The organism is Nocardioides caeni (genome assembly GCF_004912195.1).
In the GTDB taxonomy this organism is placed as follows: domain Bacteria; phylum Actinomycetota; class Actinomycetes; order Propionibacteriales; family Nocardioidaceae; genus Nocardioides; species Nocardioides caeni.
This window is the reverse complement of record NZ_STGW01000001.1, coordinates 1-54,388: the sequence shown is the minus strand read 5'-3', so window position 1 is coordinate 54,388 and position 54,388 is coordinate 1. Positions and strand designations below refer to the sequence as shown.

Here is a 54,388-nt window from a genome sequence, read left to right as displayed (position 1 = left end):
CCACAGCTGGATGCCGTGGAAGAGGCCACCCGCCTGCACCAGCCACTCCGGCGGGGTCTCGATGTGCAGCAGGCCGCTGCCGGCGGTCATCCACTGGGTGTCGCCGTTGGTGATCGTGCCGCCGCCGCCGTGGTTGTCCTGGTGCTCCATGACGCCGTCGATCATGTAGGTGACGGTCTCGAAGCCGCGGTGGGGGTGCCACGGCGTGCCCTTGGGCTCGCCGGGCGCGTACTCCACCTCCCCCATCTGGTCCATCATCAGGAACGGGTCGAGGCGGGCCATGTCGATGCCGGCGAATGCCCGGCGGACGGGGAAGCCCTCGCCCTCGTAGCCCTGCGGCGCGGTGGTCACCTGGAGCACGGGGCGTGGCTGGTCGCCCAGCCCCGGTCCGGGGATGCGGGGCAGGACGGTGAGGTCGTCGACGGTGATCGCGGGCATGGTGCCCTCCTCGGGGAGTGGGAAATGTAGTTGCCATGTCAACCATACCGCTGCGCCGGGCATTCCCGGAGCACTAGATGTGAAAGTCCAAGGGGTCGTGCTGCGAGCGGCGCTCGGCGCCGCGCCCGCAAGGCGCCGGCGCGACGGCGGTCTGGTTGCACCATCGAGCGTCGGCAACGCCGCGGGCGCGGATGCTGAGCGTCGCACAGCGCGCGAGACCTTGGACTTGCTCATCTAGGGTCGACCCATGACGCGCTACGACGTGGTGGTGGTCGGCGCGGGCCACAACGGGCTGACCGCAGCGGCCTACCTTGCCCGCTCCGGCCTCTCCGTCCTCGTCCTCGAGCGCCTCGACCGGGTCGGTGGCGCGGCCGTGTCGGCGCAGGCGTTTCCCGACTTCCCGACGCGGCTGTCGCGCTACTCCTACCTCGTCTCCCTGCTGCCCGAGCAGATCGCGACCGACCTCGGGCTCGACCTGCGCCTCGTCAGCCGGCCCACGGCGTCGTACTCCCCGGTCCGGCGCGGCGAGCGCCACGTCGGACTGCTCGTCGAGCGCGACGAGGGCGAGGCGACACGCGCGTCCTTCCGGGAGCTGACCGGCTCCGACGAGGAGTACGACGCCTGGCGCGCCTTCTATGCCGAGGTCGGCGAGCTGGCCGCGGCCGTGGCGCCGACCCTGACCGGTCCCCTGCCGACCGAGGCGGCGGTCCGCGAGCAGGTCGGCTCGACGATCTGGACCGACGTCGTGGAGCGGCCGATCGGCGCGGCGATCACGCGGCGCTTCCGCGACGACCTCGTGCGGGGCGTGGTGGGCACCGACGCCCTCATCGGGACCTTCGCCTCCCTCCACGACCCGTCGCTGGTCCAGAACCGCTGCTTCCTCTACCACCTGATCGGCAACGGCACCGGCGAGTGGCGGGTGCCCGTCGGCGGGATGGGCGCCGTGGCCGACGCCCTCGCCCGCGCCGCCCGGGAGGCCGGGGCGGAGCTCGTCACCGGCGCCGGCGTCAGCGCGATCCGCCCGGGCGACGGCCCGTCCGGCGGGGTCGAGGTGCGCTGGCACGACGGCAACCGGGAGCAGGTCGTCGAGGCCGGTCACGCGCTCGCCAACGTCGCGCCGTGGGTGCTGCAGATCCTGCTCGGCGAGCCGGAGGACGCGACCACGAAGCCCGAGGGCGCCCAGCTCAAGGTCAACTTCCTGCTCTCCCGACTCCCGCGGCTGCGCTCCGGGATCGACCCGGCCGTCGCGTTCGCCGGCACCCTGCATCTCTCCGAGGCCGCCTCCGACCTCGAGGTCGCCTGGGCGGCCGCGCGGCGCGGGGAGCTGCCCGACCCGCTGCCCGGCGAGGTCTACTGCCACTCCCTGACCGATCCGTCGATCCTCGGCGACGTCCCGCCCGGCACGCACACGCTGACCTACTTCGGCCTCCACACCCCGGCCTCGCTCTTCGCCGACGACCCGGAGGCCGGCCGCGCCGAGGCCCTGCGCCGCGCGATCGCCTCGCTCGACGCCGTCCTCGAGGAGCCGATCGAGTCCGTCGTCCTGCGCACCCCCTCGGGCGAGCCCTGCATCGAGGCAAAGATCCCGCAGGACGTCGAGGCCGACCTCGCGATGCCGGGCGGCCACATCTTCCACGGCCACCTCGACTGGCCCTGGGCGCCGCCCCGGGCCCTGCTCGACTCCCCCGCCGCCCGATGGGGCGTGCAGACGCCGTACGACGACGTGCTGCTCTGCGGGTCCGGCGCCCGCCGTGGCGGGGCGGTGTCCGGCCTGGGCGGCCACAACGCGGCACAGGCCCTGATGGAGCTGCTGGAGATGCGTTGAGACGCGCACCACGGTCGCCGCAATTTCACCGCCCGGCACCACGCTGGTAACGTTTCGCCTCGCGTTCACCCCGGTGAGCGTGGATGCACCCCTAGCTCAATTGGCAGAGCAGCTGACTCTTAATCAGCGGGTTCTCGGTTCGAGTCCGAGGGGGTGTACCAACCACGAAGGGCCTCCGCCGCGGCGGAGGCCCTTCGTCGTTCCTGACGCGTCAGTGCGCGAGCTCGGGGTCCCAGCGGTTGGCGATGAGCTTGAAGCTCGGGGTGTCGTCGAGGGAGGTGATCGCCTCGTAGATGCGCTCGTAGCCGGTCGCGGCGATCCGCCACTGGCCGTCCGGGTCACGGCGGTACTCGTCCTGGTAGTAGCCGGCACCGCGGATGACGACCTTGAAGTCGGGGACGATCACGGTGTCCTCGAAGGCCCAGGAGGCCTTCGCCGTGCCGCCGTCGACGTCGATCTCCGGGTGCTGGGCGACGTGCATGGTGATCGTGCCGTTGCTGAGATTGCCCTTCATCCACTCCACGACGGCGTCGCGGGCATCGAAGTGCAGGGGCTCGTCCATCGCCATCGTGCCGTAGCGGGCCCGGACGTCCTCGGCGAGACAGTCGCCGAAGTCCTCCCAGAGCTTGAGGTCGAGGCTACGGAAGTAGCGGTGCTTGAGGCGCTTGATCGACTCGATCGCTTCGAGGTCCATGAGGGCAGGCTAGTTCGAATCTAGAACTTGTTCTAGTACCTGTCCCGGGTGGACCGGCTCCCTCACGTCGAGTGGTGCAGGAAGAGCTCGTGCGCCAGGAAGAGATCGGTGTCGCGCAGCGCTGCCGGCTCCAGCACCATGGCGGGCGCGCCGGCGGCGAGGACCAGCATCCCCGCGCGGCGATCCAGCGGTGGCAGCAGCTCGACGTCGACGACCACCGTCTCCTCGTCGTCCTCGACGAAGGTGACCTGCTCGGCGTAGAAGTCCGCGGCCCATCGGGCGCTCTGCGGCAGCAGCACGCGCACCGTGGTCGTCGCTCGCTGCTCGGCGATCCGCTCCTCGACGTCGTCCGGCAGCTCGAAGGCGCGGTCGAGGACCTCCGCCTCGCGGATGTTGGAGAGCAGGAAGGTGCGCAGCCGTCCGGCGTCGTCCGGCGGACCGGCGTCGATCTCCCACCCCCGGCGGGTCTGCACCAACCGGTAGGGCTCGATCTCCCGCTCCGAGACCCCCGGGGCCCAGGCACGGGAGTAGACGATGCGCACGGCGCGGCGCTCGGCCCGTGCCCGCTGCAGGTCGGGCAGCATCCGGTTCCAGGTGCGGACGTCGGGGACGGCGGCGGCGTCGCCGAACATCGTCTCGGCAAGGACGTCGATCGCCTCCTCCAGGTCCGCATTGCCCGGCTCGGTCTCCAGCAGCGCGAGCGCGGCGCCATAGACCAGGCCCAGCTCGCTCGCGTCGACGTACTCGATGCCCAGGTCAGCCGGCCCGTCGGCGACCAGGCGGACGACGCCTGCCGTGCCAGGGTCCTCGTCCGCACCGTCGGCGCCGACGAACTCGAGCACGTCCGGGCGCAGGAGGCCCCACTGCCCGCCGATGTCGGCGGTGTAGAAGGCGAGCAGGTCCTCGCGCAGCTCGTCGACGGGCACGTCGAGCTCCTCGGCCAGGATCGCCAGGGACATGCCGTCGGGCTCGCGCCCCAACCGCTCGAAGACCTGCGGCAGGCGAGCGATCCGCTGGACGTACTTCGGTGCGTTCGTCACTGCCCGCTCCCCTCGCTCGACCGCACGGCCGGCACCTCACCCGGCACCTCACCCGGCACCTGACCCGGCACCTGACCCGACACAGCCAGGCCGGCGGCCTCGGCGAGTGCCGCCACCACCTCGGCCCGCACCTCGGCCGGGCCGACGACCCGCACCCGCCGGCCGAGCTCGTTGAGGCGGGCGCGCAGTGCGGCGCGGTGGGTCACGCGGTAGGTGAGGTGCACCAGGTCACCGGCGACGGGCCCCGAGGAGACCGGCTCCCCCAGCCATCGACGGACGTCGGGCTCGAAGTCGGACGCGGTCTCGAGGACCACCTCGACGGGCTCGTCGATCTCCCAGGTCATCGGGTGGAGGCCGGAGTGTCGGACGGTGACGAGCGTCTCGGCGCTGCCCCGCGCGCCCGCGACGACACCGGACATCCGGGTCACGACGAACGTCTTCAGCAGGGGCGGGTCGTCCTGCTGCCCGTCCGGCAGGTCGTCGCGCTCGACACCGCTGAGGTACCAGGCCCCGTTGCGGTTGCGGACCGACTCGGGGTGGACGACGCGGGCCGTGCCCTTGTAGGCGAATTCGAGGACCCGGTGCTCGCGCACGGCGTCCACGACCAGGTCGAGGGCGCGCGGCGCCTGCGCGGGCACCTGGGCGACCAGCGACTCGGCCACGGTGGCCTCCGGGAGGCCCAACCGCTCGGCGAGGTCCGACCTGTCGGCCAGCAGGACCGCGCGGCGCAGCGCCGACTGCTGTTGCGGGGTGAGGCGGAAGCGGAGCCGGTTGTCGACGGTGCGCATGCGATAGACGGCCGGCTCACCGGGACCACGCAGGTTCTCGATCTGCCAGCCCTGCCGCTCCAGGTGGTTGAGGTCGCGCTTGAGCTGGGTCTGCGCGTCGGCACCCCCCGCGAAGCCCGCGAGCTCAGCCAGCTCCTCACCGCTGACGCCGTTGATCGGATGGCGCTGCAGCATCGCGGCGACGCGGACCAGCCGCTCCATCGGTCCCCGTTGATCGCGTCCCGGCCCCTTCGCCACGTCGTCCCTCCCGGCTGGTCGCTGGCCTGTCGCTGCGCAGGCTACCGGGCCGTCACCGCCCGGTGACGCGGAGCGTGCGGACGAGGTCGGCGCGGATCTGCGCCGGCGTCCACGCGAAGCGCACCCACTTCTCCTGCGAGAAGAGCCTCGTCTGGTCCCTCGACCACGGCGAGCCGGGGTCCTCGTACTGGCTGTAGGTCAGGATCGTGCGCGCGTCGACCCGGCCGTCGGCGAGGTAGGAGACCGACTGGATGTGCGACGAGCCGTAGTTGATCGCCTTGTAGCGGCCCGGGTTGCCGATCGGGTCGCGGGACGCGAGCGCGTTGGCATTGCCGGCCAGGTCGCCCTCCCCGCCTCCGAGCGGGAACGCCGGGGCGCCGCGGTCGCCGGCGACCTGGAGCGAGCCCCACGTCGCGTCGAAGGCGACGCCGGCGTCGCGCACCTCGTCGATGGCGGCCTGCATGGCCGTCACGACCGGCTGCGTGGTCTTCAGCCCGCGTGGGGTGTTGAACGGATCGGCCTTCGAGAACGGCACGGTCCACAGCGCGTTGCCCGTCGGGGCCTGCTGGACGAACGCCTCGAAGATGTGGGTGCCCACCGAGTCGACGTCGGAGCGGCCGTCCCACGCCTTCAGCACGCGACAGGCCTCGGTCTCGCCGGTGGCGGCGCAGACCTCGTCGAGCCGGCCTCCCTCACGCATCACCTCGGCGGCCCGCACCCGGTTGGCGTACTGGTGCGAGCGCAGCGTCGCGGGCGTCTCCTTGCCCACGGCCAGCCGGTCCACGACGTACTGCCCGACCATCCGGGTGCGCATCGTGCGCTCGCACTGCTCGCAGCCGATGATCGACGCATAGCCCTCGAGCCGGACCTTGTCGTTGGGCGTCCAGTAGGAGTCGTTGGCGTTCATCACCCAGTCCCGGCGTACGACGGCCGGCAGGTTCTTCGGCCCGAGGATCCCCGGCCGCTGGGCATCGGCGTCCGTCCCCCACTTGCACAGGCTGTCGGCCAGCAGGCCGTTGAGCCCCGGCAGTCCGGCGACCGTCTTGAGCAGCAGGCCGACCGGCGTCAGGCAGCGGGTGGCCATCGCGTCGGTGACGTGCGGGACGACGCTGTGGTCGGCATAGAGCACCTCGCCCCGTCGGTCGGCGGCGGTCGTGTTGACCCACGGCATGCCGCCGCCGGCGTCCTGGCGGGCCAGGAGGTCGCGGCTGCTGGTCGCCTCACCCATCGCGAGGAAGGTGTCGATGGTGCGCAGATGCTCGGCGTTGGCGTCGCGGATCGCCCAGAAGCTGATCGGCGACCAGCCCATGAACTGCGACGGGCTGTCGATCACGTAGCCCTGCGGCACCCGCCACAGGTCCTCCCGGACGGTCGTGACCGAGCCGTCGGGCTGCTTGACCTCGACGTCGACGAAGCGGCGCTCGGCCTTCCTGAGGAGCCCGTTGGCGGTCAGGTAGAGCGGACCCGGACCGACGGTGAGGAACTCGTAGGGCGTGAACCGGTAGGCCGTGGAGACGGTGTGGCTCCACGCCACGTCCTTGTTCCAGCCGATGTTGACGACGGGTGAGCCGATCAGGGAGCCGCCGGCGACGTCGTACTTCCCGGGGATGGTGAGGTGCTGCTGGGCGAACTTGTAGCGCCCCGTCCACGGGAAGTGCGGGTTGCCGAGCAGCAGGCCGCGACCGGTCGAGCTGGCGTCGCCGCCGACGGCGGTGGCGTTGGAGCCGAAGTCGGTGTTCTGCCCCAGGCCGGTCAGGATCTTCTGGCGGTCGGACTCGTCGAGCTGCGCGGCGTAGGCGGCGACCTCCGACGTCGAGGTCGGCAGTGGCAGGTCGAGACCGAGGTCCGGCAGGCCGGGGTCGGCGAGCGTGGGCGGGTCGGCCTCGACGATCTCCTTGACGAAGACCCCGGAGGAGGCCAGGAGGTTGGCGAGGTAGACGCCGTACCAGAGGTCCAGCTCGGTCGCGTCGGGCTTGATCCAGGTCGACCTGCGGCAGGCCGGGTCGGTGATCCGGTTGTCACGCAGCCAGCGGTTGATGCCGGCCGTGTAGCCCTTCACCATCGCCTTGGCGCGGGCGGTGGGTCCGGCGGGCGAGGCGAGCAGGGTCTCGACGACCTTGCGGTTGCGCAGGTCGGTCACGAAGGCATCGACCTGCAGGTTGGAGGCGTCCATCGAGACGCCGTCGGCATAGCGCCCGTCGCCGCCCAGGTAGCGGGAGCGCTGGCCCCGGGCCGTCAGCACGGTGTCGGCGAGGTTGCAGATGGACGAGCTGGCCATGGCGTAGCCGCTGCCGTAGCCCAGCGAGCCCCAGTCGTCGGCCACCACGTGCGGGATGCCGTGCGTCGTGATCCGGATCGTCGCGTCGTACGTCGACGCGGCGGCCGCCTTCTCCGCGTCGGCGGGCGCCGTGGCGGCGAGCGCCGAGACGGTCAGGACGGAGGCGAGCAGGAGGGACAGACGTGAGGAGCGCACGCCCCTCCAACGGCCCCAGCGTGACCTGCGTTACGCCGAAGTGGAGACCCCTCGCGAGATCAGACCCGACTCAGAGGTAGAGGCCTGCGGCCTCGTCGGCGAGCCGATCGGCGGCCACGGCGTGGATGTCGCGCTCGCGCATCACGACGTAGACATCGCCGGACACCTCGACCTCGGCCTTGTCCTCGGGGTCGTAGAGGACCCGGTCACCGGAGACGACGGCCCGGCAGTGCGGACCCACCGCGACGACGCGGGACCAGGCGAGCCGACGAGCGCCCATCGCCGCGGTCGCAGGGATGACGATGCCGCCGGAGGAGCGTCGCTCGCCCGCCTCGCTGTCGGTCTCGCACAGGATGCGGTCGTGCAGCATCTTGATGGGTGTCTTGTCGGACACGGTGTGAGAGTCGCTCTCAGTCGGTGCTGGTGACCTTGCGGAGCACCACGATCACGGCGATGACGCCCACGACCGCACCGACGGTCTTGAGGATGTTGTCGGTGCGGGGCTCGCCGGTCTCGGCGTTGACGTAGTGGGCCTTCACGGCGGCGACCTCGCGACCCACGATCGTCTTCGGGTGGGACCGGTAGAGCAGCTGGTCGATGGTGCCGGCGAGGCGCTCGCGGGCTTCCTCGATCTCGCGCTCGATGTCGGAGGGGCTGTTGCTCACCCGGGCAGGCTATCAACCGGGATGGACCGGGGGTCGAAGCCCCATGGCAGTTCCAGCCGGTGGGCACGCATCAGGGCCTCATCCGTGAGCACGTCGTACGTCGCCGCGTCGGCCACGACGCGTCCCTGGCTGAGCACGACCGACCGGGGGCAGAGCTCGAGCGCGTAGGGCAGGTCGTGCGTCACCATCAGCACGGTGATGTCGAGTGAGCGCAGGATGTCGGCGAGCTCACGGCGCGACGCCGGGTCGAGGTTGGAGCTGGGCTCGTCGAGGACGAGGATCTCCGGCTCCATCGCGAGCACGGTGGCGATGGCGACCCGGCGGCGCTGGCCGAAGGAGAGGTGGTGGGGCGGGCGGTCGGCGTCGTCGGCCATGCCGACCTGCTCCAGGGCCGCCATCACCCGCTGGTCGAGCTCGGGGCCGCGCAGGCCGAGGTTGGCCGGTCCGAAGGCCACGTCGGCGCGGACCGAGCCCATGAACAGCTGGTCGTCGGGATCCTGGAAGACGATGCCGACCCGGCGGCGGATCTCGAGCAGGTTCTTCTTCGTGACCGGCAGTCCGCTGACGGTGACGCTGCCCTCGCCGTGCCCGGTCTCGCCGGAGAGGATGCCGTTGAGGTGCAGCACCAGCGTGGTCTTCCCGGCGCCGTTGGGCCCCAGCAGCGCGACCCGCTCCCCCGCGTGCACGTGGAGGTCGACGCCGAAGAGGGCCTGATGGCCGTCGGGGTAGGCGAAGGCGAGACCCCGGACGTCGAGGACGGGTGTCATCGGGCCTGCTCGGGCAGGCGGCCGTCGTAGCCGCGCGACAGCATCGCGAGGTGGACCCGCTCGCCCCGCTCGTAGGACCGGACGAAGAGGGCACCGAGCGTCCGGGCGAGCGCCGGCCAGTGCCGCGGGGAGCGGGGATCGACGCCACGGGATCGCATGGCCGTGATCATCCTCCCCAGGTCGGCGGTGACGACGTCGAGGTAGCGGATCATGAACGACATGATCTGCACCAGCAGGTCGGGGAAGCGCAGCCGCTGGAGCCCCTGCAGGACGTCGGCGGGCTCGGTCGTCGCTGCCAGCGTCAGCGAGGCCAGCACACCCAGGGTGCCCTTGACGGCCAGCCCCCAGGCGGCGACCAGGCCCGACTCGGACACCGTCAGCTCCCACCCGCCGGGCATCGACAGGGCGACGCGCGGGCCCTCCGCCACGAACGGGATGAGCGCCGCGAACAGGAGGAACGGCACCTCGATGACCATGCGCGGCAGCACGTAGCCCAGCGGGACCCGCGCCAGCGCGAGCACGCCGAGCAGCACCAGGAGGTAGCCGCCGAAGACCGGATACCACTCCCGCGGCGTCGCGACGACGACCAGGGCGAAGCCGAGCAGGCCGAGGATCTTCAGGTGCGCGGGGGCGCGGTGGACCACCGAGTGCCCGTGGAAGTGCAGGCGGTGCCCGTGCCCGGCGCCCATCGCGACCCGATCAGGCTCTCGGGGTCGTGGTGGCGGTCGTGGTCGCGGACGGGTCGGCCGATGCGCCGTCGATGTCCGCATCATCCGACCCGCCGCGACGTCGGAGGACCCAGAAGAGTCCCCCACCGATCAGCAGCGTCAGCGCGACGCCCGCCACGCCGGCGATGCCACCGCTGAGTCGGTCGTTGTCGACACCGCTGGTGCCGTAGTCCTCGAAGGGGCTGCCGGTCGTGACCGGGTCCTCCTCGGCGCTGTCGAGGAAGCCGGTCCTGTCGGCGACGTACTCCAGTCCGTCGGGGTGACTGCTGGCATAGAAGCTGCCGACCCCGGCGATGAGCAGCGCCACCAGCAGTCCGGTCACGAGGAACTTCCGCTGGCTGGTCACGCGCCGGCCTCCTGGGTCACGAGCGGGCGGCGGGCGGAGCGGAGGCCCCGGGCACCGTGGACGAGGTCCGGCCGGGAGGCGACGACGGCGCCGACCACGAGGCCGGTGACGACCGCCTCGCCGAGGCCGATCACGACGTGCCAGCCGACCATGGCGGCCAGCACCTTGCCGGTCGCGACGTCGGCGGTGCCGCCGATGGCGAACAGCAGGGTGAAGAACGCGGCGGCGGCGGGGACCGAGACGAGGGCGCCGACCGCGGCGGCGGCGGGCACGGACTCGATCCTGCGCGGAAGGACCATCAGGGCCAGCTTGAACACGGCGTAGCCGACCACGAGACCGACCACGGCCATCAGGGTGATGTTGGTGCCGAGTGCGGTGAGCCCGCCGTCGGCCATGAACAGCGCCTGCACCAGCAGCACCACGCTGATGCAGAGCGCGCCCGTCCACGGGCCCACCAAGACTGCCGCGAGGGCGCCCCCGAGCAGGTGTCCACTGGTGCCGGCACCGACGGGGAAGTTGATCATCTGCCCGGCGAACACGAACGCCGCGACCAGCCCGGCCATCGGCGCCGTGCGGTCATCGAGCTCGGCGCGAGCCCGGCGCAGCGCGACCCCGACACCCACGGCGGCGACGACGCCGGTGGCCACCGAGGTCGGCGCGTCGAGAAATCCGTCAGGGACGTGCATCGGGGCATCTCCTCGGGTTCGGCAGCGCGGCGCGCCGTGTAGTTGGATGGTCACCAACAGCACCACCTTATTGCATGCCTGTTGCAACAACACCTGCCCCTCAGGAGAGGTCCGAGAATGACCGACGCAGTCCGCCTTGCCCCCGGCGACCCGGCACCCGACTTCACGTTGCCGGCCGACGACGGCACCGAGGTGTCCCTCGCATCGCTGCTCGCCGAGGACCGCAAGGTGATCGTCTACTTCTACCCCGCCGCGATGACGCCCGGCTGCACCAAGCAGGCCTGCGACTTCACCGAGTCGCTCGACTCCCTGGCGGCCGCCGGCTACACGGTCGTCGGCATCTCCAAGGACGCCCCGGCGAAGCTGGCGAAGTTCCGCGAGCGCGACGGGCTCGGCATCACGCTGCTCTCCGACACCGACCTGACGACCCACGAGGGCTACGGCGCCTACGGCGAGAAGAAGCTCTACGGCAAGATGGTGCAGGGCGTGATCCGATCCACCTTCGTCATCGGAGCCGACGGCACGGTCGAGGTTGCGCAGTACAACGTCAAGGCGACCGGCCACGTGGCCAAGCTGCGCCGCGATCTCGGGCTCGCCGACGGCGCCGCCTGAGCCCTCCGACGACTGGGACAGGGAACCACCGATGAAGCTGCACGAGTCGCTCGCCGAGCTCGCCCACGACCACGGGCACGGCTTGTTCCGCGACGCCGCGGCCTTCCGCGGCTCGCTCGACGACTACCTCGACGAGGGACAGGCGTCCAGCGGCACGATCAACCTGCTGACCGACGCCGTCCGGCTCGGCGCGCTCGACGGCATGCTGTCGATGCTCGACAGCGGCGCCAACCCCGCCGACGCCGTCGACTCCGCTGGCCAGCGCCTCGCCCGTGACCGCGGCAGCGCCGACGTCCGGGGCTGTCAGTGGGCCCTGGCCGTGCTCGGCTTCGCCCTGGGACGGGTCCCCGAGGGCCTGGTCACCGGGCTCGATCCCGACGCCAGCACGGCCTCACCGCCGCAGCCGACCATGCCCTCGTCGTACCCCCCGGCGCCGCCGGTGCAGTCACCCGTGCCGCCGCCGCTGCCGCCGGTGGTCTCGCCGGCCCACCAGCCGGTCGCCCCCTCCACCCACGTGGCGAGCCCGCCGGTCGGCAACGGCTACGGCGCGGCGCCGCACGGTGCCGGCTGGTCGCAGCCCACCCCGCCGGGCGCGACGCCGAAGCGGACCGGACTGATCGTCGGCATCGTCGTCGCCGCCCTGGTCCTCATCGTCGGTGGCATCGTCGCGATCATCGCGCTCACCAGCGGCGACGACTCCGACGGACGCACCGACGACCGCTCCAGCAGCTCGGCCTCCCCGTCCGAGTCCAGCGCCACCGAGAGCCCGACCGAGATCGAGACCTCGTCCGGTCCGGTCGAGGTCCCCGACCTCGGCGGCGAGACCTTCGACGGCGTGGGCTACCGCGTGGGCTTCCCCGAGGGCTGGCAGGACGGGACCGAGGAGTTCAAGTCCACCAATCCGAACGTCACGACCCTCGACAAGGTCTTCATCTGGGGCCGCACGTTCAACAGCGCGCGCGGCAACATCATCGTCGAGATCCAGTCGTCCTACGGCAACACCGACCCTGACGAGCTCAAGGACACCTGGAAGCAGGCGCTGGTGCTCGGCGACTCGACCGCGACGATCACCGACGGCCCGGACACCGAGATCGACGGCCAGCGCGCCCTCACCGTCGACATCTCCCGGACCAACGACGGCGGCGTCACCGTCACCCAGCGCTCGGTGCTGGTGATCAGCGGCCCGACCGGCTACTCGATCACCGTCTCCCTGAAGGAGGGCGACGAAGGCGTGCTCGACGAGTTCGAGAAGGTGCTCGGCGCCTGGCGCTGGACCGACTAGGCCCAACCAACAGCAGCACCCCGCCGGAGTGGTGGAACTGGCAGACACGCAGGATTTAGGTTCCTGTGCCTTCGGGTGTGCGGGTTCGAGTCCCGCCTCCGGCACCCAGGACGCAAGCTCAGCCTGGATCAGCCCAGCAGCTGGGCGACCAGCGGCGCGATCTCGCGCAGCGCCCGGCCGCGGTGGGAGATCGCGTCCTTGTCCTCGCGCGAGAGCTCGGCGGTGGTGACGCCGGGGTGGTCGTCGGCGACGAACAGGACGTCGTAGCCGAAGCCGCCGCTCCCCCGGACCTCGCGGATCACGACGCCGTCCATCCGGCCCTCGACGACCAGCTCGCGGCCGTCGGGGTGGACGACGGCGACGGCGCAGGCGAAGTGCGCGCCCCGTCGCTCGTCGGGCACGTCGTGCAGCTGGGCGAGGAGCAGCTCGTTGTTGCGGTCGTCGCTCTTGGGCGGGCCGGACCAGCGGGCCGACAGCACGCCGGGCATCCCGTTGAGCGCGTCGACGCACAGGCCCGAGTCGTCGGCGATCGTCGGGAGACCGGTCGCGGCGACACCGGCGCGCGCCTTCAGCAGGGCGTTGCCCTCGAAGGTCGGCTCGTCCTCGACGGGCTCCTCGAACGGCGTGACGTCGTCGAGCCCGACCACCTCGAGCCCGCTGTCCGCGGGGAGGTGCTCGGCGAGGATGCGCCGCATCTCCTCCAGCTTCTTCGCGTTGCGGGAGGCGACGAGCAACCTCACGAGGACAGGGCCTCGCGCTGCAGGACGGTCAGGTCGGCGCAGCCCTTGGTTGCGAGGTCCAGGAGCGCGTCGAGCTCGGCGCGGTCGAAGGCGGCGCCCTCGGCGGTGCCCTGCACCTCGACGAACGTGCCATCGCCGGTCATGACGACATTCATGTCGGTCTCCGCGCGCACGTCCTCGACGTAGGGCAGGTCCAGGCGCGGCACGCCGTCGATGATGCCGACGCTCACGGCGGCCACCGAGCCGGTGAGGGCGCCGGGGACACCGAGCTTGGCGCAGGCGTCGGCGAGGGCGACGTACGCCCCCGTGATCGCCGCCGTGCGGGTGCCGCCGTCGGCCTGCAGCACGTCGCAGTCGATCTGGATCGTCTTCTCGCCCAGCTGCTTGTTGTCGATCACGGCACGCAGCGAGCGACCGATGAGCCGGCTGATCTCGTGGGTGCGTCCACCGATGCGGCCCTTGACGGACTCGCGGTCGGAGCGGGTGTTGGTCGAGGCCGGGAGCATCGCATACTCCGCGGTCACCCAGCCCAGGCCCGATCCCTTGCGCCACCGCGGCACGCCCTCCGACGCCGACGCCGCGCACAGCACGCGGGTCCGGCCGAACTCGACCAGCACCGAGCCGGCCGGGTGGTCGAGCCAGTTGCGGGTGATCCTGATGGGGCGCAGCTCGTCGTCGGCGCGGCCGTCCTCGCGGGTGCTCATGGAAACAACGTAGCGACCCCCTGCCGTCCCGGGAGCGGCAGGAGGTCGCCCGTCACGGCACTCGGGCTACTTGACCTCGGCCCGCGAGATCCGCCAGAGGCCGAGCGTCACGGGGATGCCGACCCACAGGACGATCGTCCAGCCGGCCTGCAGGTAGTTGATCGTCTCGACCACGACAGCATCACCGGCGAAGTCGGTGCCGGCCATGAGGGGCGTGAGCGCCGTGTTGATGTCGATCCACGGCAGGACATCCTTGGCCCAGTCGAAGATGAAGTAGAGCGGGCCCCAGACGACCAGCGGCAGCACGAGCGCCACGACGTAGAACAGCGCGATCGCGCCCGGGGTGTTGAGCAGCAGGCAGGCCAGGGCGTAGCCCATCGCGAAGAACGCGAGTTGGGCGATGACGGTCCACAGCAGCTGGGAGCCGTCGAGCTCCCACACCAGGGGGTTGCCGGTCACCGCGGCGCAGAGCAGGTTGGTGAGCGCGCCCAGCACGAACGCCAGCAGGATCGTGGCGACCGCGAGCGCCGAGACCGCGACGAGCTTGGCGCCCATCACCCGCAGACGATGGGGCTCGAGCGTGAAGGTCGTCAGCGCGTTGCGCTGACTCCACTCGCTGGTGACGACGAGGATGCCGAAGACGGGGACGAGGATCGACACCGGGAAAAAAAGCCGTCGTTGAGACCCACGACGAGGACGACGAGACCTGCCACGAGGGCCAGCAGGCCGCCCGTGATCGCGAGCAGCCAGATGCCGCTGCGGGTGTCGACCATCTTGCGCCACTCGACCGTGACCAGGCGGCCGAACGGCGTCCGGCCGCTCTTGCCCAGATCGAGGGTCGGCGGACCGACGGGCGCGGGCGGAACGGGCGGGACAGGCGGGACGGGGGTGGCGGTGCTCATGCGGGGATACCTCCGGTCGGGGTGGGCGTGACGCCGGGCACGGCCTCGCGGGCCGTCGCCGAGGTGAGCTCGAGGAAGAGGTCCTCCAGTCCGGCGCCACCGGAGCGGAGGTCGGTGAGGACGACGCCGGCAGCGAGGGCGGCTCGGCCGACCTCCTCCGGGGTGGCCTGAACCTTGAGGCCCTCGCCGAGCGGCTCGACCGCGTGGCCGCCGCCGGTGAGCGCGGCGCCCAGCGCGGCGTTGTCGAGCGAGGTCACCAGCGTGGTGGCCGCGCCGTCACCGTGGGCCAGGAGCGACTTCTTGTCACCCTGGGCGACGATCCGGCCGTGGCCGATGAGGATCATCTCGTCGGCGATCTGCTCGACCTCGTGCAACAGGTGGCTGGAGAGCAGCACCGTGCCGCCGCGGTCGGCGTAGCCCTTGAGCAGTCCGCGCATCCAGCGGATGCCGGCGGGGTCGAGGCCGTTGGCGGGCTCGTCGAGGATGAGCACCGACGGGTCGCCGAGCAGCGCGTGGGCGATGCCGAGGCGCTGCTTCATGCCGAGCGAGTAGTTGCGCAGGCGGCGCTTGGCCTCCGCGTCGGTCAGGCCGACCAGGGCGAGCATCTCGTCGACGCGCGACTTCGGCAGGCCCATGGTCTGCGCGCCGATCGTCAGGATCTCGCGACCGGTGCGACCGGCGTGCTGCGCCGACGCATCGAGCAGCGAGCCGACGTGGCGGCCGGGGTTGGGGATGTCGTGGTAGCGAAGGCCCCCGATGGTGACCTGGCCGCTGGTGGGCGGGGTGAGGCCGACCATGACGCGCATGGTGGTCGACTTGCCCGCTCCGTTGGGCCCGAGGAAGCCGGTGACCCGGCCCGGCTGGGCGACGAAGCTGACGTCGTCGACGGCGGTGAAGGAGCCGTAGGAGACGGTGAGTCGATCGACTGTGATCATGACGCCAGCCTGCCTCACCCGCGCCGGTCCACACATCGGACTCGCGACGCGATCCCGACCCGACGAAAGTAGGGGCCCGGGCGGTCCACGGGACGCTGCCGTGCACGCGTCCGGAGACCCTACGCTCGACAACGTGGAGAGACCCGAGCCGAGCAGCTTCCAGCCGCCGTTGCGCTGGTGGAGCCACGTGTGGCGCTACCTGCTGGCGATCGCCCTCGGGCTCGTCGTCTGGGTGCCGGTCATGGAGGCCCAGGCCGAGGAGCAACCACTGCTCTTCTGGCTCGACCTCGGCGTGGGGATCCTCGTCCTCGTGCTCGTCGGATGGCGACGACGCTGGCCCCTCGCCGTGGCCCTCCTCGCAGTGCTGGCGACGCCACTCAGCTCCCTGGCCGCGGGCGCGATCACCCTGGCCACGGTCTCGATGGCCACCCGACGCCGCTGGTGGCAGATCGTCGTGGTCGGCGTCCTCAACCTCGCCATGACGTGGCTCTACTACCTGCTCCAACCCGTGTCGGCCAGCGATCCGACGTGGTTGATCGCGCTGCTGACGGTCGCCGCCGTCTCCGCGACCCTGGCGTGGGGCATGTACATCGGCTCCCGACGCGAGCTGCTCTGGACCCTGCGTCAGCGGGCCGAGACGGCGGAGGCGGAGCGCGACCTGCGCGCCACGCAGGCGCGGTCCACCGAGCGGGCCCGGATCGCCCGCGAGATGCACGACGTGCTCGCCCACCGGATCTCGCAGATCTCGATGCACGCCGGCGCCCTCACCTTCCGCGACGACCTCAGCGCCGAGGAGATGCGCTCCAGCGTCGCCGTCATCCAGGCCAAGGCCCACGAGGCCCTCACCGACCTGCGCGAGGTCCTCGGCGTGCTGCGCGACGCCGACGGCGCCGGACCCCTCACCGGCCCGCAGCCGACGTACGCCGACCTGGGTGCGCTGCTCGCCGATGCGCGTGCTGCCGGCGTCACCATCGCGTACGACGACACACTCGTCGGCGGTGACCGGCTGCCCGACGCGGTGGGCCGGACCGTCTATCGCGTGGTCCAGGAGGGCATCACCAACGCAGGCAAGCACGCGCCTGCCGCCGCCCTGAGGGTCAGTGTGACCGGCTCCCCCGACGACGGGGTCACGGTCAAGCTGCGCAACGCCCTGGGCTTCGGCCCGACCCGCACCCCCGGTGCCGGACTGGGTCTGGTCGGCCTCGCCGAGCGCGCCGAGCTCCGCGGCGGCACACTGAGCCACCACGTCGAGCAGGCATCGGCTCCCGGCGCCGCCGACACCTTCGTGCTGCGCGCGTGGCTGCCGTGGGCGACCGAGAACGAGGAGGCGGCATCATGAGCGCCATGACCGAGGCCCGGATCCGGGTCGTCATCGTCGACGACGACCCGCTGGTCCGCTCCGCCCTCACCCTGATGCTCGGCGGTCAGTCCGACGTCACCGTCGTCGGCGAGGCCGCCGACGGCCGTGCCGGGGTCGCGCTGGTCCGGGAGCTCACGCCGGACGTGGTGCTCATGGACATCCGGATGCCGGTCCTCGACGGCCTCGCGGCCACTCGCCTGCTGCACGCCGACCCGCAGCCGCCCCGGGTGATCGTGCTGACCACCTTCGACGCCGATGACTACGTCGTCGGCGCCCTCGCAGCCGGGGCCGACGGCTTCCTGCTCAAGGACACCGCGCCCGTCGAGATCGTGGCCGCGATCCGCAAGGTCGCCGGCGGAGACCCGATGCTCTCCCCGTCGGTGACCCGCACCCTGATCGACCGGGTCCGCACCGACGCCGGCGACGGGCGCTCGCAGGAGGCGCAGGCCCGGTTGGAGCGGCTCACCGAGCGCGAGCTCGACGTCGCCCTCGCCGTCGGTCGCGGGCTGTCCAACGCGGAGGTCGCCGCCGAGCTGTTCCTGTCCGTGCCGACGGTCAAGGGCCACGTCTCGAAGCTGTTCGAGAAGCTCGAGACGACCAACCGCGTGCAGATCGCGCTCTGCGTCAGGGACGCCGGCCACGCAATTGACTGAGGCCGTCAGAGGTCGTAGACGACGCCCTGGGCAGCGAGCTCGGTCGGCCCGTCGTAGGCCTTGGTCGCCTCGCCGAGCATCACCTGGGCGTCGTGCCACGGCGGCACGTGCGTGACGATGAGGCGCTTCACGCTCGCCCGCGTCGCGATCTCCCCGGCCTCCGCGCCGGTCAGGTGCAGGTGTGGCGGGTTGTCGTCGCAGGAGCGGAAGGACGCCTCGCACAGGAAGAGGTCGGCGTCGGCCGCGAGCTCGTCGAGGACGGGGATCGGTCCGGTGTCGCCGCTGTAGGCGACGACCTTGTCGAAGGCCTCCAGCCGCAGGCCGTAGGCCGGCACCGGGTGGTCCACCTCGTAGGGGGTGATCGTGAACGGACCGACGGTGATCGGCAACTTGTAGACACGGAAGGAGAACTCCTCGCGCATCCCCGGCTTCCGCGGGAGGTCATAGGCGTTGGCCAGCCGCTTCGCCGTCCCCTTCGGGCCCCACACCGGGATCTTGGGCTGGGTGCCGGTCGGGTGGTACTTGCGCAGCACGTAGTAGCTCGTCATGTCGACGCAATGGTCGGCGTGCAGGTGGCTGATGAGCACCGCGTCGACCCGCAGCGGGTCGACGTAGCGCTGGAGCGCGCCCAGCGCGCCGTTGCCCATGTCGAGCACGATGCTCCAGGTGCGCAGGCCGTCGCGCGCCTGCACCAGGTAGCAGCTCGCCGGCGAGTCGGGCCCGGGGTAGGAGCCGGAGCAGCCCACCACCGTCACCCGGATGGTGCGCTCGGGCATCTGCTCCGAGGTGCGCAGCATCGTCGTCTCCGGTGCGATCTGGTCCATGTCACGACCGAGGTCACGACCGATGTCACTGCTCATGCCAGTCCCCCTGCGAACTGTCCGGCCGCCACCAGCTCGGGTCCGAGGAAACGCCGCCCGATGGTCTCGAACTCGGCCGGCGAACCCGTCGTGGCGAAGGAGTACGCCGGCTCGCCGCCCGGCCGCATCAGCCCGGTGTCGGCCAGCATCCGGTAGACGTCCTTGGCGCACTCCTCGGCGCTGCTGACCAGGGTCACGTCGTCCCCCATGACATAGGAGATGACGCCCGTGAGCAGCGGGTAGTGGGTGCAGCCGAGGATCAGGGTGTCGACGCCGAGCTCGGTCAGCGGGTCGAGGTAGTCGTGCGCCACCTCGATGAGCTCGGGGCCACCGGTGACGCCGGCCTCGACGAAGTCGACGAAGCGGGGGCAGGCGCGCGTGGTCAGGCTGATCTGGGGCGCCGCGGCGAAGGCGTCGTCGTAGGCCATGGACTCCGCGGTGGAGCGGGTGCAGATGACTCCGATGCGGCCGTTGCGGGTCGCCGCGACAGCCCGCCGGGTCGCGGGATAGATCACCTCGACCACGGGCACGTCGTAGCGCTCGCGAGCATCACGCAGCATCGCCGCACTGGCCGAGTTGCAGGCGATGACGAGGGCCTTCACGCCCTGGGCGACGAGGTGGGCGAGGCACTCGAGGGCATACTCCCGCACCTCCCCGATCGGCTTGGGGCCATAGGGCTGGCGGGCGGTGTCGCCGACGTAGGTGATCGACTCGTGGGGCAGCTGGTCGATGACGGAGCGGGCCACGGTCAGACCCCCGAAGCCGGAGTCGAAGATCCCGATCGGGGCAGCCACGTCCGCACGGGGGTCGGTGGCGACGTCAACGCTGACGTTCGGGTCCTGCGGCGGCACCCGGTCAGCCTACGGCGTCCCTCGCCACCGGGACCGCATTCGGGACCGAGATCACGCGTCGCGGCACCGGGACGACACTAGGCTGCCGCCGTGACAGTCGCGACCGCCGTACGTCGAACGAGGTGGCGCCGCACGGCGGCTGCCGGTGCGGTGGCAGAACTACCGGATCCCCTTCGCCTTCTGGGGTGCGGGCGTGCGCCACGCCGGGCTCGATGCCCTCAACGCCACGCGGGCCGATCCGGGGCTGACCCGGCCGGGCGTCAACGCCACAGGGCAGCCGATCCGCAACGGCGAGCTGGCCAACGCGAGCCTCAGCGTCCTCGGTCTCGATGCCGTCCCCGGCAGCCGCTGGGACGCCGCCCAGGACCTGCACTGGAACTGACCAGGAGCTGACCCGTCAGCGCCGCAGCTCGGCGAGCGTCGGCCAGGGGTTGAACCGGCAGCCGTCGAGTCCCTTCGACTGCTGCATCATCACCGGCGCCGGCGCGCCGCGGCGCGGGCAGCCGACGTGTCCGCGCCCGAGGAAGTGCCCGGTCTCGTGGTTGACGACCATGTGGCGGTAGTCGCGCAGCGAGCCGCCCGCGCGGTTCCACGCCGGGGAGGCGTTGCGCCATCGGGTCAGGTTGATGATGACGTTGCGGCCGACCCGGCAGGACCACTCGGCGCTGCAGCCCGACGAGAAGCCGGGCACCGTGCGCGCCTCGGCCAGCCAGAGCGTGAACGCGCCACCGGAGGGCACTCGGACGAACCGGACGCCGCGGCCGCGCCAGCCCCGCGGGTCGTCGTAGGTCTGCTGGGCCAGGCGCGAGAAGGTGCCGAGGACGGCCGGGACCCGGCCCTTCGAGCGCACGCTGTAGCGGACGGTGCGCCGCACGTCGACGCGGTGGGCGATCAGCCCGGTGCGCGCCGTCCCCACCGTGCGGCGGTACGACGGCGCCTCGGCGTGGACGTGGACGCTGATCCGGTGTCCCACGTCGTCGGGCCGGATCCGGTAGCTGCGCGAGGTGACGCCGCTGATCAGCACGTCGTCGCGGTACCAGCGGTAGCGCACGGTCGTGGGGGTCGGCTGCCAGCGGCCGGGGTCGGCGGTGAGCGTGCGCCCGAAGCGTCGTACGCCATCGATGGCGGGGGCCCGGACCTGCGTGAGCGACGGCAGCGGCTCGTCGCCGGCGGCGCGGGCGGGGGCGCCGGCGCTCGGCAGGAGCGCCGCCACCAGGGCGACGAGCAGGAGCCGCAGGCTCAGGCCCACAGCTGCCCTTCGAGCCGGTCCTCGGCGTCGTCGATGGTGCCTTCGTAGGCACCGGTGGAGAGGTACTTCCAACCGGCGTCGGCGACGACGAACGCGATGTCGGCGGCCTCTCCGGCCTTCATCGCCTTGGCGGCCTGGCCGAGGGCGGCGTGCAGGATCGCGCCGGTGGAGATGCCCGCGAAGATGCCCTCGAGCTCGAGCATCTCGCGCACGCGGCGCACCGCGTCGCGGGGACCGACGGAGAAGCGGCTGTCGATCAGCTCGGCCTCATAGAGCTCGGGCACGAAGCCCTCGTCGAGGTTGCGCAGGCCGTAGACCAGCTCGCCGTAGCGGGGCTCGGCGGCGACGATGCGGACGTCGGGCCTGGCCTTGCGGAAGAAGCGACTGACGCCCATCAGGGTGCCGGTGGTGCCGAGGCCCGCGACGAAGTGCGTGATGGACGGCAGGTCCGCGAGGATCTCCGGGCCGGTGCCCTCCTCGTGCGCGAGCGCGTTGGCGGGGTTGCCGTATTGATAGAGCATCACCCAGTCGGGGTGCTCGGCCGCGATCTGCTTGGCGACGCGGACGGCCTCGTTGGACCCGCCGGCGGCCGGGCTGGAGACGATCTCCGCTCCCCACATCCGCAGCAGCTGGCGGCGCTCCTCGGAGGTGTTCTCCGGCATCACGAAGACGGTGCGGTAGCCCTTGAGCTTGGCCGCCATCGCGATCGAGATGCCGGTGTTGCCGGAGGTCGGCTCGAGGATGGTGCAGCCGGGACGCAGCGTGCCGTCCTTCTCGGCCTCCTCGATCATCTTCAGGGCCGGACGGTCCTTGATCGAGCCGGTGGGGTTGCGGTCCTCGAGCTTCGCCCACACCCGGATCTCGGGCTGGCCGGGCTTGTTGAAGGGCGCGGAGAGTCGCGGCAGCCCCACCAGCGGCGTGTTGCCGACCGAGGTGATGAGGCTGTCGTAGCGGACCATTGGAATCAGCGGGCCTCAGCGGGCTCCGCCGGCCACGGCGGGCAGGATGACGACCTGGTCGCCGTCGGAGAGCTCGGCCTCGAGGCTGCCGATGAACCGGACGTCCTCGTCGTTGATGTAGATGTTGACGAAACGGCGCAGGTCACCGTTGTCGATCAGGCGGTCCTTGAGGCCCGGGTGGTCGGCCTCGAGCGAGTCGATCAGCGCGCTCAGGCTCGCCCCGTCGGCGGTGACGGCCTTCTCGCCCCCGGTGTAGGTGCGCAGGATGGTCGGGATCCGGACCTCGATGGCCATGTCAGCTGCTCTCCTCTGCTGCGGTGACGTCGACGACGGAGACCTCTTCCTCGGTCACGACGCCGTCGATGATTCTGTAGGACCTGAACTCCACGGGGCCGTCGTTATTCCCGTGCTCCGCCGTGCTGACGAGCACGTAGTGGGCTCCGGGCTCCCCGGCCAGGTTGATGTCGGTCACGCTCGGGTAGGCCTCGGTGGCCGTGTGCGAGTGGTAGATCACGACCGGCTCCTCGTCGCGGTCGTCCATCTCGCGATAGAGCTGCAACAGGTCGGTCGAGTCGTACTCGTAGAAGGTCGGGCTGCCGGCTGCGTTGACCATCTCGATGAGACGCTCGGGCCGGTCGGTGCCGATCGGTCCGACGACCATCCCGCACGCCTCGACGGGGTGGTCCCGCTTGGCGTGAGCGACGATGGCGTCGTGGGTCGACCGGTCGATCTGCAGCACCCGGCAAGGGTAGTGCGTGGACCGGGCCGGCCATGAATCAGGCCGTCGGGGTCACCGTCTTGGAGGCGATCCGCTCCGGCGTCGGCCACCGCACGTCGCGCACCCAGCCCAGCTTCTCCAGCACCCAGATCACCCGGGCCGAGGTGTCGAACTGGAAGCGCTTGACGCCGTGGCGCGCCGACGTCGGGTCCGCGTGGTGCAGGTTGTGCCACGACTCGCCACCGGACGGGATCGCGAGCCACCACACGTTGCCGGAGAAGTCGCGCGACGCGAACGGTCGCTCGCCCAGCGTGTGGCAGATCGAGTTGATCGACCAGGTCACGTGGTGGATCAGGCCGATCCGGACGACCGTGCCCCAGAAGAACGCGGTCAGCGCGCCCTGCCACGACCAGGTCAGCAGGAAGCCCAGGAGCGGCGGCAGGAAGATCGAGGTCAGCACCCACACCCAGAAGGTGCGCGAGATCCGGACCAGGTCCCGGTCCTTCGCGAGGTCGGGGGCGTACTTCTCGATCGGCGTCTGCTCGGGGTCGAAGAGCCAGCCCACGTGCGCCCACACGAAGCCCTTCGTCAGGCCGCGCAGGCTGTTGCCGTAGCGCCACGGCGAGTGGGGGTCGCCGTCCTTGTCGGAGTACTTGTGGTGCTTGCGGTGGTCGGCGACCCAGCGGATGACCGGCCCCTCGACCGCCATCGACCCCGCGATCGCCAGGGTGATCTTGACGAACCGGTTGGGCTTGAAAGACTTGTGGGTGAAGAGCCGGTGGAAGCCGACCGTGATCCCGTGCAGGGTCAGGGCATACATCACGAAGGTGATCGCGACATCGCTCCAGCCGAGCCAGCCGCCCCAGGCGACGGGGATCGCGGCCACGAACGCCACGAACGGCAGGGCGATGAACAGGCCGAGGGCGAGTCTCTCCCAGAAGCCCTGGGTGTCGCCGCTCATCGTCGCGCGGACGGGCGCGGGCTCGAGACGGTCGTCGATCGCGGTCATCGGTGCTCCCAGGTGAGGCGGTCGTCGTGCAGGCGCTGAGGCAAGCCTAAGCGGCAACCCTCTCACCGCGGCACCCGATACCGCCTCTCGGGACGACCGGTCCCTCCGTACTGCAGCCGGACCTCCGCCGCGCCCGTGTCGACGAAGTGCTCGAGATAGCGGCGGGCTGTCACCCTCGACAGGCCGACGACCTCAGCCGCCTCGGACGCGGAGATCTCGCCCGCGCTCCGCGCGGCCTCGAGCACCAGGTCCGCGGTCTCCGCGCTGAGGCCCTTCGGCAGCATTGCTGGTACGGCGGCAGCCCGGCCCGTCCCGAAGGCCTGGTCGATCGTGGCCTGGTCGACCTCCGGCGCCTGCGGCGTGCCGGGCTCGCCGGCCAGGCTGGCCAGGGTGGTCGCCACCCGGCGCAGGCGATCGGCGAGGTCGTCGTACTCGAACGGTTTGACGAGGTATTGCAGGGCTCCACCGTGCCGGGCCGCGCGGACGGCGGCGGCGCCGCGCTCGGCGGTGACCATGACGACGGCGACCTCCTGACCAGCGCCCCGGAGCTGCTCGAGCACCTCGAGCCCGCTGAGGTCGGGGAGGTGCACGTCGAGCAGGAGCAGGTCCGGGCGCAGCTCGCCCACCAGCGCCAGGGCCTCGGCGCCGGTGCGGGCGGTGCCGACGACCTCGAACCCGTCGGTCTGCTCGACGAAACGGCCGTGGATGCGGGCGACCATGAAGTCGTCGTCGACGACGAGCACGCGCAACGGGGTGGTCACGATCGCCCATCCTGTCCGACCGGGGGCACCAGTGGCAGGACGACGCGGAACTCCGCGCCACCGCCGCCGCCCGCGGCCGCGTCGTCGACGACGACCTCGCCGCCGCGCTGGGAGCAGATCAGGCGGACCAGCGGCAGCCCGATCCCCCGCCCTCCGGGGACCTCGCCCTTGGTGGAGAAGCCGCGCACGAACACCGTGTCGCGCAGGTCGTCGGGGATGCCGGGCCCGTTGTCGCGGACGCGCACGTGGACCGCGTCCGCGTCGGCGTGGATCCACAGCTCCACCAGTGGATCGGCCGTGTCATCGGCGCCGGCGGCGGCGTCGACGGCGTTGTCGACGAGGTTGCCCACCACCGTGGTGAGGTCGGCGCCGGTGCTGCCGTCGAGTGCCGGGAGCCGCGACCCGGGGTCGAGCTCGAGGGTGACGCCGCGCTCCTCGGCGACCGCGTGCTTGGCCACGACGAGCGCGGCCACGGCGGGGTCGGCGAGCCGCTGGGCGACGTGGTCCCCCACCTCGGCGCGGTGGCGCGTCAGAGTGCCGACCAGCGCGGCGACCTCGTCGTACTCGCCGAGCTGGACGAGACCGGAGATGGTGTGCAGCCGGTTGTCGAACTCGTGGGTCTGGGCCCGGAGCGTGTCGGTGATCGACAGGTTGGAGCTGAGCTGGCTCTGCAGCGAGACCAGCTCCGTGCGGTCGCGCAGCGTCGTGACGGTGCCGATGCCGCGCCCACCCGTGGAAGCGCGGCCGCGGTTGAACACGACGACCCGGGAGCCGACGAGGGCGAGCGCGTCGCGCGCCTCCGCGCCGTCCTCACCGGTGAGGAGGGCGACCACGTGCGGGTCGAGGCCGAGCGAGGCGATCGGCCGGCCCACCGGCTCGGGGCCCGCCTCGAGGTCGAGCGTGGCGCGGGCGGCGTCGTTCATGACCGTCACCCGACCATCGGTGCCGACGCCGACGACGCCCTCGCGGATCGCGTGCAGCAGCGCCTCGCGCTGGTCGGCCAGGTTGGCGAGCTCGGTCGTCCCGAGGCCCCGGGTCGAGCGGCGCACGACCCGGGAGACGACCCAGGTGCCGACCAGGCCCAGCAGTGCGCCGAGGCCGAGGAAGAGGCCCAGCTCGGGCGCTGCCTCCGCGAGCTGGTCGCCGACCGACGGGTAGGCGACCTCGGCGACGATCGCGCCGACGGCACTGTTGTCGCCGGGAGCGTCGGAGATGACCGGGGCGTGGGCGGCCACGCGCCGCTCGCCGCCGGCGTCGACGTCGGTCGTGCCGCCGCGGCCGTGACCGACCTCGTCGCCGCCGAGGTCGGCCTGCTCCCCCACCCGGCTGCCGTCGGTCGCGGCGATGATCGTGCCGTCCGGGCCGACGACCAGCACGTCGGTCGCGCCGGAGAGCCGCAGGCCGCGCTCGGCGAAGGAGGTCAGGTCGGCCGCGACCTGCCACCGGTCGGCGCCGGCCCGCACCTCCTCGAGTCCGGTGCGCACCGTGTCCTGGACGGCGACGTACTCCGCGACCGAGGTCATCTGAGCGCCGCGCTCCTCGGCGAAGTCGGCGTTGGACTGCCGGATGCTCAACGCACCCACGGCGACGAGGAGCAGCAGGATGACGGCGAGCTGCAGCAGGAGGACCTTCGCGGCCAGCGTCAGCTCGCCGCTGCGCCACCTCAGGGGACGGCTCAAGGGACGGACGGGCGTGACCACAACGACCACAACCTCCTTTGCGTCCGCAAGCGTGACGGCCGCCACACCCGATGGCCATGCTGGCACGGATCGCACGTGACGACCGTCACGACCCGAGCTGCCCGGAGGTTCCCATGCACCCGCGTCGACCGAGGAGGACCGTCCTCGTCGTGCTCGTCGCCGTGCTCACGCTCGTCACGCTGACGAGCGGGTGCGGCGTCACCCGAGGATCGGACGACCCCGACAACAGGCGCCTGCGGATGATGATCCCCAACAGCGTCGGCGGCGGCTACGACCTCACCGGCCGCGCGGCGGCGCGGGCGATGCAGGACAACGACCTGACCGGACGCTTCAAGATCACGAACGTCCAGGGCGCCAGCGGCACCGTGGCGATGCAGCGCCTCCTCAACGAGGAGGGCGCCGACGACCTGATGATGGTCATGGGTCTGGGTGTCGTCGGCGCGGTCTACACCAACAAGTCCGACGCGAAGCCGCTCGAGATGACCCCGATCGCCCGGTTGGTCGAGGAGCAGGAGGGCATCCTCGTCCCCGCTGACTCGCCCTTCGAGACGCTCGACGACCTCGTCGAGGCGTGGCGGGAGGACCCCGACGGCCTGACCGTCGGCGGCGGGTCCGGCAACGGCGGGCCCGACCACCTCTTCCCGATGCAGCTGGCCGACGCCATCGACATCGACCCGCGCGAGGTCAACTACATCTCCTACGACGGTGGCGGCCCGCTCACGACCGCGCTGCTCGGCTCCAAGATCGACGTCGGCATGTCCGGGCTCGGGGAGTTCGAGGACCAGATCGCCGACGGCAAGCTGCGCGTGCTCGCGGTCTCCGGCGAGGAGCGGCTCGACACCGTCGACGCACCCACCCTCACCGAGTCCGGCGTCGACCTCGTCTTCACCAACTGGCGCGGCGTCCTCGCGCCGCCCGGCATCTCCGACGACCAGCGCGCCTACCTCACCGAGCTGCTGACCGAGATGCACGAGACCGAGGAGTGGCAGGAGGCGATGGCCGCCAACGGCTGGACCGACAACTTCGCCACCGGCGAGGAGTTCGAGGAGTTCCTCGTCGAGCAGGACGCCCGCGTCGCCGACACCCTGAAGGAGCTGGGACTCGCATGAGCACCACCACCACACCGACCACGACACCCGTGGCGCCGACGCTGGTCGACAGGGCGCAGTACGGCCTGGCCGCGTTCCTGGTGGTCGTCGGCACCTACGTGGGCTACGACGCCTGGACGCTCGAGGCCGGCTTCTCCGACCAGCCCGTGCAGCCCTACGCGATCCCCTACGTCGTCGCGGCCGGTCTCGTCGTGCTCGGCCTGCTCCTCGCGGTGGCGACCGCGCGCGGCGACCGTCCGGAGGCCGAGGACGGCGAGGACGTCGACCTCAGCCAGGGCACCGACGTGCGCACGGTCGCCCTGCTCGCCGGCGTGCTCGTCGCCAACATCGCGCTGATCGACCTCCTGGGCTGGGCCATCACCGGTGCCCTGCTGTTCGCCGGCGCGGCCTTCGCGCTGGGCAGCCGCACCTGGGTCCGCGACCTCGCCGTCGGCACCGCCCTGTCGGTCGCCACCTGGTACGGCTTCTACGTCGGGCTCGGCATCCCGATCCCCGCCGGCGTGCTGGACGGGGTGCTCTGATGGACCTGCTGCTCGACGGCTTCCAGACGGCGCTCACGCCCGGGAACCTCCTCTTCGCCGCCATCGGCGTGCTGCTCGGCACCGCCGTCGGCGTCCTGCCGGGCATCGGCCCGGCCATGACCCTGGCCCTGCTGCTGCCGGTGACCTACACGGTCGGAGCGGACAGCGCGATCATCATGTTCGCCGGCATCTACTACGGCGGCATGTACGGCGGCTCGACCACCTCGATCCTGCTCAACACACCCGGTGAGTCGTCGTCGGTGATCACCGCGATCGAGGGCAACAAGATGGCCAAGGCCGGCCGGGCCGCCCAGGCCCTGGCGACCGCCGCCATCGGCTCCTTCGTCGCGGGCACCATCGCGACGGTCGCGCTGTGGATCGTCGCGCCGACGGTCGCCGACCTCGTGGTGACCCTGGGCTCGCCGTCGTACTTCGCGCTGATGCTGCTGGCACTGTTTGCGGTCACCGCCGTGCTCGGCGCCTCGAAGCTGCGCGGCTTCATCGCGCTCTTCCTCGGCCTGACGATCGGGCTCGTCGGCACCAGCACCGGCCAGGCCCGCCTGACCTTCGGCAACCCGCTCCTCGCCGACGGCATCGACATCGTCGTCGTCGCGGTCGCGGTGTTCGCGATCGGCGAGGCGCTGTGGGTCGCGGCGCACCTGCGCCGCAAGCCGCTCGAGATCATCCCCGTCGGGCAGCCGTGGATGAGCAGGGAGGACTGGCGGCGGTCCTGGAAGCCGTGGCTGCGCGGCACGGCCTACGGGTTCCCGTTCGGGGCGCTGCCGGCCGGCGGCGCGGAGATCCCCACCTTCCTGTCCTACGCGACGGAGAAGAAGCTCTCGAAGCACCCCGAGGAGTTCGGCCATGGCGCGATCGAGGGCGTCGCGGGCCCCGAGGCGGCCAACAACGCGTCGGCAGCGGGCACGCTGGTGCCGCTGCTGGCCCTCGGCCTGCCCACGACCGCCACGGCGGCGATCATGCTGGTCGCGCTGCAGGGCTACGGCTTCAACACCGGCCCGACCCTGATGGACGAGCACCCCGACCTGGTCTGGGCGCTGCTGGCGAGCCTGCTGGTCGCCAACTGCCTGCTCCTGCTGATCAACCTGCCGATGGCGCCCATCTGGGCCCGCCTGCTGCGGATCCCGCGTCCCTACCTCTATGCCGGCATCCTGTTCTTCGCCTCGCTGGGGGCCTACAGCGTCAACTTCCAGGCCTTCGACCTCGCGCTGCTGCTCGCGATCGGGCTGCTGGGCTTCGCGATGCGACGCTTCGGGATCCCCGTCCTGCCGCTGATCATCGGCGTCATCCTCGGCCCCAAGCTCGAGGAGCAGCTGGGCACGGCGCTGAAGATCTCGCAGGGCGACGTCAGCACGCTGTGGAGCGAGCCGGTGGCCGTCGCCGTCTACGCCGTCATGGCGCTCCTGCTGCTCGCGATGGCCGTCGCCGGCCTGCGCGGCAGGGACTCGGGACCGGCCGGTCCCACCGACACCCGTGGAAGCGACGAGAGGGAGCTGGTCGAGCGATGAACGCCACCGGAGGGACCATCGTGGTCGCCTACAGCGCCGACCGGTTCGGCGATGCCGCGCTCGAGCACGGCGTCGCGCTGGCCCGCAGGGACGGCGGCCGGCTGGTCGTCGTCAACGCCACCGCCGGCACCAGCCTGGTCGACGCCCGCTTCGCCCACGACGCGGAGATCTCCGCGCTGCGGGAGCGGATCGAGGGCGACGGGGTCGAGGTCGTCGTACGGCACGACGTGGTCGACGACGTCGCCGAGGCGGTGGTCGGCGTGGCCGACGAGGAGGACGCCGGGGTGATCGTCGTCGGGGTCCGTCACCGCACGGCGGTGGGCAAGCTGCTGCTCGGCAGCGTCGCGCAGCGGATCATCCTCGACGCGCGCTGCCCGGTGCTCGCCGTCAAGCCGGCCGACCGGCTCACCTGACCGAGCGGACCAGGGTCTCCTGGAGGAAGCCGAGCCAGTCGTAGACGTGGTGGGCCTGCGCGCGCGGGTCCTCGTCGGGCAACGACTCCCAGAAGTCCTCGTCGCCCTCCTCGACGCCGAGGCGGGTGCCGAAGGCCAGCCGCAGATCGGTGAGCGAGCGCAGCCACGTCAGGGCCAGCTCGTCGTCGAGCTCGACGTCGATCGTGATGTCCTCGTCGGGCTCGGGCGGGAGGCCGGCCTCCTCGAGGGCGTCGATGATCGCGGCGGCGGCGCGGGCCTTGCCGTCGCGCAGCGTGCCCTCGGTGTAGCGCCGGAACTCCCCGGCAGCCTCGTCGTCGTCGCGGTAGGCCGACGGGAACAGCCGCTGCAGGACCGGGTCGTCGGGCTCGGTCGTCGGACCGGAGAAGTCGAGGAGGGCCTCGAGCGGGTCCATCTCGGTGCGTACGACGGCCGACTCGTTGTGCAGCAGCTCGACGAGCTGGCCGGCCAGCGAGCGCAGCAGGTCGGCCTCGAAGACCGGGAAGGTCGCGATGACACGCTTGCTCCGGCGGTGCCGGACGAATCCAGAGGTCATGGTTTGCCGTGCTCCGTCACTCGGCCTTGGACAGGGTGGCCCACAGCCCGTATTCGTGCATGGCCTGGACGTCGCGCTCCATCTCCTCGCGCGACCCGCTGCTGACCACTGAGCGGCCGTCCTCGTGGACCTCCATCATCAGCTTCTCGGCCTTCTTCTTGCCGTAGCCGAAGTGCTTCTGGAAGACGAACGTGACATAGGACATCAGGTTGACGGGGTCGTTCCACACCACCGTCACCCAGGGGGTGTCGGCGAGGGTGATCGAGTCCGGGGTGAGGTCCTGCTGGACTCCCGGGTCGACCTTCTCCGGGCTCGCGGTCGTCACGGCTCCATCGTGTCACAGCGGCCCGGCCCGCTCACGAGCACCACTTGTCGGCCAGCGTCGTGACCACGTTGAAGTTGCGGTTGGTCGCGACCCCCAGTCTCCTCTCAACCTTGAAGGGATCGACATTGCCGGCCTGGTAGCCGGGACCCATCAGGACGTGCGCGGCGCGGCCGCGCAGGAACACGGCGTTGAGGTCGTCGTTGTGGGCCTCGGCGTCGGCGGCGACGTCCGCGGCGGGCGCGTCCTTGAGCAGATAGACGTAGTGCCGCTCCCGGTCGGGCCGCGCGGCCGTCAGCTCTCGGGCGTCGTCGGCGATCGCGCGCAGCTCGGCCGTCGTGAACACGATCGCCGGGACCTCGAAGCCGATGTGCGCGGCATAGGCGGTCTCGAGCGCCGCCTCGACCTTCGCTCGCGCGCGCAGCGGCGTGGTGAGCCGGACGTTGCCGGTGTTGATGTGGGTGAGCACGTCGGTGCCACCGGCAGCCTCGGTGGCGGTGACGATGTCGGCCTTGGGGAACTTGCGGGTCGGGCCGAGGTTGATGGCCCTGAGGAAGGCGACGTAGGTCGGCATGCACCCAGTCTCCACCCCCGGCGCCGACAGGACGCAGGCTCAGCTGAAGATCATGCAGCTCGAGCTGGCGTAGGCGACGAGCTTGCCGTGGCCGTCGTAGAGCTTCGCCTCGGCCAGCGCGGTGCGCCGCCCTCGCTGCAGCACCGTGCCGACGGCCCGCAGGCGGCCGGAGTCCACGGTGACGGCCTTGAGGAACTTCACGGTGAGGTCGAGCGAGGTGTAGCCCTCCCCCACGCCGAGGGTGGAGTGCACGGCGCAGCCGCAGGCAGAGTCGAGCAGGGTGGCGAAGACGCCGCCGTGGACGCTGCCGATCGGGTTGTAGTGGCGCAGCTCGGGGTCGAGCTCGAAGATCGCGGTCCCGCGCTCGGGCACCTCGAAGCCGACGAAGCCCAGCGTGTCGGCGATCGGTGCCGCCGGGATGCGGCCGTCGAGGATGGCGTGCAGCTGCCCGAACCCGTCCAGGGTCATCGGGTCGAGCGGTGCGGCGGTCGGGTCGATGGTCTCGGTCACCTCGCCATGGAAGCAGTCCTCCTCTGAGTCTGTCAACGAGACTCAGGTCGCACTAGGATGGGTCCGTGCCCACCCCGACCGCATCCACGACGACTGCCCCGACCGCTCTCGAGTGGTCGGTCGACAACTGCTCGCTCGGCCGGACGATGGCCATCCTGGGCGAGCGCTGGACGGTGGTCGTGCTCCGCGAGGTGTTCCTCGGCGTACGGCGCTTCGACGACATCCGACGGCACGCCGGCATCCCCCGGCAGGTCCTCACCAACCGGCTCTCGTCGCTGGTCGAGGTCGGGATCCTGCAGAAGGTCCCCTATCGCGCCGACGGCGCGCGCACCCGCTCCGAGTACCGCCTCACCGCCCGCGGCCTGGAGCTGCAGCCGATCCTGCTCGCCGTCACCGCGTGGGGCGACCGGCACCTGGCCGACCCCGAGGGCCCTGCCCGCGAGTTCGTCCACCGCGGCTGCGGCGAGCAGCTGCACGTGGAGGTCCGGTGCGCGCAGGGCCATCAGCTCGACGACCCGCGCGAGGTCGACGGTCGTCCCGGCCCGGGGGCCCGGCCCTTCGTGGACGCTCAGGCGCGCGAGCGGGCCAGCAGGTAGACGAAGTACGGCGCACCGATCAGCGCCACGACCAGGCCGGCCGGGACCTGGGCCGGCGCGATCACCGTGCGGCCGAGCAGGTCGGCCAGACCGAGCAGGACCGCGCCGATGAGGACGGCCACCGGCACCGACCGGGCCGCCCGCCCACCGACGAGGGCTCGGGCCATGTGCGGGGCGACCAGGCCGACGAAGCCGACCACGCCGACCGCGGCGACGCTCATCGCCGCGAGGAGCGCAGCGGCGACCAGGACGAGCAGCCGGACCCGCTCGAGGCGCACGCCCACCAGGCGCGGCGTGTCCTCGTCGAGCGCGAGCAGGTCGAGCTCGCGACGGACGAGCCAGGCCAGCGGCAGGGCGACCAGGAGGGCCACCGCCACCGGCAGCACCTGGTCCCACGTGCGGCCGTAGGTGCTGCCGGAGAGCCAGGTGTAGAGCCGCGGGGTGTCCCACGGGTTGGAGCGCACCAGCAGGAAGGTCGAGATCGCTGCCGACCCGTACCAGGTCGCGATGCCGATCAGCAGGAGGCGGTCGGCGTTGAGCCCGCCGCGCCACGACAGCCCGTAGACCAGCGCGAAGGCCACCATCGCGCCGATGGTCGCGGCGACGAGGATCGAGGTGTTGTCGGCCGCGCCGGTGACTCCCGCACCGGTGACGACGACCACGGCCCCGACGCCGGCTCCGCCGGTGATGCCGAGGATGCCCGGCTCGGCCAGCGGGTTGCGGCAGGTCGCCTGGACCATCGCGCCGGAGAGGGCGAGCGCGGCGCCGCCGAGGATCGCGGCCCCCACCCGGGGACCGCGCTCGTCGAGCGCGAAGTTGATGAGGGGGGCCGCCTCCCCGCGCGCCCACAGCGAGATGTCGCCGAGCCGGAACCAGGTGTCGCCGCCGAGGAAGCCCAGCAGCGCCACGCCAGCGGCCGCCGCCCCGGTCACGCACAGGACCATCACGAAGCGCCGGACGCTGCCCACCCCGACCCGCGCGGCGGCGGGCTGGCGGGCCGGGCCCGAGTCCCGTCCACGGCGGGCCAGGACGATCATCACGATCGCGCCCGCGATGGTCGTGGTGATGCCGGTCGGGACGGTGATGGCCTCGTCCGCGCCGAGGAAGGCGCGCAGGAGCGCGTCGGCCAGGATCACCACGATCGCGCCGGTGAGGCCGGCCGCCGGGATCAGCACGACATGGCGCTGCAGCGCGGGCACGAAGCGGCCACACAGGCGCACGATGACCGGCGCGAAGAGGCCGACGAAGCCGATCGGTCCGGCGAGCGTGACTGCAGCTGCGGTCAGGAGCACGGCGAGGATCGTGCCGATCGCACGGGTCGAGCGCACCGGGACCCCCAGCACGGCAGCGCTGTCGTCGCCCAGGCCGAGGAGGTCCATCCGGCGCGACAGCGCGAGCGCGGCCAGCGTGGCGAGTACGACGACCGGCGCCGCCTGCTGGAAGGCATCGAGGCCCAGCTGGCTCAGCGAGCCGCTCCCCCAGGCGAACAGGCTGGTGGTCTCCTCCTCGAAGAGGATGAGCAGGGTCGACGTCGCGGCCTGCAGGGCGAGGGCGACCGCGGAGCCGGCGAGGACGAGCCGCGTGGTCGCCGTCCCGGCGCCGCCGGCGAGGCCGAGGACCAGGGTGGCGGCGAGGATGCCGCCGACGAAGGCGGTGAAGCCCGAGGCCCACAGCGGCACGGACAGCCCGAAGGCCGCGACCACGGTCACGGCCAGGTAGGCGCCGCCCGTCACCGCGAGGGTGTCCGGCGAGGCCAGGGCGTTGCGCGCCAGCGACTGGAAGATCGCCCCGGCCACGCCGAGGGCGAAGCCGACCGCGATGCCGGCCGCGAGACGCGGGAGCCGGGAGCCGCGCAGGACGTCGCCGGCGTCGGCACCCGGGCCTGCGTCGGAGCGGTCACCGACGAGCCAGCGCAGGATGTCGCCGGCGCCGACCGAGGACGTGCCCTGGGTGAGGTGCCACACCGACACGGCCAGCAGTCCGGCGGCGAGCAGCAGCAGTGTCCCGGTAGCCCCGAGCGCGGCGGACGCGCCCCACCGCTGGAGCGGTGCGGTCTCGGCGATCGCGGGACGCTGCTGCTGCTCGGTCGTCATGCGCGGACGATCACTTGGTCAGCAGGTCGACGTAGGCGTCGATGACCTGCTGGGCAGAGCGCGGGCCGCCGAAGGTCCAGATGCCCTCGGGGAAGGCGTGCGCCCGGTCCTCGGCGACGGCGGGGATCTCCTGCCACGCGGCGTTCTCGGCCAGGGCGGCGTTCACGTCGCCGGCCGGGTCGGTGGTGCCGGTGTAGAAGAAGGTCGCGTCACCGAGCTCGGTCATGCCCTCGATGTCGGTGCCGCCCAGGCCGTAGGCCGGGTCGACATCGCCGGTCCAGGCGTTGGTGAGGCCCAGGGCCTCGCCGAGCTCGCCCATCAGCGACCCCTGGCCGAAGGGCCGGATCGAGACGTTGCCGCCCTGGATCCAGCCGTCGAAGTAGACGAAGTCGGTGGTCGCCACGTCGGCGTCCTCGATCTCGGCCTTGGCGGCCTCGAGGGAGGCGTTGAACTCGTCGACGACGACTTCGGCACGCTCCTCGCGGCCGGTCGCCTCGGCGATCAGCTCGAAGGTCGCCAGCATGTTGGCGACCGGGTCGGCCGCGTCGGCACCCTTGGTCGCGAGCACCGGGACGTCGTACTGCTCGAGCTGCTTGATGATCTCGTCCTCGGCCGTGTAGGCCTCGACGATGACCAGGTCGGGGTTGGTGCCGAAGAGGGTCTCGAGGTTGGGCTCGCCGCGCGTGCCCACGTCGGTGACGCCCTCGGGCAGGGTCTCCGCGCTGTCCCAGGTGCCGAAGCCCTCGACGTCGGCCGCGGCGACCGGCGTGACGCACAGCGTGAGCGCGTCCTCGATCTGCTGCCACTCCAGGACGGCGATCCGCTCCGCGGGCTTGTCCAGCTCCACCGTGCGGCCATAGCTGTCGGTCAGGCTGACCGGTCCGGTGGACGTGGCGGTCTCGTCGGCGCTGCAGTCGACGGAGTCGACGGCCTCGGGCGCCTTCTCCTCGGCGGTGGTGTCGGTGGTGCCGCAGGCGACCAGGAAGAGCGCCAGTGGTGCCGTCAGGGCAGCAGCGATCGAACGTGTCTTCATCAGTTCCTCACTCGGGTGGTGGGCGCTCAGCGGCGCCGCTGGTGGTGCCTGCCCTGTGCCTCCACCCGCACGGCCCCGGTGGCGGGGTCGACGATGGAGCGCACGGGCAGGCCGTAGACGTCGGAGAGGTGCTCCTCGGTCAGTACGTCGATGGGGGTGCCGGCCGCACGGACCCGGCCGTGGTGCAGCAGGACGACCTGGTCGGCCACGGTGGCGGCGTGGTTGAGGTCGTGGAGCACGACGCCGAGCGCCGTCCCGTGCTCGTCGGCGAGGTCGCGGACCAGGTCGAGGGTCTCGACCTGGTAGCGCAGATCGAGGTGGTTGGTCGGCTCGTCGAGCAGCAGGACGCCGGTGTCCTGGGCCAGGCAGGTCGCGAGCCACACGCGCTGCAGCTCGCCGCCGGAGAGCTGGTCGACGGGGCGGTGGGCCATGTCGGTGATGCCGGTGACGTCCATCGCGTGGGCGATGGCGGCCAGGTCGGCCTCCCCCAGTCCGGAGAACCGGCCGCGGTGGGGGTGACGCCCGAAGGCGACCACGTCGTGGACCTCGAGACCGGACGGGTGCGGGCGCGACTGCGACAGCAGTGTGACGCGGCGGGCGAACTCCTTGGCGCTCAGCGGGGCGGCGTCGGCGGCGTCGAGCTCCACCCCGCCTCCGCTGATCGGGTGGAGGCGGGCCAAGGAGCGCAGCACCGTCGACTTGCCGCTGCCGTTGGGGCCGATGAGCGCGGTCACGGCGCCAGCTCGCAGCTCCACGGAGACGCCGTGGACGACGGTCTCCCGCTGGTAGGCCAGCACGAGGTCGCGTCCAGCCAGAGTCCCTGTCGTCACGCAGGGCACCCTAACTTAACTAAGGCTTACCTGAGCGACCGGGGTCAGGATGTCTTGCGCACCGACCACTCGCGAATCCGGTCGATCCGCTTGCGCAGCTGCTCCGCGTTGGCCACGGCCGCGGCCGGACCACCGCACTCCTTGCGCAGCGCCGCGTGGGTGATGCCGTGGGCCTGCCCGGTGCGGTGGTTCCACGACGCGACCAGGCCGTTGAGCTCGCGGCGCAGCACCGCGAGGTGCTCGTGGGTGGTCACGTCGGCGAGGCTGTCGCCCGGACGTGGCCCGCCGCCGTCGCTCCCGTCGCCCGTGCGCGTCCGACGCCGGTCGGCCCGGTCGGACTGCCGCTGCTGCAGCAGCGAGCGGACCTGGTCGGGCTCGAGGAGGCCCGGGATGCCGAGGAAGTCCATCTCCTCCTCCGACCCGACGTGCACCTCGCCCTCGTGGCCGAACTGGGCGCCGTCATAGAGCGCGTGGTCGAAGCGGGCCTCCGACCCGAGCGCCTCGAAGGGCAGCGCCTCCAGCTCGTCGGAGGCGGCGTCACCCTGGTTGGCCTGGGCCAGCAGGTCGTCCTCGGCGGCGAAGATGTCGCCCTCGTCGTGCACCTTGCGCTTGAGGACGTGGTCGCGCTGGGCCTCCAGCTCCGCCGCGAAGGACAGCAGGTTGGGCACCGACGGCAGGAACACCGAGGCGATCTCGCCACGCTTGCGGGCCCGCACGAAGCGGCCGACCGCCTGGGCGAAGAAGAGCGGGGTGGAGGTGGTGGTCGCCCACACCCCCACGGTGAGCCGGGGTACGTCGACGCCCTCGGACACCATCCGGACTGCGACCATCCAGCGACTGTCGCCCGCGCTGAACTGCGAGATCTTCTTCGACGACGCCTTCTCGTCGGAGAGGACGACGGTGACCGACTCCCCCGAGATCTGCTTGAGCAGCTTGGCGTAGGCCCGTGCGGACTCCTGGTCGGAAGCGATGACGAGCCCGCCCGCGTCGGGCACGTGTCGACGGACCTCCGACAGGCGCTTGTCGGCGGCCGCGAGCACCGACGGCATCCAGGACCCCTGCGGGTCGAGCGCCGTGCGCAGCGCCTGCGAGGTCATGTCCTTGGTGAGCGGCTCGCCCAGCGAGGCCGCGACCTCGTCGCCGGCCCGGGTGCGCCAGCTCATCTGGCCCGAGTAGGCGAGGAAGAGGACCGGGCGCACGACGTGGTCGGCCAACGCGTCGGCGTAGCCGTAGGCGTAGTCGGCGACCGACGTCGGGAAGCCGCCCTCGCCGGGCGCGTAGGTGACGAACGGGATCGGGTTGATGTCGGAGCGGAAGGGCGTGCCAGTCAGCGCCAGGCGCCGCGCCGCCGGCTCGAAGGCCTCGCGGACGCCCTCGCCCCAGCTCTTCGAGTCGCCGGCGTGGTGGATCTCGTCGAGGATCACCAGCGTCTTGAAGCGCTCCGTGCGGATCCGCATCGCGAGCGGGTTGACGCCGACCCCGGCGTAGGTGACCGCGACACCGACGAAGTCGCTCGCGATCTTGCCGCTGCCGGCGGAGTAGGTGGGATCGATCGGGATCCCGGCGCGGGCCGCGGCCTCTGCCCACTGGGCCTTCAGGTGCTCGGTGGGCGCGACGATCACGAGCCGGTCGACGACGCGCCGGCCGAGCAGCTCCGCCGCGACCGTCAGGGCGAAGGTCGTCTTGCCGGCGCCGGGCGTCGCCACGGCGAGGAAGTCACGCGGGTTGCGGGCGAGGTAGTCCTGGAGCGCGGCCGACTGCCAGGCACGCAGCGACGGCGCCGTGCCCCAGGCTGCCCGCTCCGGCCACGCCGGACCGAGCGAGGTCATGCGTCGGGACCGGAACCCTCCGGGCCCTTGCCGCCCGGCTTGTCGTCCGAGAGGCCCTCCCAGATCTCCTTGCAGTCGGGGCAGACCGGGAACTTCTCCGGCGCCCGGCTCGGCACCCAGACCTTCCCGCACAGGGCCACCACGGGGGTGCCCATGACCATGGCCTCGGTGAGCTTGTCCTTCTCCACGTAGTGGGAGAAGCGCTCGTGGTCGCCCTCGTCGGTCGGGACGGTACGGCGGTCCTCGCGGACATCCGTTTCTGTCGAGAAGCCGATCGTGGTCACCGGAGCAGTCTACTGGCCGCCGGACCGACAGGTCGCACTCCCCGGCACCCGTCAGTGCCCGCCGGACACGTCCACGTCGGCCGGCAGCTGGCGCCAGACGACCAGCGTCACCAGGAGCGTGATCAGCGCGCCGGCGAGGCCGACCGCCGCGAAGGAGTCGGCGTAGGCCGCGAGTGCCGCCGGCTCGACGGCAGTGCCGAGTGCCCCCGAGAGGGACTCGACGGCGCGATCGGGCGCATCGGCCGGCAGGCCGGCGCGATAGACGAGTCCGACGAGGCTGCCGAGCACGGCGATGCCGAGGACGCCGCCGACCTCGTAGGACATCTCCTCGATGGCGGCGGCCGAGCCGGCCTGGTCGACCGGCGCGGCGCCCATGATCAGTGCCGAGGCCAGGCCCAGGGCCGCCGTACCGAAGCCGACGAGGAGCAGGGCGACGGCGATCCCCGGATAGGGCAGCGGGTGCGGAAGCAGGCCGAGGAGCAGCAGCCCCGCCGCGAGGATGCCCAGGCCCGCGACGATGACGTTGCGTGCGCCGAACCGGCCCGCGACGGCGGGAGCCACCGGCGGTCCGACCAGACCGCCGACCGCCATGGGCAGCAGGGCGACGCCGGTCAGCAGCGGACTCCAGCCCTCGACGAGCTGCAGCCACTGGGACCCGACGAAGAGCAGCGCGATCATCACAGTGCTGCTGACCAGCGCCGTGAGGACGCCAGCCCGGAAGACGGGGTCGCCGAAGAGTCGCACCGCCAGCATCGGCTCGTCCTGCCGCAGGCAGCGGCGGACGAAGGCCGTCACCAGCAGGATGCCGAAGGCGAGCACGAGCACGCCCTCCGCGTCGATCCCGCTCTTGCCCAGGTGCTTGACGCCGTAGACGGCGGCGACCATGCCGCTGACGGAGAGGAGCACGCCGGTCGCGTCGACGCGCCCCGGCCGCTCGGACCTGCTCTCGGGCAGGAAGGCCCGGCCAGCGACGACCGCAGCGACCATCAGCGGGACGTTGACGAGGAACGCCGCGTGCCAGCTGAACGCCTGCAGGAGGGCGCCACCGACGATGGGGCCGACCGCGCCGCCCACCGCGGCCATCGCCGCCCAGAGCCCCAGGGCGAAGGCACGCTCGCGGGCGTCGGGGAAGAGCGCGCGGATCAGCGAGAGCGTGGCGGGCATGATCATCGCCCCGCCGACGCCGAGGAGCGCGCGCAGGATGATGACCTGGGTCGCCGAGTCGACCACCAGTGCGGCCAGGGACGCGGCCCCGAAGATGGTGAATCCGAGCAGCAGCATCCGTCGCCGACCCCAGCGGTCGGCGAGGGCGGCGAGCGGGACGAGGAGCCCGGCGAGCACGAGCGCGTAGGCGTCGACGATCCAGAGCTGCGCGAGCGCCCCGGCGCCCAGGTCGGCCGTCAGCTCGGGCAGCGCGACGTTGAGGATCGTCATGTCCATCACGACGACCAGCAGGCTCGCGGCGAGGACGGCGAGACCCGCCCAGCGGCGGCGGTCCGCGGTCCGGGCCGGCCCCGAGTCGAGGGCGGTCATCGGGCGCCACTCCCCTCGAGGAAGGCCGTGACCACGAGACCGGCCGCGTCACGAGGCGCGATGTCGCCCTCGACGAGAGCGTCACGGACGGCGACGAGGAGCCCGTAGAGGACGTGCCCCAGCCACCGCGGGGGTACGTCGGGCCGGAGCACGCCCGTCGCCTGGGCGGCGCCGTGCAGGCGCAACTCGTCCACGAAGCACCGCTCCGCTCCCTCCCGCAGCTCGGGGTCGTTGAGCACGGTCGGGTCCGTGAGGGCGATGCCGAACGCCTGTGCGTCGGCGACGTAGCGGGTGAGGAGATCGACGAGGCAGGCCCGGATGACCGTGGCGTCGCCGCTCTCGGCGGCCTCGAGCACCCGCGCCTCGTCCATGCTCGCGGCCCACTGGTCGAGCGAGCGCTGACCGATCTCGCGGAGCAGGTCCTCCCGGCTCGCGAAGTGCCGGTGGAGCGTCGCGCGGCCGACACCGGCGGCGGCTGCGATCTCCGCCATCGACGCGGTCGGCTGGGTGGCGAGCACTCGCGGCGCGGCCGCGAGCACGGCATCCCTGCTGGACATGGCTGACCTCCACGCACGACCTGATGTGAGACTTCAATGTCTCACATGGGTCAAGAAAGTCTCAAATGCGCCGCGGTTCTCAGTTCAGCCCGGGGTCCACTGGACGCGTCGCATGGAAGGCCAGGTCGCCGGGCTGACGACGCAGGACGTCGCGCCGCAGGTCGCGGGTCCGGTCCCCGAAGACGTCGTCGACGAGTCCCGGCACGACGTACCAGCTGCCCTCGGCGACCTCCGCCTCCAGCTGCCCGGCTCCCCAGCCGGCATAGCCCGCGAAGATCCGCAGGCGGTCGACGGTGCCGATGACGAGCTCGCGCGGGGTGTCGAGGTCGAGCAGGCCCAGCCGGCCCCAGACCGCGCGGAAGCCGGCGGCGTCCTCCCCGCCGGGCGCGGCGAGGGCGACGGCGAGCGCGCCGTCGGTGGCCACCGGACCACCCTGGAAGAGGACCTCGGGCTCCTCCACCACGTCACCCCACTCCCCCAGCACCTCGGCGACCGGGAGCGCCGTCGGCCGGTTGAGCACGACGCCGAGCGCCCCGTCGTCGGTGACGTCGAGGAGCAGCACGACCGTGTCCACGAAGTTCGGGTCGAGCAGGCCGGGCGTGGCGAGCAGCAGCCGGCCGGCCGCCAGGTCGACGGCTCGTCCGGACTGCGCGTCGGGCGTCATGGGCCCATCATGCCGCGACCATCACATAGGAATGAGACGCCGAACGCCCCGGGCCGGCGCGACGTGGGAGGACGTCTGCGCCGGACGCCGGGGCGTCGAGGCGGCCGCTGACCGGGAGGGAGGTGGTCAGGCGGCCATGACCGCACGGAGGCGGTCGATCAGGGAGCGGTGCTCGGCGGGCTCGGGCTCCTCATAGACCGCCTCGGGCGTCATCGCGGGCATGCCGCGGTGCAGGGCACGGGCCCGCTCCTCGACCTCGATGCCCGCACGCTCGGCGGCCTCGACCCCGAGGCCCGAGCGTCCGGCCATGACGGCGAGCAGGTGGCGCTCCTTGAACGTCGCTGCCGCCATCGCGATCGCCATCGACTCGTCGGCGGGGTGGTCGCGGTAGTGGTCGATGATCAACCGGACACCCGGCAGCTCGTGGGCGGTGTTGCTCCACGCGATCGCGACGGCCTCGTCGAGGTCCATCGGCTGGTGGGCCAGCATCCGCTCGATGTGGCCGGAGAGCCGGGTGTGCCACTTCAAGGTGAGGGCGGCCAGCAGGTCCAGCTCGTCGTCGAAGGTCTCCGAGACGCCGGTGAGGTCCATGGGCAGTCGACCGTCGCGTCGGACGGCCGAGGTGGCGATGACAGCGCGGAGGATCTCACCGCGGTTGTGAAAGGCCTTCCAGGTCATGGTCAGCTCCTATTTTCGTTGCGGCGGCTGCCGGACTCGGGAAAGTACGGGGGGTATCCGACATACCGCTGGTACGTACTTCGAGTATGGCCCAGACCATCGGTATGCCCAACGCATCGACACCGTGATCCCGCCCACCCCGGGCCGTGACCGGTGTCACGTCGCAGCGTCGGCCTCCTCTAGCCTTGGAGGGTGGCGAAGGCATCGGTGTCGAAACTCGTACCCAAGGTCCCGGGCGTTCCCGGCGCGACCCGACGGGCGTCGTACTCCGCCTCGACGAAGCGCGCCCTCATCGACGTGGCGGAGGGACTCTTCGCCGACCACGGCTACGCCGGCACCTCGCTCGACGCCATCGTCAGCGGCGCACGGGTGACCAAGGGCGCGCTCTATCACCACTTCTCGGGCAAGCAGGCGCTCTTCGAGGCAGTCTTCGAGCGGGTCGAGATCGAGTCGGCGAAGCGGATCCAGAAGGCGCTGCGCAGCGAGAAGGACCCGTGGCGCAAGGCCTCGCTGGGCCTGCGCTCGTTCCTCGCCGTCGTCCGTGAGGGCACCTACCGGCGCATCGTGATCCAGGACGGTCCGGCCGTGCGCGGCTACGAGCGCTATCGCGAGCAGGAGGAGCGCTCGACGTTCGCCAACGTGGTGGAGATCGTCCGGGCCACGCTCGAGGCCGGCGCGTGGGACCTCGACGAGGACATGCTCCAGACCTTCGCGCGGATCTTCTTCGGAGCCATGTCGGCCGCCGGCGAGTCCGTCGCGACCGCCGTGGACCCGGAGGCCGCGGCGCAGCGGGTCGAGAGCGCCGTCGGCTTCCTGCTGGCCGGCATCCAGGCCCTGGTCGACCAGGGCACCGACCTGGAGACCGTCATCACCGGCGCCGCGGCGCCGGGCGACGAGGCCTGACGACGCCGGCTCTCCGGCTGGTCTCCGGCTACTTGCCGAAGGCCACCGAGCCGCCGGCGGAGTCGACCGGGACCAGCTCGATCCACACCTTGCCCGCGGGGACCGTGAGCTCCCCGTCGGCGGTGGACAGCACGAGCGGGGCGCCGAGGTCCTTCTTCGACCACTCCGCCTCGATGACGCGTCCGGCGTGGAACACCTGCGCCGTGCCGCCACCGGTGAACTTGGACTCGGGGACGAAGTTGCCCGCCGGGTCCGTGTAGCCCGCGTCGACGACCTCGACCCGCAGCACCAGCACAGTGTCGGGCTGGAAGCGGTCGCCCTCGGCGGCGTTGGAGTTCTTGTTGACGTAGTGGCCGCCCTCGAACGTCCAGTTCGTGACGTGGCTGCCGAAGTCCGCCGACAGGGTGTTGGCGACGACGCCCTCCGGGAGGTCGGCGGCGGTGCCCCACGGCAGGTAGTCGGCGGGACGCGCGTCCTTGCCGTCCTCCGTCGCCTTGGCGAGCTCCTGGAGGTTGGTGAAGAGGTTGTAGGGCGCGCTGCGGCCGCTGTTGCGGTAGAAGCCGGGCCCACCCTCACCGAAGAAGGTGATGCCGGCCTTGTTGATCCGGTCGATCGTCACCCCGGCGGCGCCGCTGGTCGCGATGACCGCATCGGCGGGCGACACGATGCCGATGTCGGAGGCGCGCATCGAACGGACCGGACCGATGTCCTTGGGCAGCTTCGAGTAGTGGAAGACCGCCAGGCGGGTGGTGCCGCCCTCGACGAGCTCCTCGACGACGAGGTCGGCCGAGCCGATCCCGATCTGCGGGGCGCTCGAGCTCGAGTTGTCGATCTTGGTCACGATCACCGGGTGGTCCTGCTCGACCGAGTCGCCGGACTTCGCCTCGAGACCGGTCAGCGGCCACGTGGCGGGCTCGTCCGGCTCCGGGGCCGAGGAATTGTCCGCGCCGTCGGTGGCCGGCTCCGTCTCGTCGCTGCCACAGCCGGCGAGGACCAGGGTCAGCGCGACGAGCGAGGCGGGCAGGGCAGAGCGGAGAGTGTTCAGACGCACAGGGCAAGTCTGGCCCACCGGCCCCCCAGACGTCGGAGCCGCCCCCGCGTGTCGCGGGAGCGGCTCCGGGGCGGCGACAGGCGTCGCCTTGCAGTGTGGGGTGCTCAGACGCCGAGCGAGGCGCCGCCGTCGACGTACAGCGTCTGGCCGGTGACGTAGGACGACTCGTCGGCGGCCAGGAAGGTGACGGCAGCGGCGATGTCCCCCGGCACACCCGTACGACGGACCGGGACCGCCTCCGCGTTGAGGCGACGGAACTCGTCGACGTCCATCTTGAGCCGCGCCGCCGTGGCGTCGGTCATCTCCGTGGCGATGAAGCCGGGCGCGACCGCGTTGACGTTGATGCCGAAGGGACCGAGCTCGATGCCGAGCGTGCGGGTGAGGCCCTGGACGCCCATCTTGGCGGCCGAGTAGTTGGCCTGGCCGCGGTTGCCGAGCGCGGACGTCGAGGAGATGTTGACGACCTTGCCGTACTTCTGCTCGACGAAGTGCTTCTGGGCGGCCTTCGTCATCAGGAAGGCGCCCTTGAGGTGCACGCCCATGACGAGGTCCCAGTCGTCCTCGGTCATCTTGAAGAGCAGGTTGTCCCGCGTGATGCCGGCGTTGTTGACGAGGATGTGGATCCCACCGAGCTCGGCGACGACCCGCTCGATCGCGGCGTCGACCGACGCTCCGTCGGAGACGTTGGCGCCGATGCCGACGGCCTTGGCGCCGTCGACGAGCGGCAGCTTCGCCGCGGCCTCGGCCGCGGCCGACTCGTCGAGGTCGACGATCGCGACCGACGCGCCCTCCTCGGCGAAGCGGGTGGCGGTGCCGAACCCGATCCCTCGTGCGGCACCGGTGATGACGGCGACTCGCCCGTCGAAACGACCCATCTGATTTTCCTCTCCAAGGGGTGTCGAACGCGCCGAAGCCTACGCGTCCAGCGCCGCGCGCAGACGGGTGGCGTAGTCCGCGGACTCCCCCTCGCCGTACTTGCGACGGGGCCAGAAGAAGCCACGCAGGCCATCACCCTTGGTCCGCGGGACCACGTGGAGGTGCAGGTGCGGCACCGACTGGCTGACGATGTTGTTCATCGCGATGAAGCTGCCCTGGGCGCCGAGCCCGTCGACCACGGCCGTCGCCAGCCGTTGGGCGGCCGCCAGGAATCCGTCGCGCAGGGACGCCGGCAGGTCCGGCAGGGTGACGACGTGCTCGCGCGGGACGAGCAGGACGTGGCCCTTGAAGACCGGACGTCGGTCCAGGAACGCCATCAGGTCCGGCTCGTCGAGGACGACGTCGGCCGGCTCGGTCCCGGCGACGATCGCGCAGAAGACGCACCCAGCGACGGAGGTCATGGGGCCGAGGCTACTGGCGCCTCCGTGGCGCGCCCTTGCCGCGTCAGTGGCAGACCACGCCCTCACAGCCGGGCACCACGAGCAGCCGGCCGTGGCGCGGGACCGCGTCGAAGTGCTGGCTGTCCCCGTTGCCGTAGGTCCAGCGCAGGCCGTGCCGCGCCATGATCCGCACCACCTGGTGCCGGCTCGAGCGCCAGGCCACACGGGCGTTGGAGCGCGACGGCCACCACGCGTTGGGCACCCAGCCGTGGCTGGAACGGTAGGGGTTCTCCCAGGTGTTGATGTCGAGGGAGCGGCCATAGCTGTGCGGACTGCGCACGCCACCGCGTCCCACCACCCAGCGGCAGTTGAAGGCCGAGGAGTTGCCGGCGGCCATGGACCGGTAGTCGTCCGCGCCCTGCAGGCGACCGGACCAGCCGAACCGGTCGACGCGGTACATCGACCGGATCGGCAGGCGCGCCGCATACATCTCGGCCAGGGCGCCCGCCATCTGGTGGACGACGCCGGCCGCGGCGACGAGCTCACCGCGGCGCCGGTAGCCGTGGTAGTCCCAGTAGTTGATACGCAGCAGGCGCAGGCCCGAGCGACCGACCGGGCAGCCGCGGTGCCACGACCGGCCGACCATCGAGTTCCAGACGCCCGCGGGGATCGCGGTGACGACGGCGTCGGCTCCCGCCGTGGACGCGCGGGCCTGGGCGGGCAGACGCACCCGCGGACTCGGAGCGCCGGCCGGGAGCCGCACCGGCACGCCGGGCGGGCGGTTGTCGATGAGGTGGGTGGCACTGATCGAGCGCTGCGCCCACGCGTTGCCGTGGCCGATCGCCCGGAAGCGGCTGTCGACCCGGGGACGCAGCAGGACCCTCGCCCAGCCGGCCTCGTTGGTCGTGAAGGTGCCGACCGTGCGCCACCGGCCGTCGAGGCGACGCTGCAGGACGACCTTGCCGGCGGGGACCGGGTCCCCTGCCGTCGTACGCCAGTCCATCCGGAGATACATCCGCCGCCCGTCGACGATCGCGCTCCGCGCGGTGATGGTCGTGCGCGTGGCGACGGGCCTGATCGTGAGCTGGTGCTCCCCCGTGACCCCGTCGTACGACGCCCGCACCCTGTTGCGCGCCGGAGCGCGGTCGACGACCAGGTCGACGGCCGCGCGACCGTCGGCGCCCGCGACGACCGGGCTGCCGGTGACCGGCTGCCACGCGGCGCCGTCCCAGCGCTCGACGTCGACGGACGCACCCGGCACGGGTGCGCCCTCGTCGGCGACCGTCACCGTCAGGCTGGTGCTCGCGCCCGCCGCGGCGGCCGGCGCGGCCAGCGTGATCGCCGGCGCCGCCGCGCTCGCGGTCCCGGCGAGGCCAGGCAGGACCGCGAGTGCCACGGCGAGGACGAGCGTCAGGACGGGCAGGGAGGAACGAGACGGGCAACGCACGCGTCCCCGGTGCCCCACCGGCCCCGAGTCATTCCATCGCTCATGCCTGGAACAGCAGGACTCCCCCGACGGCGAGGGCGAGCACCTTCACGACCTCCGCGGCGACGTACCAGAGGTGGGCGTGGGAGCTCGGTCCGGTCGCGTCGCCGGTCGTGCCGGCCAGCACGGCGTCGGAGCGACGGCCCAGCGCGGGACGGATCGCGACCAGCTGGAGCAGCAGGACCACCACGGCGACGCCGAGCGCGACCGGGGCGCCTCCCGTGGGCTCTCCGACCACCAGGCCGACGACGACCGCGACGGCGAGGGCCGCCTCGCAGGCGTTGAGCGCACGGAACACGAGGCGGCCGATGCCGAGCCCGATCGGCAGGGTGACACCGGGAGCCCGGAACTTGAGGGGCGCCTCGACGAACGAGATGGCGAGCACCATCCCCAGCCAGAGGAAGGTAGCGGCGACGGCCACGGCGACGGGGGTCTCCATGGGGTCGATCATGCCCCGTGACGGCGGTGCGGGGAGGATGCGGGCATGGCCTATTGGAAGCGCACCGGGGCGCAGACCTTCATGCCGACCGAGCACGTCGAGGGGTCGTGGGACCTCGAGGACCAGCACATCGCCCCCACGCTCGGCCTCCTGGCCCACGAGATCGAGCGCGACCGGGACCGCCGCCGCGACGACGCGCTCGTGGTGCAGCGGCTCTCCTACGACATCCTCGGCACCCTCCCGCTCGAGGAGGTCCACGTCGCCGTCGAGGTGCTGCGCCCGGGCCGGACGATCGAGCTCGTGCAGGCCACGGCCACGCACGGGGGACGTGCCGCGGTCCTGCTCCGAGCCTGGCTCGGCCAGCCGCGCGACACCGGCGACCTGGCCGGATCGGAGCTGCCGGCGATGCCGCGGCCCGACGACCTCGAGCCGTGGCAGATGAGCGAGCTGTGGCCCGGCGGCTTCATCGGCTCGGTCGAGATCCGCCGCGAGGACCGCGGCCCGGGGAGGGCACGGACCTGGGTCCGCACCGCCCACGGTCTCGTGGAGGGCGAGGAGGTGACCCGGCTCGCGGCCGCCGCCGGGCTCTTCGACATCGGCAACGGACTCGCGGTCCGTGCCGACCCGCAGCGGGTGATGTTTCCCAACCTCGACCTGACCGCGCACCTCTTCCGCACACCCGTGGCCGGATGGCTCGGCTTCGACACGTCGGTGTCCTTCGGCCCGGCGGGCGTGGGACTGACCAGCACCGTGCTGCACGACGAGCAGGGGCCCATCGGCACGATGGCCCAGTCGCTCACCGTCCGGCCGTGGCCAGCACCGTGACGATCTCCGCCCATGCCGGCGTGGTCGGGTCGATGACGTCGAAGTGGTCGCCGGGCACCTCCACGAGCTCGGCCACCGCCCCGGCAGCGCGGGCCGTGTCGACGTACGACGTGGACTGGGTGAGCGGCACCACCCGGTCCGCCGTGCCGTGCACGCAGGTCACGGGGATCGCGAGCGGCACCCGCTGCACCGGATCGAGCGCGATGTCGTCGGGGCCGGGCGGGTGACCGAGGAACGCCTCGACCGCACCACCGCCCAGGCCCTCGCGGTGGGCCGCGCGCAGGTCCAGGACACCGGCCTGGCTCACGACGGCAGTGAGCCCTCCGTTGCCGCTGAGCCCCGCGACGCAGGTGATGAGGTGCCCGCCCGCCGAGTGGCCGAGACCGACGACGGGCCAGCCGTCGGTCCAGTCGGGGAGCTCGCGGAGGACCGCGACGGCAGCGGCCACGTCGTCGACGGTGGCGCGAGCGCCACCTCCGCCGCCGGGACCCGCCCCGATCCGGCGGTACTCCACATTCCACGCGAGCCAGCCGCGCCGGGCGAGGTCCTCCGCGAGCGGCGTGCCGAGCTCGAGCCCGTAGGAGGCGGACCAGTAGCCGCCGTGCACCACCACCACGACGCCGCGAGTGGCTCCGGCCGGTCGGTGCAGCTCGCCGTACTGGCTGGGGTCCGGGCCGTAGTCGATCCGCTCGCCCGCCGGCTCGTCACGCACGTCGCTCTCCTCGCCGTCCGGTTGGTCCTGGCTGTCCTGGTCCGCGCACCCGGCCAGACCCGCCGCGACGGCGCCCGCGCCGAGGGCCAGGAGGGATCGTCGCTTCATGGTGGTCCTTCGTCGACGCGGGGTCGGGCGGATGGGTCGACCGCTCACCCCACCGGCCGACTGACCGATCAGCATCCCATGCGACCCTCCGGACTCTCCCGGCGTCCGCGCGCGGCGATGGCGCTCGGCATGCTGGCTGCCAGCCTCGTGGCGTCCCTCGTCGTGCTGGGCACGGCGCCCTCTCCCGCCCGTGCCGACCACCAGCCGCACGAGCCGGAGGCCACCCGCATCCTCATCACCGGCGACTCGATCACCCAGGGCCGGCCGGTCGGCAGCGAGTCGGGCGGCTACTCTTGGCGCTACTTCCTCTGGAAGCGCTTCGAGGTCGGCGGTCAGTCGGAGGCGGTCGACTTCGTGGGCCACAAGACCGGGCCCGCGCAGGCGATGACCTCCGCTGCCCAGGATCCCCGCCGCTACGCCGACCCCGACTTCGACTACGACCACGCGGCCGTGTCGGACGCGGAGCTGTGCCACCCGACCCGGCTTCCGGGCGGACGCCGGATCGACGACCTCGTCCGGACCTACCGGCCCGACATCATCGTGTCCGCGTGGGGTATCAACGACCTGCGCCGCGGGACGTGGGCGCGGGAGCTGCTGCGCTGCTACGACCGGTGGCTGCGCGGGGCGCGGAGCGCCAACCCCGACGTCGACTTCGTCATCGCGCGGCTGCCGTGGGCGTTCGCGGCGCATCGCAACGGCGCCACCTTCAATGCCCTGCTGGACGACTGGGCGGCCGCCCGGACCACCGCGCGCTCACGCATCGTGCTGGCCGAGATGGCCGAGCCCTATGGTCGTGGCGACGTCCATGACAACGTCCACCCGACGCAGCAGGGCGAGGAGAAGATCGCCGGCATGGTGGCCTCGTCGCTCGCCGCGCTGGGCCTGCAGGTCGACATCGACCAGCCCATCCTGCCGGGCAACACCTTCCGCGCCGAGCCGCCCGCGCGACCGGCCCTGCGCCTGACCCGGCACGGCCGGTTCGTGACGATGCGCTGGTCAACCCGGGCCCGCACCCGCGCCTACGTCGTGCGCTGCGACGGGGCGTCCGGGATCCGCTTGCGCCGCATCGGCGCACAGGCCACCCACCTGCGCCTGCGCCAGCCAGGTCGTACGGCGTGCACGGTTCGCGCCGTCAACGCCTCCGGCCCGAGCCCGTGGAGCGCCGTACGCGTCGTGGGCCGCGCGCCCTGACCTGCCGCGGTCCGGCTCAGGCGCGGGCGCGCTCCTCGCCGGCCGCGATCTCCGCCTGCAGGTCGAGGCAATAGCGACCGAAGTCGATCTGGATCGTGTGGCGGGGCGTGGCGTAGTACTGCTCGAGGTGCGCGGCCTCGTCGGCCCCCATGATCCGCACCTGCTCCTCCACCGACGGGAGCTCGTAGTCACCCGTCAGGAGCCGGGCGAGCAGCTTCGACTGCTGCTCGGCGAGGTTGACGATGGTGGGCGAGGACTGCGCGAGCCCGAGGTAGTAGAGATGGTCGACGCCGGGCTTGATCATCCGCTTGAAGAGCGGGTAGCGGTGCTCGGCGTCGGGGTGGAGGTCGGCCTCGGTGTCGTCGAAGAACGGGAACCGCATGTCGTAGCCGGTGGCGCAGATGATCACGTCCGCCTCGACCGACGAGCCGTCGACCAGGTGCACGGTCGAGCCGTCCAGACGATCGATGGCCGCGAGCATGTGGATGTCGCCGGAGCCCGCGCGGGTGAGGAAGTCGGCCGACACGGAGGGATGGGCCGAGAGCGGCTCGTGGTCCGGCTCGGGCAGGCCGTAGCCGCTCATCGAGCCCACCAGCTCGCGAATGAGCTGGCGCGACGCGGCGAGCGCCACGTCCTTGGGGATGTCGGGAGGCGCCATGACCTTGTCGGCCGCGACGCCGTTGCGGTACTTGGGCAGCACCCACACCCCGCGGCGCGCGGACACGTAGAGCTTTTCCGCCATCCAGCGGTTGGAGAGCTCGGAGGCGATGTCCATGGCCGAGTTGCCCATCCCGACCACGATGACGCGCTTGCCGCGGATCTCGACGGGCTCGAACGGGTTGACGTAGGCGTGGCTGTGCATCAGCACCCCGTCGAACTGGCCGGGATAGTCCGGCATCCGCGGCGACCAGTGGTGTCCGTTGGCGACGACCAGGTCGGTGTAGCCGCGGGTGTCCCCCGTCGACAGCGTCACGTCCCAGCCGCCGTCGCCGTTGCGGGCCGCCCTCGTCACCTCCGTGCCGAACGTGATGGCGTCACGCAGGCCGAAGTGGTCGACGTACGACCGGAAGTAGTCGTGGATCAGCGTGTGGTGCGGGAAGTCCGGGTAGTCCGCCGGCGCCGGGAACTCCTCGAACTGCAGGCGTTGTGTCGAGGTGTCGATGTGCAGCGACTCGTAGACGGCGGAGCGGCCGTTGGGGTTCTGGAAGTACCAGTTGCCGCCGACGTCGTCGCTCATCTCGAACTGGTCGTAGGAGATGCCGAACTCCTTGAGCCGCTTCGCCGTGGTGATGCCGGAGCATCCGGCGCCGATGATGCAGACGTGGGGCGCAGTGGTGGCGGTGTCGTTCACAGCGCCTCCAGGCACTCGAAGGCGGTCCGGACGTAGGCGTCGGTGCGGGGCGAGGACAGCATGTGCTCGGCGAGCTGGTTGGGCGCGTAGGCCACGGTGGTGCGGGTGTCGAGGTCGTTGACCACGATCGAGCCGCCGTAGCCCGTCCACCAGCACGTACGACGGTCCGGCACCGCGGGCGCCGACGGGGTCGGGAGTCCGTAGCCGATGCCGAAGGTCACCGGCAGCATCAGCACGCCGTCGGGTCCCTGCGCCTGGACCTCGAGGATGCGGTCGATCGTGTCCGGACCGAGGAGCCGCACCCCGTCGAGCTCGCCGCCGTGGGAGACGACCGCCTGTGCGCGGGCGATGCCGCGCGCGTTGCCGTGACCGCCGGCGGCGCCGACCGCACCCCGGCGCCACTCCGGGGAGTTGCACACCGGCATGGTCAGGAACGGGTTGGCGATCGTCCGCAGCAGGAAGTGGTCCGGCGGCAGGGCGGCGTAGTCGACCTGCGATGCCGGCGGTGGGAGCAGGTCGGCACAACGCGGATGCTCAGCGTCGGGCACCCCGAGCAGGAAGTCGGCGCCGAGGGGGCCGGCGACCTCGTCGCGGAACACGTCGGCGAGCGGTCGGCCGACGGCACCGCGGACCAGCCCGTCGAGCAGGTGGCCGTGGTTGATGATCTGGTAGGCCGGAGCGGACCCCGGCTCGTACCAGGGTGCCTCCTCGGCGAGCCACTGCTCGGTCAGCTCGAGGTCGAGGAGGTCCTCGACCGACACCGGCCGTCCCCAGCCGGGCAGGCCGCTGGTGTGGCCGAGCAGGTGGCGGACCAGCACACCGTCCTTGCCGGCCGCGGCGAATTCCGGCCAGTAGCGCGCGACCGGTGCATCGAGGTCGATCAGCCCCCGGTCGGCGAGGACGAGCACCGTGAGGCCGGCCATCGTCTTGGTCACCGACCACACCTGCACGATCGTGTCCTCGCGCCACGGCTCCCCCGGTCGCGCCTCGCCTCCCCACAGGTCGGCGACGAGCTCGCCGTCGTGGATCACCGCCACCGATGCGCCGACGTCCGCGCCCGAGGCGAGGTTGTCGGCGAGCAGGTCGCGCAGGGGCTGGAACGCGGGGGTGCAGGCGCCATCGACCACGCCGCCACCCTAGCCACGAAATAGAACTCGTTCTAGTAGTGCGCGGCAGCGCGGCGCACCGCGGCGAAGCCGCGTCGGCGACGGTCCGCGGGCCGAGCGAAGCGAGCGCCCGTGCGGCCGACGCCGACAGGGCGACGCGCTCGCGCCATCCAAAACGTGGAGCTGCGGGGAATCGAACCCCGGTCCTCGAGCGTCGAGCCAGGTCTTCTCCGGGTGCAGTTCGTGATGTCGTTTTCTCAGTCCCGGTGCTCGCACGAACACGTCACCGACGGACTCAGTCAGGTTTGAGTCCCGATCAACCACCCTGACGGCAGATGATCAGCAAGTCTCCTGGATGACGCCTGGGTCCGGGACGGAGACGGATGCCCGGTCAGACGCTTCGATCACCGCTCAGGCGGCGAGAGCGAAGGAACTGCGCTTAGCGTTGGCAGTTATTGGTTTCCAGCGATCGTTTACGAGATGACGCTGGCTTCTCGACCCGCTTCCCCTGGGACAAACGTCCCAAGTCGAAACCGATCAGCCCCTCTTGAGTTGTGGTTGTCACTCTACCGTCCACCAACGACACGGGCCCAACCAGTATTCCGGTCGGGCCCGTGCGTCGGCGAGGAGCGGACCTCAGAGGCCGAAGCCCGCCAGCCAGTCGGCGACGACGGGGATCTCGACGCGCTGATAGCCACCGAGGTAGCGACAGTTGGACGTGTAGCCGTAGGACGTGACCCCGACGATGACGTCGCCGAGGAACAGGGGTCCGCCGGAGTCGCCGAAGCAGGTGCCGCCGGTGCCGAAGGGATCCTTCTCGTTGCCGTTGGTCTGGATGACCTGCGGCGTGATCTTCTGCCCGGGCATGTCGACGTAGCGCCGGATCAGCGGGTAGCTCATCGGGGTCGGCTTCCTCGACCCTGTGTCGGCCTGACGCACCTCGGTGCCATAGCCCACCGCGGTGAAGAGGGTGCGGCGAGGGAACTTGATGGCGTCCACGGTGCCGAGGCCCGCGATGGTGGCGGGCTCGATGTCGGTCACGGGCTCGTCGAGGACGATGACGCCCACGTCGTTCCAGTTGTCGAGGTCGGTGAAGTCGCTGTAGCCCGGGTGGGTGTGGGCGATGCCCGACAGGAAGCCGGCGTCGGCCAGCTCCTCGGGGGTGTAGCCGGCCTCCTCGTCAGCGGCGACCGGGAGCGGCGACGGCGGCGCCTCGGCGACGACGCTGTCGAAGGTGACGAGCGTGCTGCCGACGGTCCCCGAGGTGCAGTGGGCGGCGGTCAGCAGGACGGTCGGGCTGACCAGGGTCGCGGAGCAGCGATAGCGGCCGGTGCCGTCGTAGAACGCGATCATCGCAACGTTGGGGTGGAGCTCGCCGTCGGGGGTCCCGCCGGTGCTGGCGGTGGCCGGGGCGAGGGTGGAGAGCGCGGTCATCGCCGCGATGGCGGCTCCGACCAGGGCGAGGGGACGTGTGCGCATGGAGATCCTCCGAGAGTGTTCCGAGTCCGCGAGGTGACGCGGAAGGCTCAGTCCACACCAGGGGCCGACGACTGTGAACCCCCTGAAGTCAGGACACGTCCAGCAGCCGCACGGCGTTGTGCCAGCACACGTCGCGCAGCCAGTCGTCCCCCAGGCCGAGCCGCGCCAGGCCCTCGAGCTGATGGTGGTAGGGGTAGGGAATCGTCGGGAAGTCCGAGCCGAGCAGCACCTTCGGCTGCAGGTCCCGCAACCGCGGGAGCAGGGCCGCTGGATAGGCGGCGTCACGGTCGAAGAAGTCGGTGAAGACCATCGTGGTGTCGAGGTGCACGTGGGCGTGGCTCTCGGCGAGCACGAGGAAGTCCTCGTACTCGGGCGCACCCATGTGCGCGACCACCAGGCGCAGCCGCGGGTGCCGGCGCAGGAGGCGGGCGACGGAGTCGGGGCCGGTGAAGGCGTTGCCGACCGGCCCGGAGCCGGCATGCACCGTCACGGGTGTCCCGCTGTCCTCGAGCACGCCCCAGACGGGGTCGAGCACCGGGTCGTCGGCGACGAACTCGCCGACCTGGAGGTGGATCTTGAACATCTGCACGCCGTCCTCGACCAGCGCGGCGACGTACTCCCCCGCCGCGGGCTCGGGGAAGAACGTGGCCGAGCGCAGCACCTCCGGCACGTCCGCGGCGAACTGTGCCGACCACTCGTTGAGGTACGCCGCCACGCCGGGCTTGTGCGCATAGGGATGCGTGGGGAAGGCACGGACCCCGAACTCCCGCAGCAGCGCGACCCGCTCCTCGGG

62 protein-coding genes, 2 tRNA genes and 1 other RNA gene (1 of these 65 cut by a window edge) are annotated in these 54,388 nt (G+C 71.9%); 16 read left to right on the top strand and 49 right to left on the bottom strand.

Translation table 11 applies throughout. The features are described 5' to 3' along the window. On the bottom strand, positions 1–438 hold the start of the coding sequence (locus tag E9934_RS00315; protein ID WP_136560854.1) for a pirin family protein. 516 nt of this gene lie to the left of the window's left edge; only the first 438 of its 954 coding nucleotides appear in the window; its start codon is at positions 436–438; its stop codon lies beyond the left edge, outside the window. Positions 439–685: 247 nt separating this feature from the next. On the opposite strand from E9934_RS00315, the gene E9934_RS00310 reads away from it, so the two are divergent. Together E9934_RS00310 and E9934_RS00305 are read left to right on the top strand one after the other, a co-directional pair. Then, positions 686–2,263, top strand: a complete 1,578-nt coding sequence (locus E9934_RS00310; RefSeq protein WP_136560853.1) for a phytoene desaturase family protein — start codon at positions 686–688, stop codon at positions 2,261–2,263. 85 nt (positions 2,264–2,348) lie between these two features. Beyond that, positions 2,349–2,424: transfer RNA gene (locus E9934_RS00305), tRNA-Lys, on the top strand. 50 nt (positions 2,425–2,474) lie between these two features. Here E9934_RS00305 and E9934_RS00300 read toward each other — a convergent pair. The 10 genes from E9934_RS00300 to E9934_RS00260 all read right to left on the bottom strand — a co-directional run bounded on the left by E9934_RS00300 (position 2,475) and on the right by E9934_RS00260 (position 10,687). Further along, positions 2,475–2,957 carry a nuclear transport factor 2 family protein gene (locus E9934_RS00300; RefSeq protein ID WP_136560852.1) on the bottom strand — a complete coding sequence of 161 codons (483 nt, stop codon included), beginning with the start codon at positions 2,955–2,957 and terminating at the stop codon, positions 2,475–2,477. A 62-nt stretch (positions 2,958–3,019) separates the two neighbouring features. Further along, positions 3,020–3,997: a WYL domain-containing transcriptional regulator gene (locus E9934_RS00295; RefSeq protein ID WP_136560851.1), complete on the bottom strand. Its 978-nt coding sequence runs from the start codon at positions 3,995–3,997 to the stop codon at positions 3,020–3,022. Beyond that, positions 3,994–4,986, bottom strand: a complete 993-nt coding sequence (locus E9934_RS00290) for a helix-turn-helix transcriptional regulator (RefSeq protein ID WP_136560850.1) — start codon at positions 4,984–4,986, stop codon at positions 3,994–3,996. Before E9934_RS00290 ends, E9934_RS00295 begins: the two co-directional genes overlap by 4 nt. An 88-nt stretch (positions 4,987–5,074) precedes the next feature. Then, on the bottom strand, positions 5,075–7,495 hold the full coding sequence (locus E9934_RS00285; RefSeq protein WP_136560849.1) for a penicillin acylase family protein: 2,421 nt from the start codon (positions 7,493–7,495) through the stop codon (positions 5,075–5,077). Between the two features lie 70 nt (positions 7,496–7,565). Continuing rightward, on the bottom strand, positions 7,566–7,889 hold the full coding sequence (locus E9934_RS00280; protein ID WP_425576942.1) for a GroES family chaperonin: 324 nt from the start codon (positions 7,887–7,889) through the stop codon (positions 7,566–7,568). A gap of 16 nt (positions 7,890–7,905) precedes the next feature. Then, positions 7,906–8,160: a DUF3618 domain-containing protein gene (locus tag E9934_RS00275; protein ID WP_136560848.1), complete on the bottom strand. Its 255-nt coding sequence runs from the start codon at positions 8,158–8,160 to the stop codon at positions 7,906–7,908. Continuing rightward, positions 8,157–8,927, bottom strand: a complete 771-nt coding sequence (locus tag E9934_RS00270) for an energy-coupling factor ABC transporter ATP-binding protein (RefSeq protein ID WP_136560847.1) — start codon at positions 8,925–8,927, stop codon at positions 8,157–8,159. Before E9934_RS00270 ends, E9934_RS00275 begins: the two co-directional genes overlap by 4 nt. Next, positions 8,924–9,616 carry a cobalt ECF transporter T component CbiQ gene (gene cbiQ, locus E9934_RS00265; RefSeq protein WP_136560846.1) on the bottom strand — a complete coding sequence of 231 codons (693 nt, stop codon included), beginning with the start codon at positions 9,614–9,616 and terminating at the stop codon, positions 8,924–8,926. Before cbiQ ends, E9934_RS00270 begins: the two co-directional genes overlap by 4 nt. 10 nt (positions 9,617–9,626) lie before the next feature. After that, positions 9,627–10,001, bottom strand: a complete 375-nt coding sequence (locus E9934_RS19960) for a PDGLE domain-containing protein (RefSeq protein WP_202977138.1) — start codon at positions 9,999–10,001, stop codon at positions 9,627–9,629. Beyond that, positions 9,998–10,687, bottom strand: coding sequence for an energy-coupling factor ABC transporter permease (locus tag E9934_RS00260; protein WP_202977137.1), 690 nt, complete (start codon positions 10,685–10,687; stop codon positions 9,998–10,000). Before E9934_RS00260 ends, E9934_RS19960 begins: the two co-directional genes overlap by 4 nt. 117 nt (positions 10,688–10,804) lie before the next feature. On the opposite strand from E9934_RS00260, the gene bcp reads away from it, so the two are divergent. The 3 genes from bcp to E9934_RS00245 all read left to right on the top strand — a co-directional run bounded on the left by bcp (position 10,805) and on the right by E9934_RS00245 (position 12,685). Continuing rightward, complete coding sequence (gene bcp, locus E9934_RS00255) at positions 10,805–11,299, top strand: thioredoxin-dependent thiol peroxidase (protein ID WP_136560845.1); 495 nt, start codon at positions 10,805–10,807, stop codon at positions 11,297–11,299. Between the two features lie 31 nt (positions 11,300–11,330). After that, complete coding sequence (locus tag E9934_RS00250; protein ID WP_136560844.1) at positions 11,331–12,581, top strand: hypothetical protein; 1,251 nt, start codon at positions 11,331–11,333, stop codon at positions 12,579–12,581. A 22-nt stretch (positions 12,582–12,603) separates the two neighbouring features. Then, positions 12,604–12,685: transfer RNA gene (locus E9934_RS00245), tRNA-Leu, on the top strand. A gap of 24 nt (positions 12,686–12,709) precedes the next feature. Here E9934_RS00245 and rdgB read toward each other — a convergent pair. From rdgB to E9934_RS00220, 5 genes are all read right to left on the bottom strand, one after another. Next, entirely contained in the window at positions 12,710–13,321 is a 612-nt protein-coding gene (rdgB, locus tag E9934_RS00240) for an RdgB/HAM1 family non-canonical purine NTP pyrophosphatase (RefSeq protein ID WP_136560843.1), read from the bottom strand. After that, complete coding sequence (gene rph, locus E9934_RS00235; RefSeq protein WP_136560842.1) at positions 13,318–14,025, bottom strand: ribonuclease PH; 708 nt, start codon at positions 14,023–14,025, stop codon at positions 13,318–13,320. Before rph ends, rdgB begins: the two co-directional genes overlap by 4 nt. A gap of 66 nt (positions 14,026–14,091) precedes the next feature. Next, positions 14,092–14,685: an ABC transporter permease gene (locus E9934_RS00230; protein WP_136560841.1), complete on the bottom strand. Its 594-nt coding sequence runs from the start codon at positions 14,683–14,685 to the stop codon at positions 14,092–14,094. Continuing rightward, entirely contained in the window at positions 14,616–14,927 is a 312-nt protein-coding gene (locus tag E9934_RS00225) for a hypothetical protein (protein WP_136560840.1), read from the bottom strand. Before E9934_RS00225 ends, E9934_RS00230 begins: the two co-directional genes overlap by 70 nt. Then, entirely contained in the window at positions 14,924–15,862 is a 939-nt protein-coding gene (locus E9934_RS00220; protein WP_136560839.1) for an ABC transporter ATP-binding protein, read from the bottom strand. The genes E9934_RS00225 and E9934_RS00220 overlap by 4 nt, the downstream gene beginning before the upstream one ends. A gap of 133 nt (positions 15,863–15,995) precedes the next feature. Here E9934_RS00220 and E9934_RS00215 point away from each other — a divergent pair, with 133 nt between their 5' ends. Together E9934_RS00215 and E9934_RS00210 are read left to right on the top strand one after the other, a co-directional pair. Further along, positions 15,996–17,201 (top strand): sensor histidine kinase, encoded by a 1,206-nt coding sequence (locus E9934_RS00215; RefSeq protein WP_136560838.1) that lies wholly within the window; start codon positions 15,996–15,998, stop codon positions 17,199–17,201. After that, positions 17,198–17,875, top strand: coding sequence for a response regulator (locus E9934_RS00210; RefSeq protein WP_136560837.1), 678 nt, complete (start codon positions 17,198–17,200; stop codon positions 17,873–17,875). Before E9934_RS00215 ends, E9934_RS00210 begins: the two co-directional genes overlap by 4 nt. A gap of 5 nt (positions 17,876–17,880) precedes the next feature. On the opposite strand, the gene E9934_RS00205 is transcribed toward E9934_RS00210, so the two are convergent. Together E9934_RS00205 and murI are read right to left on the bottom strand one after the other, a co-directional pair. Further along, positions 17,881–18,735 (bottom strand): MBL fold metallo-hydrolase, encoded by an 855-nt coding sequence (locus tag E9934_RS00205; RefSeq protein ID WP_238694661.1) that lies wholly within the window; start codon positions 18,733–18,735, stop codon positions 17,881–17,883. Then, positions 18,732–19,586: a glutamate racemase gene (gene murI / locus E9934_RS00200; protein WP_136560836.1), complete on the bottom strand. Its 855-nt coding sequence runs from the start codon at positions 19,584–19,586 to the stop codon at positions 18,732–18,734. The genes E9934_RS00205 and murI overlap by 4 nt, the downstream gene beginning before the upstream one ends. A 145-nt stretch (positions 19,587–19,731) precedes the next feature. On the opposite strand from murI, the gene E9934_RS00195 reads away from it, so the two are divergent. Beyond that, a complete protein-coding gene (locus E9934_RS00195) occupies positions 19,732–19,968 on the top strand; it encodes a hypothetical protein (protein ID WP_136560835.1) in 237 nt (78 codons plus the stop codon). A 15-nt stretch (positions 19,969–19,983) separates the two neighbouring features. Here E9934_RS00195 and E9934_RS00190 read toward each other — a convergent pair whose 3' ends face one another. From E9934_RS00190 to E9934_RS00160, 7 genes are all read right to left on the bottom strand, one after another. Beyond that, entirely contained in the window at positions 19,984–20,835 is an 852-nt protein-coding gene (locus E9934_RS00190; protein ID WP_158294872.1) for a DUF3152 domain-containing protein, read from the bottom strand. Continuing rightward, entirely contained in the window at positions 20,826–21,794 is a 969-nt protein-coding gene (locus E9934_RS00185) for a PLP-dependent cysteine synthase family protein (protein WP_136560833.1), read from the bottom strand. Before E9934_RS00185 ends, E9934_RS00190 begins: the two co-directional genes overlap by 10 nt. A 15-nt stretch (positions 21,795–21,809) precedes the next feature. Next, on the bottom strand, positions 21,810–22,088 hold the full coding sequence (locus E9934_RS00180; protein ID WP_136560832.1) for a MoaD/ThiS family protein: 279 nt from the start codon (positions 22,086–22,088) through the stop codon (positions 21,810–21,812). A gap of 1 nt (position 22,089) precedes the next feature. Continuing rightward, positions 22,090–22,533 (bottom strand): M67 family metallopeptidase, encoded by a 444-nt coding sequence (locus E9934_RS00175; RefSeq protein WP_136560831.1) that lies wholly within the window; start codon positions 22,531–22,533, stop codon positions 22,090–22,092. A gap of 37 nt (positions 22,534–22,570) precedes the next feature. Next, positions 22,571–23,521, bottom strand: coding sequence for an acyl-CoA desaturase (locus tag E9934_RS00170; RefSeq protein WP_136560830.1), 951 nt, complete (start codon positions 23,519–23,521; stop codon positions 22,571–22,573). A 62-nt stretch (positions 23,522–23,583) separates the two neighbouring features. Continuing rightward, positions 23,584–24,282 (bottom strand): response regulator, encoded by a 699-nt coding sequence (locus E9934_RS00165; protein ID WP_238694660.1) that lies wholly within the window; start codon positions 24,280–24,282, stop codon positions 23,584–23,586. After that, positions 24,279–25,961 (bottom strand): sensor histidine kinase, encoded by a 1,683-nt coding sequence (locus tag E9934_RS00160; protein WP_136560829.1) that lies wholly within the window; start codon positions 25,959–25,961, stop codon positions 24,279–24,281. Before E9934_RS00160 ends, E9934_RS00165 begins: the two co-directional genes overlap by 4 nt. Positions 25,962–26,095: 134 nt before the next feature. Between E9934_RS00160 and E9934_RS00155 the strand changes: the two genes are divergently transcribed. From E9934_RS00155 to E9934_RS19875, 4 genes are read left to right on the top strand one after another with little or no spacing between them, the layout of a single operon-like run. Beyond that, complete coding sequence (locus E9934_RS00155; RefSeq protein WP_136560828.1) at positions 26,096–27,091, top strand: Bug family tripartite tricarboxylate transporter substrate binding protein; 996 nt, start codon at positions 26,096–26,098, stop codon at positions 27,089–27,091. Further along, entirely contained in the window at positions 27,088–27,612 is a 525-nt protein-coding gene (locus E9934_RS00150; RefSeq protein ID WP_136560827.1) for a tripartite tricarboxylate transporter TctB family protein, read from the top strand. The genes E9934_RS00155 and E9934_RS00150 overlap by 4 nt, the downstream gene beginning before the upstream one ends. Beyond that, entirely contained in the window at positions 27,612–29,138 is a 1,527-nt protein-coding gene (locus E9934_RS00145; protein WP_193556847.1) for a tripartite tricarboxylate transporter permease, read from the top strand. The genes E9934_RS00150 and E9934_RS00145 overlap by 1 nt, the downstream gene beginning before the upstream one ends. Continuing rightward, complete coding sequence (locus E9934_RS19875; protein WP_193556846.1) at positions 29,135–29,551, top strand: universal stress protein; 417 nt, start codon at positions 29,135–29,137, stop codon at positions 29,549–29,551. Before E9934_RS00145 ends, E9934_RS19875 begins: the two co-directional genes overlap by 4 nt. Here the strand turns inward: E9934_RS19875 and E9934_RS00140 are convergent. From E9934_RS00140 to E9934_RS00125, 4 genes are read right to left on the bottom strand one after another with little or no spacing between them, the layout of a single operon-like run. After that, positions 29,544–30,125, bottom strand: a complete 582-nt coding sequence (locus E9934_RS00140; protein ID WP_136560826.1) for a DUF2017 domain-containing protein — start codon at positions 30,123–30,125, stop codon at positions 29,544–29,546. The two genes, E9934_RS19875 and E9934_RS00140, sit on opposite strands and share 8 nt — an antisense overlap. Before the next feature lie 16 nt (positions 30,126–30,141). Further along, positions 30,142–30,450 (bottom strand): ATP-dependent Clp protease adapter ClpS, encoded by a 309-nt coding sequence (gene clpS, locus E9934_RS00135; RefSeq protein WP_136560825.1) that lies wholly within the window; start codon positions 30,448–30,450, stop codon positions 30,142–30,144. 31 nt (positions 30,451–30,481) lie between these two features. Next, positions 30,482–31,021, bottom strand: a complete 540-nt coding sequence (locus E9934_RS00130) for a DUF1697 domain-containing protein (protein WP_136560824.1) — start codon at positions 31,019–31,021, stop codon at positions 30,482–30,484. A 39-nt stretch (positions 31,022–31,060) separates the two neighbouring features. Then, on the bottom strand, positions 31,061–31,531 hold the full coding sequence (locus E9934_RS00125) for a PaaI family thioesterase (protein WP_202977136.1): 471 nt from the start codon (positions 31,529–31,531) through the stop codon (positions 31,061–31,063). A gap of 65 nt (positions 31,532–31,596) precedes the next feature. Here E9934_RS00125 and E9934_RS00120 point away from each other — a divergent pair, with 65 nt between their 5' ends. Then, entirely contained in the window at positions 31,597–32,127 is a 531-nt protein-coding gene (locus E9934_RS00120) for a winged helix-turn-helix transcriptional regulator (protein WP_238694659.1), read from the top strand. Here the strand turns inward: E9934_RS00120 and E9934_RS00115 are convergent. The 9 genes from E9934_RS00115 to E9934_RS00075 form a co-directional block, all read right to left on the bottom strand. Then, positions 32,100–34,220, bottom strand: a complete 2,121-nt coding sequence (locus E9934_RS00115; protein WP_136560823.1) for an iron ABC transporter permease — start codon at positions 34,218–34,220, stop codon at positions 32,100–32,102. The genes E9934_RS00120 and E9934_RS00115 overlap by 28 nt on opposite strands. A gap of 10 nt (positions 34,221–34,230) precedes the next feature. Then, positions 34,231–35,253 (bottom strand): iron-siderophore ABC transporter substrate-binding protein, encoded by a 1,023-nt coding sequence (locus E9934_RS00110; RefSeq protein WP_136560822.1) that lies wholly within the window; start codon positions 35,251–35,253, stop codon positions 34,231–34,233. A gap of 26 nt (positions 35,254–35,279) precedes the next feature. Beyond that, positions 35,280–36,083 (bottom strand): ABC transporter ATP-binding protein, encoded by an 804-nt coding sequence (locus E9934_RS00105; RefSeq protein ID WP_136560821.1) that lies wholly within the window; start codon positions 36,081–36,083, stop codon positions 35,280–35,282. A gap of 44 nt (positions 36,084–36,127) precedes the next feature. Further along, complete coding sequence (locus tag E9934_RS00100) at positions 36,128–37,912, bottom strand: DEAD/DEAH box helicase (protein ID WP_136560820.1); 1,785 nt, start codon at positions 37,910–37,912, stop codon at positions 36,128–36,130. Beyond that, the gene (locus E9934_RS00095) at positions 37,909–38,196 is read right to left on the bottom strand and encodes a DUF3039 domain-containing protein (RefSeq protein ID WP_136560819.1); all 288 of its coding nucleotides are present in this window, start codon (positions 38,194–38,196) and stop codon (positions 37,909–37,911) included. The genes E9934_RS00100 and E9934_RS00095 overlap by 4 nt, the downstream gene beginning before the upstream one ends. 51 nt (positions 38,197–38,247) lie before the next feature. After that, the gene (locus tag E9934_RS00090; RefSeq protein WP_136560818.1) at positions 38,248–39,729 is read right to left on the bottom strand and encodes an MFS transporter; all 1,482 of its coding nucleotides are present in this window, start codon (positions 39,727–39,729) and stop codon (positions 38,248–38,250) included. Beyond that, positions 39,726–40,286, bottom strand: a complete 561-nt coding sequence (locus tag E9934_RS00085) for a TetR/AcrR family transcriptional regulator (RefSeq protein ID WP_136560817.1) — start codon at positions 40,284–40,286, stop codon at positions 39,726–39,728. Before E9934_RS00085 ends, E9934_RS00090 begins: the two co-directional genes overlap by 4 nt. Before the next feature lie 79 nt (positions 40,287–40,365). After that, a complete protein-coding gene (locus tag E9934_RS00080; RefSeq protein ID WP_136560816.1) occupies positions 40,366–40,950 on the bottom strand; it encodes a YqgE/AlgH family protein in 585 nt (194 codons plus the stop codon). Positions 40,951–41,076: 126 nt separating this feature from the next. Next, positions 41,077–41,628: a hypothetical protein gene (locus E9934_RS00075; RefSeq protein WP_136560815.1), complete on the bottom strand. Its 552-nt coding sequence runs from the start codon at positions 41,626–41,628 to the stop codon at positions 41,077–41,079. A gap of 192 nt (positions 41,629–41,820) precedes the next feature. Between E9934_RS00075 and E9934_RS00070 the strand changes: the two genes are divergently transcribed. Continuing rightward, positions 41,821–42,531 carry a TetR/AcrR family transcriptional regulator gene (locus E9934_RS00070; protein WP_136560814.1) on the top strand — a complete coding sequence of 237 codons (711 nt, stop codon included), beginning with the start codon at positions 41,821–41,823 and terminating at the stop codon, positions 42,529–42,531. Positions 42,532–42,559: 28 nt separating this feature from the next. On the opposite strand, the gene E9934_RS00065 is transcribed toward E9934_RS00070, so the two are convergent. The 5 genes from E9934_RS00065 to E9934_RS00045 all read right to left on the bottom strand — a co-directional run bounded on the left by E9934_RS00065 (position 42,560) and on the right by E9934_RS00045 (position 46,823). After that, positions 42,560–43,582 (bottom strand): DUF3048 domain-containing protein, encoded by a 1,023-nt coding sequence (locus E9934_RS00065; protein WP_158294871.1) that lies wholly within the window; start codon positions 43,580–43,582, stop codon positions 42,560–42,562. Positions 43,583–43,686: 104 nt separating this feature from the next. Beyond that, positions 43,687–44,457, bottom strand: a complete 771-nt coding sequence (locus tag E9934_RS00060; RefSeq protein WP_136560812.1) for an SDR family NAD(P)-dependent oxidoreductase — start codon at positions 44,455–44,457, stop codon at positions 43,687–43,689. Between the two features lie 39 nt (positions 44,458–44,496). Further along, on the bottom strand, positions 44,497–44,919 hold the full coding sequence (locus E9934_RS00055; RefSeq protein ID WP_136560811.1) for an HIT family protein: 423 nt from the start codon (positions 44,917–44,919) through the stop codon (positions 44,497–44,499). A 43-nt stretch (positions 44,920–44,962) separates the two neighbouring features. Beyond that, positions 44,963–46,294, bottom strand: coding sequence for a M15 family metallopeptidase (locus tag E9934_RS00050; protein ID WP_136560810.1), 1,332 nt, complete (start codon positions 46,292–46,294; stop codon positions 44,963–44,965). A gap of 91 nt (positions 46,295–46,385) precedes the next feature. Beyond that, a complete protein-coding gene (locus tag E9934_RS00045; RefSeq protein ID WP_136560809.1) occupies positions 46,386–46,823 on the bottom strand; it encodes a hypothetical protein in 438 nt (145 codons plus the stop codon). A gap of 45 nt (positions 46,824–46,868) precedes the next feature. Between E9934_RS00045 and E9934_RS00040 the strand changes: the two genes are divergently transcribed. Next, on the top strand, positions 46,869–47,648 hold the full coding sequence (locus E9934_RS00040; RefSeq protein ID WP_136560808.1) for a thioesterase family protein: 780 nt from the start codon (positions 46,869–46,871) through the stop codon (positions 47,646–47,648). Here the strand turns inward: E9934_RS00040 and E9934_RS00035 are convergent. Continuing rightward, positions 47,620–48,468, bottom strand: coding sequence for an alpha/beta hydrolase family protein (locus tag E9934_RS00035; RefSeq protein ID WP_136560807.1), 849 nt, complete (start codon positions 48,466–48,468; stop codon positions 47,620–47,622). The genes E9934_RS00040 and E9934_RS00035 overlap by 29 nt on opposite strands. A gap of 78 nt (positions 48,469–48,546) precedes the next feature. Between E9934_RS00035 and E9934_RS00030 the strand changes: the two genes are divergently transcribed. Continuing rightward, a complete protein-coding gene (locus E9934_RS00030) occupies positions 48,547–49,659 on the top strand; it encodes a GDSL-type esterase/lipase family protein (protein WP_136560806.1) in 1,113 nt (370 codons plus the stop codon). Positions 49,660–49,675: 16 nt separating this feature from the next. Here the strand turns inward: E9934_RS00030 and E9934_RS00025 are convergent, their stop codons facing one another. The 5 genes from E9934_RS00025 to E9934_RS00005 form a co-directional block, all read right to left on the bottom strand. After that, positions 49,676–51,010 (bottom strand): flavin-containing monooxygenase, encoded by a 1,335-nt coding sequence (locus tag E9934_RS00025; RefSeq protein WP_136560805.1) that lies wholly within the window; start codon positions 51,008–51,010, stop codon positions 49,676–49,678. Next, the gene (locus E9934_RS00020) at positions 51,007–52,137 is read right to left on the bottom strand and encodes a serine hydrolase domain-containing protein (RefSeq protein WP_136560804.1); all 1,131 of its coding nucleotides are present in this window, start codon (positions 52,135–52,137) and stop codon (positions 51,007–51,009) included. Before E9934_RS00020 ends, E9934_RS00025 begins: the two co-directional genes overlap by 4 nt. A 154-nt stretch (positions 52,138–52,291) precedes the next feature. Next, positions 52,292–52,661: a transfer-messenger RNA gene (gene ssrA / locus E9934_RS00015) on the bottom strand. Between the two features lie 91 nt (positions 52,662–52,752). Then, on the bottom strand, positions 52,753–53,595 hold the full coding sequence (locus tag E9934_RS00010; RefSeq protein ID WP_136560803.1) for a S1 family peptidase: 843 nt from the start codon (positions 53,593–53,595) through the stop codon (positions 52,753–52,755). A gap of 88 nt (positions 53,596–53,683) precedes the next feature. Further along, the coding region (locus E9934_RS00005) for an amidohydrolase family protein (RefSeq protein ID WP_136560802.1) at positions 53,684–54,388 on the bottom strand (705 nt) is incomplete at its 5' end.

What these genes read in the sequence shown, in the direction of transcription:
- E9934_RS00260 (WP_202977137.1), bottom strand. Translation starts at nt 10,687, where the DNA reads ATGCACGTCCCTGACGGATTTCTCGACGCGCCGACCTCGGTGGCCACC.
- E9934_RS00145 (WP_193556847.1), top strand. Translation starts at nt 27,612, where the DNA reads ATGGACCTGCTGCTCGACGGCTTCCAGACGGCGCTCACGCCCGGGAAC.
- E9934_RS00290 (WP_136560850.1), bottom strand. Translation starts at nt 4,986, where the DNA reads ATGGAGCGGCTGGTCCGCGTCGCCGCGATGCTGCAGCGCCATCCGATC.
- E9934_RS00140 (WP_136560826.1), bottom strand. Translation starts at nt 30,125, where the DNA reads ATGACCTCTGGATTCGTCCGGCACCGCCGGAGCAAGCGTGTCATCGCG.
- E9934_RS00060 (WP_136560812.1), bottom strand. Translation starts at nt 44,457, where the DNA reads ATGGGTCGTTTCGACGGGCGAGTCGCCGTCATCACCGGTGCCGCACGA.
- E9934_RS00035 (WP_136560807.1), bottom strand. Translation starts at nt 48,468, where the DNA reads ATGAAGCGACGATCCCTCCTGGCCCTCGGCGCGGGCGCCGTCGCGGCG.
- E9934_RS19875 (WP_193556846.1), top strand. Translation starts at nt 29,135, where the DNA reads ATGAACGCCACCGGAGGGACCATCGTGGTCGCCTACAGCGCCGACCGG.
- E9934_RS00300 (WP_136560852.1), bottom strand. Translation starts at nt 2,957, where the DNA reads ATGGACCTCGAAGCGATCGAGTCGATCAAGCGCCTCAAGCACCGCTAC.
- E9934_RS00250 (WP_136560844.1), top strand. Translation starts at nt 11,331, where the DNA reads ATGAAGCTGCACGAGTCGCTCGCCGAGCTCGCCCACGACCACGGGCAC.
- E9934_RS00115 (WP_136560823.1), bottom strand. Translation starts at nt 34,220, where the DNA reads ATGACGACCGAGCAGCAGCAGCGTCCCGCGATCGCCGAGACCGCACCG.
- E9934_RS00100 (WP_136560820.1), bottom strand. Translation starts at nt 37,912, where the DNA reads ATGACCTCGCTCGGTCCGGCGTGGCCGGAGCGGGCAGCCTGGGGCACG.
- E9934_RS00150 (WP_136560827.1), top strand. Translation starts at nt 27,088, where the DNA reads ATGAGCACCACCACCACACCGACCACGACACCCGTGGCGCCGACGCTG.
- E9934_RS00155 (WP_136560828.1), top strand. Translation starts at nt 26,096, where the DNA reads ATGCACCCGCGTCGACCGAGGAGGACCGTCCTCGTCGTGCTCGTCGCC.
- E9934_RS00180 (WP_136560832.1), bottom strand. Translation starts at nt 22,088, where the DNA reads ATGGCCATCGAGGTCCGGATCCCGACCATCCTGCGCACCTACACCGGG.
- E9934_RS00130 (WP_136560824.1), bottom strand. Translation starts at nt 31,021, where the DNA reads ATGCCGACCTACGTCGCCTTCCTCAGGGCCATCAACCTCGGCCCGACC.
- E9934_RS00085 (WP_136560817.1), bottom strand. Translation starts at nt 40,286, where the DNA reads ATGTCCAGCAGGGATGCCGTGCTCGCGGCCGCGCCGCGAGTGCTCGCC.
- rph (WP_136560842.1), bottom strand. Translation starts at nt 14,025, where the DNA reads ATGAGCACCCGCGAGGACGGCCGCGCCGACGACGAGCTGCGCCCCATC.
- E9934_RS00040 (WP_136560808.1), top strand. Translation starts at nt 46,869, where the DNA reads ATGGCCTATTGGAAGCGCACCGGGGCGCAGACCTTCATGCCGACCGAG.
- E9934_RS00080 (WP_136560816.1), bottom strand. Translation starts at nt 40,950, where the DNA reads ATGACGCCCGACGCGCAGTCCGGACGAGCCGTCGACCTGGCGGCCGGC.
- E9934_RS00010 (WP_136560803.1), bottom strand. Translation starts at nt 53,595, where the DNA reads ATGCGCACACGTCCCCTCGCCCTGGTCGGAGCCGCCATCGCGGCGATG.
- E9934_RS00185 (WP_136560833.1), bottom strand. Translation starts at nt 21,794, where the DNA reads ATGGTCCGCTACGACAGCCTCATCACCTCGGTCGGCAACACGCCGCTG.
- bcp (WP_136560845.1), top strand. Translation starts at nt 10,805, where the DNA reads ATGACCGACGCAGTCCGCCTTGCCCCCGGCGACCCGGCACCCGACTTC.
- cbiQ (WP_136560846.1), bottom strand. Translation starts at nt 9,616, where the DNA reads ATGGGCGCCGGGCACGGGCACCGCCTGCACTTCCACGGGCACTCGGTG.
- E9934_RS00170 (WP_136560830.1), bottom strand. Translation starts at nt 23,521, where the DNA reads ATGACCGCGATCGACGACCGTCTCGAGCCCGCGCCCGTCCGCGCGACG.
- E9934_RS00110 (WP_136560822.1), bottom strand. Translation starts at nt 35,253, where the DNA reads ATGAAGACACGTTCGATCGCTGCTGCCCTGACGGCACCACTGGCGCTC.
- E9934_RS00225 (WP_136560840.1), bottom strand. Translation starts at nt 14,927, where the DNA reads ATGAGCACCGCCACCCCCGTCCCGCCTGTCCCGCCCGTTCCGCCCGCG.
- E9934_RS00210 (WP_136560837.1), top strand. Translation starts at nt 17,198, where the DNA reads ATGAGCGCCATGACCGAGGCCCGGATCCGGGTCGTCATCGTCGACGAC.
- E9934_RS00205 (WP_238694661.1), bottom strand. Translation starts at nt 18,735, where the DNA reads ATGAGCAGTGACATCGGTCGTGACCTCGGTCGTGACATGGACCAGATC.
- E9934_RS00220 (WP_136560839.1), bottom strand. Translation starts at nt 15,862, where the DNA reads ATGATCACAGTCGATCGACTCACCGTCTCCTACGGCTCCTTCACCGCC.
- E9934_RS00310 (WP_136560853.1), top strand. Translation starts at nt 686, where the DNA reads ATGACGCGCTACGACGTGGTGGTGGTCGGCGCGGGCCACAACGGGCTG.
- E9934_RS00055 (WP_136560811.1), bottom strand. Translation starts at nt 44,919, where the DNA reads ATGACCTCCGTCGCTGGGTGCGTCTTCTGCGCGATCGTCGCCGGGACC.
- E9934_RS00270 (WP_136560847.1), bottom strand. Translation starts at nt 8,927, where the DNA reads ATGACACCCGTCCTCGACGTCCGGGGTCTCGCCTTCGCCTACCCCGAC.
- E9934_RS00090 (WP_136560818.1), bottom strand. Translation starts at nt 39,729, where the DNA reads ATGACCGCCCTCGACTCGGGGCCGGCCCGGACCGCGGACCGCCGCCGC.
- E9934_RS00030 (WP_136560806.1), top strand. Translation starts at nt 48,547, where the DNA reads ATGCGACCCTCCGGACTCTCCCGGCGTCCGCGCGCGGCGATGGCGCTC.
- E9934_RS00045 (WP_136560809.1), bottom strand. Translation starts at nt 46,823, where the DNA reads ATGGAGACCCCCGTCGCCGTGGCCGTCGCCGCTACCTTCCTCTGGCTG.
- E9934_RS00075 (WP_136560815.1), bottom strand. Translation starts at nt 41,628, where the DNA reads ATGACCTGGAAGGCCTTTCACAACCGCGGTGAGATCCTCCGCGCTGTC.